This window comes from Fischerella sp. (assembly GCF_013388695.1).
Lineage (GTDB): Bacteria > Cyanobacteriota > Cyanobacteriia > Cyanobacteriales > Nostocaceae > PCC9605.
In genome coordinates, this window is the sequence record NZ_JACAEU010000157.1 from 1 (window position 1) to 41,960 (window position 41,960).

Below are 41,960 nucleotides of genomic sequence, written 5' to 3' on the forward strand. Positions count from 1 at the left end.
ACGCACTGCTATGGATAACAATTATATGGTTCAGGTTCTCAATTGTTTTTTCATTAGCAACACTTTAGATTCTTCTGATTCCTTGTGTCAAGCCTGATTGAGATGCTCTTACCCTGGCTGTACTTGTAGTTGTAAAGGTCGTATTTTACTTTGCACAATATCCCAAATAATCTCATCTTCCACTTGAAAATAGGTATGAGCAAGAATATCTCGTAAACCAGCAATCTTACGCCACTCTATTTCAGGATAACGAGTACGTATATCTTGGGGAAAATTTTTCACAGCTTCCCCAATTACTAAAAGGTTAAAAATTACAGCATCAAAAGTACGTTCATCTGCAACAAACTCTTCAAAAGTCATACCTTGGGTGTAATGCAGTATTTTCGTACAACTCGAAACAATATCTTCTAAATACAACTTGAGATTACGTGACATAGATTGCTTCTTGCTCTACAGTTTCACGAATTTGTGGCTTCAGAGCTTTCCAAGTCACCAAATCTACGCGAGTTCCCAACTGATCTTCTAAATATAATTTCACGTCCATGTAGCGGTCAAAGGTTATCGGTGGCTCGAAATCAACCAAAATATCTACATCGCTATTGCATTGAGCTTCATCTCTAGCCACAGAACCAAACAAAGCTAGGGAATGAACACCTAAACCTCTCAAATTAGTCTTCAGATTTCTTAGAGTAGCAATTACTTTATCTCGTTGCATATAATTGACCAAGAGTTTTCAGCTTGGCATAAAAATTAATATTATCACATCATCCGATCGGGGCAAGAAGGGGTAAAGTTAACCTACCTTCTACCCTGAATCGAATATGCAAATTAAATGTGCTTTAGATGACAAATGCTATTAGCAATTAGCTATTGACTGTTCGCTTGCAAAATCTCCTCATCTACAGAAAAATCTATTTCTGCCTTATCTCGCTCTGACACCAAATAATCATTCTCGAATGAGTCTTTTAACCCCGAAATTAAATCATACTCGGGCTGCCAATCTAATTCTGTTATGGCTTTATTCACTGAGGCAAAGAAGTGCTGTGTCCGCAGGGGAAAAGCTTTGCGCTTGCCGAAATCAAACTTTTTCGGGTCGTAATGGACGATTTTGATTTCGTCAGGAGATTTGCCAGCAGCAACAGCGCACGCACGGGCTAAACCATCAAAAGTGACAAAGCGATCGCCAGAGACGTTGTAAATTTGCCTTAGCGCTTTAGAATTGCCCAAAACTTTGGTCATAGCCCTGGCCAAATCTTTGACATGTCCTAGCTGGGTAATATGTAACCCATTGCCAGGAATGGGAATAGGGCGATCGCGCACAATTCGGTCAAAAAACCAAGCTTCCAAGTCGTTGTAGTTTTGGGGCCCGTAGATGTATGTGGGACGAATAGAGGTAAAGGGTATTTTTTGTTGTGTCAAGTAAGCTTCTGTTTCATATTTACCCCGGTGGCGACTTTTCGGATCGATGGCATCGCCTTCGGTATGAGGCATTTGGTCTGATTTCAGATACACGCCAGCAGAACTCATGTAGATAAAATTTTGCACGCGGTCTTGAAAAATTTCTGCTAGTGGTTGAGTATCAGTAAGTTCTCGCCCGTTATTGTCAAAAATGGCATCAAAATTTTCTTTAGACAGTTTTTCTTTGAGTTGGGTGGCGTCAGTGCGATCGCCCGTAATTTGTCCTACGCCCCCAACTGGTGCCGGACGATTGCCACGATTGAAAAGTACCACCTCATGTCCTTGCTGCACTAGCAGTTGAGTGAGGTAGACGCCAATAAATCGAGTGCCACCCATAATTAAAATTCGCATAAATCCCCAATTTTATGTCAGTTGCATTAGAGACTGGGTACTGGGGATTAGGGATTAGGGACTGGGGATTAGGGATTAGGGATTAGGAACCTAGTACCCAATCACCAATCACCAATCACCAATCACCAATCACCAATCACCAATTTGAGATTATCAGCTGGCGGTATCTGTGGAACCTCTTTTGAGAGGATTGCGTCTTTTCTTAGGATATGGGGCATTTCCCATTTTTTTAATACAAAGGGAAACTTTTCAGTTAACCTCATAAGTCTGCTAAGTGTTTTCTACCTATCTAATTAAAGTTAGCTGTGCCCTTGAAATATGCTTTAGTGCATGAGTGGCTGACACCTAAAGCCACAGGCGGTTCAGAACTAGTAGTGCGGGAAATTCTGAACCATGTTGATGCGGACTTATACGCCCTCATCGATTTTGAATCTAGCAACCCGGAGAGTTATTTATACAAGCGTCAAATTGGCACGACGTTTCTTCAGCATTTCCCCTTTGCCCGCAGAGGTATACAAAAGTACTTGCCTTTTTTACCTTTAGCAATTGAACAACTCGATTTGCGGGCGTATGACATAATTCTCTCTTCATCCCATGCTGTTGCTAAAGGGATTCTCACTACTCCTGAACAGTTGCATATTTGCTACTGCCACAGTCCCATGCGCTATGCCTGGGACTTAACGTTTGACTATCTGCGCGCCAGCAAGTTGGGAAGTGGTTTACCTGGGTGGGCAACTCGATATTTATTACACAGTTTGCGTTCGTGGGATGTATTGAGTGCCAATCGTGTTGATTACTTTATTGCCAATTCCCAGCATACAGCTCGGCGAATTTGGCGCTGTTATCGACGCAAAGCAACTGTTATCTATCCCCCTGTTAATATCGAGAGTTTTCCTTTTTTGGCTGACAAAGAGGATTTTTATCTAACTGTTTCCCGGTTGGTTAGTTACAAACAAGTATCTTTAATCGTCAGGGCTTTTAACCAAATGCAAAAAAAATTAGTAGTAATTGGTACAGGTTCAGAAATGAAAAAAATTCGTGAAATGGCAAACTCTAATATACAAATATTGGGGTGGCAACCTGATGAGGTTGTAAAAAAATATATGGCTCATGCTAAAGGTTTCGTGTATGCAGCTTGTGAAGATTTTGGCATTGCCTTAGTAGAAGCACAAGCTTGTGGCACGCCAGTGATTGCTTATGGTGCTGGTGGTGCCAAAGAAACGGTGCGGGATATTCGCACGTGGGGAGAAACTGGAACGGGTATATTGTTTGAGGAACAAACAGAGGCGGCTTTAATAGAAGCCACAGAAACGTTTGAAACCTACAGAGGTAAGTTTAATCCCGAGTATGCGCGATCGCACGCCGCTCAGTTTCAAGCGCCAGTTTTCGCTCAGTGTTACCTAGAATTTTTACACAAGTGCATTGAAAAAAAATTTCAAAAGTCCGTGTAAGTTCTTTTTTTGCGTAGGCTTTTGGAAAATTGCTCCCAGAAGCACCTGCGTTTGGCTTTAAGATTGGGACTATGTGTGGTGTGGATTATTAAGGAGTATGATGACTGCCCAGAGCTCACTCCTCTCCGGCAAGCGATCGCGTAGTGCATCCAGGACAGGGCGCTCTTTTTCTGATAGTGCCTCTGTGACTGAAGCACGTTTACAACCCGGTGAAGCTAGGTTGACGTGGATCGGGCGATCGCGTACATTCCTAAAACGCGGTCAATCCAGAAAGACGACTCCCAGGTTTAAACCCAGAGGTTTGTCTTTTCAGGCTTTAAACGGAGAGTTTGCCAAGCGACTGTTTGATATTGTCTTTTCGCTCTCTGTACTAATTTTGTTTTCCCCCGTCTACTTAATTTTGGCCTCTCTAATTGCTTTAAGCTCAGAAGGCCCAATTTTTTATATCCAGGAACGGGTAGGTAAAAACTACAGGCCTTTTAATTGCATTAAATTCCGCACGATGGTGACTAATGCTGACGAAATACTCATGCAAATGATGGATACATCACCTGAGATGCGGCACGAGTTTGAAAGCAATTTTAAGCTCAAGCATGACCCCCGGATTACAAGAATTGGTAAATTTTTGAGAATTACTAGTTTGGACGAATTTCCTCAGTTCTGGAACGTCCTGAAAGGGGACATGAGTGTTGTTGGGCCGCGACCTTTGGTAACGGAAGAACTACCTAAATATGGTTGTCACATCGATCAGATTTTGACGATTCGACCTGGCATAACTGGTTTGTGGCAGGTCTCTGGACGCAATGACATTCCTTACCCTAGGCGAGTGCAAATTGACCTGCATTATGTAAAATTCAGGAATTTTTGGCTCGATTTATGGATAGTTTTGAAAACGATTCGTGTGGTCATTATGCCCAAAGATAACGGAGCTTACTGAAAAAGTACAAAACGCTGATGTACCGGGGCAGTTAATGCCCCAAAATTTTTCAAAAGCAAGGAAGAAGGAAGGAGGAAATCTAGTTATGCTCTTTGAAAAAATATAGCCAAATCTACCCAAAAATCAAATTAATTTATTATTGGTAATTTATAATTTATAACTAACACCAATTAAAAAAATGATTGCGATAGATGGATTGACAGAACCCCGACAGAGACAGTCATTCCCAATCCAAAATCTATAGATGCGCCTTCTTCGGCTTCCCGCAGGGTAATCTAAAATCCAAAATGGTATAACCTAATGTTTTTCTTCATTCATTATTCACAAAATCCACGAGTAATATAAATTTTTAGTAAAAATTTTAAAAGTGTCTAGATGAAATCAATACACTTTCCTGTTTTGACTACGAGGTAACTCGTAAAAATATTTTAGAATCAGCGTATTTACTGAGGTAAACTAGCTGAGGCCAAGTGAAATTAGTAGGTTTCCCATTGGGCAATTGAGCAAATACTTGCTAGGTTGTACCAGGTCGCCTGTATAAATAATCATCAGAAACGACAAGGGATTATTGAGCATGACGCAACAAAAGCGAGCGTTGATTACTGGTATTACCGGTCAAGATGGTTCCTATTTGAGTGAGTTTTTACTCGAACAAGGTTATGAGGTTCATGGCATTATTCGCCGGACTTCCACCTTCAACACAGACCGCATCGATCACATTTATGAAGACCCTCACAAAGAGGGAGTGCGGCTGTTTCTTCACTACGGCGACTTGACGGACGGTACCACACTGCGCCGCATTTTAGAAGAAATCCAGCCAACAGAAATTTACAACCTAGGCGCTCAATCCCATGTGAGGGTAAGCTTTGATGCACCAGAATACACGGTTGATGCAGTTGGAATGGGAACGCTGCGTTTATTGGAAGCAATCCGCGACTATCAGCGTCGTACCGGCGTTCAAGTGCGTTTCTACCAAGCTGGCTCTTCAGAAATGTTTGGTTTGGTACAAGAAGTGCCCCAAAAGGAAACTACGCCGTTTTACCCCCGCAGCCCCTATGCCTGCGCTAAGGTTTATGCTCACTGGCAAACAGTAAACTATCGAGAGTCTTACGGTTTGTTTGCCTGCAATGGCATACTTTTTAACCACGAATCTCCCCGACGGGGTGAAACATTTGTCACGCGCAAGATTACAATGGCAGTAGCCCGCATTTTTGCTGGCAGACAGAAAAAATTGTATATGGGTAATCTAGACGCTAAGCGAGATTGGGGTTACGCCAAAGATTACGTCAGGGCAATGTGGATGATGTTGCAACAAGATGAGCCTGACGACTATGTGATTGCCACCAATGAAACTCATTCAGTGCGAGAGTTTCTGGAACTGGCATTTGGTTATGTAAATCTCAATTGGCAAGATTATGTAGAATTTGACTCACGCTATCTCCGCCCAGCAGAAGTAGATTTGCTAATAGGTGATTCTACAAAAGCACGGCAAAAGTTGGGTTGGAAACCCTCGGTAACATTTCCAGAACTAGTTGCCCTGATGGTGGAAGCAGACTTACAAGCCTTGGGACTAACTTCTCCTAATGGAACAGTGGCAAATGTAATTAAGGATAATGCCATGATTAGGCAAGAAGTAGGCGTGTTGCACCTGTGAATAAGAACCACGAGGACAAAAGATGAACGCCTTAGAACTAAAGAATAAACGGATTCTCGTCACTGGAGGCTCTGGTTTTCTGGGACGGCAGGTAGTAGACCAGTTGTGTAAAGCTGGAGCGAGTTTAGAGAAAATCACAGTACCGCGATCGCGTGATTGCGATCTGCGCTTGATGGAAAATTGTCAGCGTGCAGCTGACCAACAAGACATTATCATCCATCTAGCTGCACACGTTGGCGGTATTGGTCTCAACCGCGAAAAACCCGCCGAATTGTTTTACGACAACTTGATGATGGGAACCCAGCTAATTCACGCTGCCTATCAAGCTGGGGTAAAGAAATTCGTCTGTGTTGGTACTATCTGCGCCTATCCCAAATTTACTCCAGTGCCATTCAAAGAAGATGACCTGTGGAATGGCTACCCAGAAGAAACCAACGCCCCCTACGGCGTGGCAAAAAAAGCCTTGTTAGTACAGCTACAAGCTTACCGCCAGCAGTACGGCTTTAATGGCATTTATCTTTTGCCAGTGAATTTGTACGGCCCAGAAGATAACTTTGACCCCAGAAGTTCCCACGTGATTCCGGCGCTAATTCGCAAAGTTCACGAGGCACAAATCAAGGGAGAAAAGAAAATTCCTGTTTGGGGTGATGGCAGTCCTACCCGCGAGTTTCTCTATTCAGAAGATGCAGCGCGGGGGATTGTCATGGGTACTCAGTTCTACAATGACTCGGAACCAGTGAACTTGGGAACTGGTTACGAAATCTCCATCCGCGATTTGATTAATCTAATTTGTGAATTGATGGAGTACGAGGGTGAAATTGTTTGGGAAACCGACAAACCCAACGGTCAACCCCGCCGTTGTTTGGATACCGAAAGGGCAAAACAAGCTTTTGGTTTTACTGCCCAGGTGGACTTTAAACAAGGGCTGAAGAATACGATTGACTGGTGGCGTCAGAACGCTGCTTAAGTTTAGTCCAAGTTGAATTAGGCATAATAGAACCACAAAGACACCAAGACATAAAGAAGTGTTTCCTTGGTGTCTTCGTGCCTTGGTGGTTTATTTTTGATGATTAGATGGAAAAAATACAACTACGCCGATCGCTTTTGAAAAAACGTCAATCTATGTCAGTTGAAGCATGGAAACAAAAGAGCGATCGCATTTGCACGCACATTCTCACCTCACCACTGTTTACCGAGGCAAAAACAGTACTTGCTTATTTCAGCTTTCGTCAAGAACCCGATTTGAGTCCCTTGTTTGGGGATAAGACGGGCGGGCAAGATGCCCACCTCACAAAAATATGGGGGCTACCTCGCTGCGTTGGTAACTCTCTGTATTGGCATATTTGGACACTTAATGATTCAGTACAAATTGGGACTTACGGCATTACGGAACCCCATCCCAACGCCCCAACTATAGATCCCGATCAAGTGGATTTAATTCTCGTACCTTGTGTTGCTTGTGGTCATCAAGGATACCGCTTGGGTTACGGTGGGGGATATTACGATCGCTTGCTGGCTGCACCTGAGTGGGCAACAAAACCTACTATTGGCATTGTTTTTGATTTTGCCTATTTGCCTGAATTACCTATTGAACCTTGGGATAAACCTTTAGGTGCTGTTTGTACAGAAACTGGAATAAACTACCCTAGCCTGCCTGACGGCTTCAGACGTAAATTATGAATTTTTCAAAGCGCAACTCACAACTTCATATTCTGGGAACCTATGGACTATTAGGGGCGATCGCATTAGTAACCCTTTTCCCCCTACTTTGGCTAATTAGTACAGCATTAAAATCTCAAACGGAAAATATCTTTCAGTCGCCGCCGCAGTTATTGCCAAGTCAACCTACTTTGGAAAATTTTGTCAATGTTTGGCAAACCAACCCCTTTGGACAGTATTTATTCAACAGTACTCTTGTAGCGGTGCTGACTGTTGGCTTAAATTTACTGTTTTGCGCTTTGGCTGCTTATCCTCTAGCAAGACTGTCCTTTCCAGGAAGAGACTGGATTTTTATTGCGATCGTTTCCACAATCATGATTCCCTTCCAGATTGTGATGATTCCACTGTACATTTTGACAGTCCAGTTGGGTTTAAGAAATACTTATTTAGGAATGATTTTTCCGAGCTTAGCTTCTGCCTTTGGCATTTTTCTATTACGACAAGCTTTTATGAGTGTTCCCAAAGAAATGGAAGAAGCAGCACGGATGGATGGTTGTTCAGAACTAGGCTTGTGGTGGAATATCATGTTACCAGCAATTCGTCCTGCGCTGGTTACTCTGGCAATTTTTGTTTTTATCGGTTCCTGGAGTGACTTTCTTTGGCCTTTAATTGTCATCCAAAACGAGAATTTATATACCCTGCCTTTGGGAGTTGCCAAACTAGCGGGTACGTTCTCTCTTGATTGGCGCTTAGTAGCTGCTGGATCGGTAATATCTATTGTTCCTGTACTGATATTATTTTTATTTTTACAACGCTATATAGTACCGACAGAAACTGGAAGTGGTGTGAAAGGATAGAAAATTAAAAATTAAAAATTAATGGAGATGCATCCTGACAAATGGAAGTGAAGACAGCAGAAAAATTTTAGTAGGCTCCACGTTTTGTCAGTACCACCAAGATAGTTTTGAAAATCAGACTAAGATCGTAGGCTATTGACCATTTGCGTTGATAGTCAATATCCATATCGACGATATTTTCAAAGTCTTTGATGCTAGAACGACCATTTACTTGCCATTCTCCTGTCATACCTGGTTTAACTCGCAGTCTTTGCCAGTGATGTGCTTGGTAATGCATTACTTCATCAGGAGTAGGCGGACGAGTACCAACTAAGCTCATCTCTCCGCGTAGAACGTTCCAAAACTGAGGTAATTCATCTAAACTAGTGCGGCGTAAAATTTTACCTACGCGAGTAATACGAGGGTCTTCAGTGCATTTAAAGATATGACCTGTAGCTTCGTTTTTCACTAAATGCTTGAGTTTATCTGCACCGACAATCATAGAACGGAATTTCCACATCCTAAAGGGTTTTCCGTTCAAACCACAGCGAATTTGGCAATAAAATATCGGGCCGGGATTGTCAATTAGAGTAGCAATTGATACAGGAATTGTCACTACGGCTGTAACTAACAGCCCAACAACAGCTCCTAGAATGTCAATTACTCTTTTTGTAATACTTTTAACAGACCGATGTAGAGGTTGGGGTGAAAAATTTATCGAATTGAAATTCTTCTGGAAATGCGAGTAATCAGTATTAGTGGGTGCTAAGCTGGAAATAAATTCAAACACGGCTTCTCTCGGTTTTTACTTAGATTAATGGTTTATAGTGTAAATATAAACAACCACTTTTTACACCGAGAAGCCCAAAATATCAAGTTTATACAATCTTTTTATTAGGTATGGAAAATTTAAAATTCTGATATTGCTTGCGGAGAAGGTCTAGAGGCTAGTGTAAAAATACTTCTATTTTCTTTGTGTCTTTGTGCCTTTGTGGTGAAAAAATAAATTTTATTAACCACCAAGACACTAAGACACCAAGTAAAATCACAGGCAAATTGGACTTTTTTAACCCACCTTGACAGGACTAGTTCCTAGTCTCTACTTAATGCACAACTCCTAAGACGAAATTAACTGTATAAGGTTCCTCCAGAGATTGTTGAGTACTAGCTTTAATGAGATCGAGATAACGACGCAGAGACTGTAATTGTGGGGGATTAGGGCGATAGGTGAGACTCCCTTGTTTTTCAAACAGTGGTGTGTTGGCGATCGCCTTGTAGTCAAAATTTTCTCTGGAGGTGAGATTAAGCCAGGAAGAATCTGTACCGTTAGGCATCAAACCAGCAGGCAGTTCACCTTCTAAGAAAGCCAGCAGGCGTTGCTGACAACTGCGGGTATTGATACCACGAGCCTCGAATAACTGGATAATTTCATTGAAAGATAAAGCTCGGTCTGGTATTAATCGCAGTAATTCTGTGAACAAGAAATAATCAGTGTACTGTTGCCTAGGCACTTCTAATACCTGGGGATGTAAGGGCAGCATTGCTAAACCGTATGCGACTCGACTGCAACAGGGAGTACCATTTTCACCCAAATACAAATCTTGAATAATCTTGGCGTTGGGGAGTTTTTGCCGCAGCCAACGAGAAACTGCTCCTAAGCTGGCTGTACCGCCAGTTAGGATGGCTTGATTAATGGCTTCTGTGGGTATGCCTTTGGCAACCAACAGCTTGTTAAGTTCGCGATTGAGGCGACGCACAAATGGCACAAACACATGACTTTCTAAATCTCGCCGCTGCAAGAGCCAGCGTTGGTCTGCCAATTCCAGTGTAAAAGATTCTTGGTGTTGCAAAATCAACTTCAGGGCTACTGCTGCATCTAAAATTGCTTTGCCGAGAGAAGAACTTTCTAGCCGCTGCTGCAAGTAAATGCGATCGCTCGTATCTGGTTCTCCTGGCCGAGGTAAAGTTAAATTTTCCAACCCTAAACTAGAAAAGCTCATCCGTTCTATACCTGGAATGGCTGGTTGCCATTGCCGGGAATTGTCGTTGTTACTATTTTCCTGGGTGGGATTGTGGGGTTGTCGCCATTTCGTTGGCAATAGCAGCTGGCAAATAATGTCTTGCTCGATTCCTTTGCCAGCATAAGCAAAACTGTGCAGCATGAAATCGCTGTGAGTCAATTCGTCCAGATTTTCTGGCAAATCAACTAGTGCCATTTCCGTTGCTACTGCGCCAATATTAATCACAAGAGTGCTACCAATAAGCGGATGGTCGCTGGTTTTAGCAGTTTGAGTATCTTGTCTACTGCCAAATTGGATAATTTCGCCACTAGCACCATCGAGTTCACTAAGCAGACTGGCGATCGCTTCTTCGACAAAAAATACTTGTTGGGGATGCTGGATGATTTTGCTCACTAGCAAAGCTTCTCGGACATTGAAACGATACTGTTCCGACCAGTTAGAGGGACAGGTGCAAATTACTCCAGCCAAATTATCGATAGCGCTGTGGAAGCTTTGTTGGTTTAAACCAACCGCCGCCGCAGTTAAACCTAGAGTGGTGCTACTGCGATCGGACTTTAACGTTAGAAGCAATTTCGAGAGCGATCGCACAACCCAAACCAAAGGAACCGCAGCCACTTCATTGAATTGCAATACAGGTTCCCATTTTTGCCGTTCATTTCTATAAGGAAGGGCAATTTGTAGATAAGGCTTTAACTGCGCCGAGAAAAGATTTGGGGTAGTACTAGTACCTTGTTCCTGTGCTTCTGTTGTTTCTGTTTCCGATTGCTGAGTAGCAGTTGGTGGTAAATAAACCTCTGCTGGTAAACGAAACGTTTGCGTTCTAGAAGTTGCTTGAGGTTGATTTTCTGCGAACCAGTAGAGAGGAAATATCTCTGTTGTGGAGCGATTTAATAGAGTCGCAGAAATTCCCGTTGTGCCCAAATCAATACCAAGATACCAAACCGAGTCTCGAATCTGACGCTCAATTTCTGTATCAATTACAAAATTGCTATCGGAAGGCACAGCAACTTCGTAAGAGTCTGTTGTGGCTTCCTTTTTTTTTTCAGTTTCAGCTAATTGTGGGTTAGATAAATTAGTGGGAAGCTTATTCTCAACTGCTTCTTGCTGTTCTAAATCAGTAGCAGATTGCAAATACGAATAGACCTGCTCATCAAAGCTAGCCAAATCCCGCTCCAATTGCTGCAACAGTTCTTCATTCAAAGAAATCTCGGGTATAGCTACATTTTGATTTTCTGCTTGTAACAGTAAATTTTCCTGTGACGAAGCCGGAATAAATTGCTCTGAAGACTCATTCAAATTCTGATTGTTAATTGTTGCTGCTTCTGTTTCAGGTTGGTCTGGTGTCGTGCTTGCTGAATTTTCCGCAAATGCTACTTCAGATAACTGCTCGCTAGTGCTGACATCAATCGACAATTCAGTCAGAAGTGCGATCGTATCAGCAGTAGGCGGTTGTTCAACAGGAAGAGACTCTGTATTTTCTACAAATGTGATTTTGTTCCATAAATCTAATAATTGCTCTCTCACAGATCGAGATGCAGCTTGTGTATTCTCTGGGTTAGAGTTGCTCACTTCTAAAAGACCAGCGTCTGGTTCGTCAAACCAGGGATCGGTCATAGCGACACCAGAATCAGTTGTTTGCACTTCGTTTGTTGAGGGTGCAGGCGTAATATTGGTGGTATTCAACTCGTATGAGGAGGCCGCATCCACAGATAATTCGTCTGTGACATCGGGGATTTCAAAATCGATTTCTTGCAGGAAAAGCTCTAATTCTTTTTGTGGATTTGCTACGGTTTGAGCATCTACAGATAATTCATTTGTTAGCTCTGGAACTTCAAAATTAATTTCTTGGGGAACAAACTCTGATTCTTGTTCTTGATTAGTTGTAGTTTGAGCATCCACAGATAATTCATCTATAACATCTGGAATTTCAAAATCGATTTCTTGGAGAACAAATTCTGATTCTTGTTCTTGATTAGTTGTAGTTTGAGCATCCACAGATAGTTCATCTGTTATATCTGGATTTGCAAACTCAATTTCTTGGAGAACAAATTCTGATTCTTGTTCTTGATTAGTTGTAGTTTGATCATCCACAGATAGTTCATCTGTGACATCTGGATTTGCAAACTCAATTTCTTGGAGAACAAATTCTGATTCTTGTTCTTGATTAGTTGTAGTTTGATCATCCACAGATAGTTCATCTGTGACATCTGGAACTTGAATATTTTCTTCTTGGGGAGTAATCTCAGAGTTAGCGGCAATTAAATTGTCAATTCCAAACAAACTAGCATAAAGTTGATCTACTTCATCACGAATAGATACAGAACTATCTTGGTGTAATTGGTCTGTGGTGCTATCAATAGCTGTGTCTGAAGAGTTTTGCGTATCTTGATTGAGTTGCAAAAGTACTGCTTCGATATCCGCTGTTGTGGAAGTATCTTCGCTGAGTTGAGCATCAGTTTCTTGAGGATTATTGGTAAGTGAATCTGATGTATCAACTGGTGTAGATTTTAATAATTCATCTGTTAACTGATTTCTGGTATTGCCTGATTGTAAAGTTTTTTGCTCAGAGGGAAGCGCTTCTTTTTGAATGTCAATGGTAAATGGTTCTTGAGAAGCAATTTGTAACTGTACATTATTGATCAAGTTCGTCAATAACTGTTCCCCTTGCAAGCCCTTGCTATACATTCTTGCTAGGGCTTGGGATAAAGACTCGTGATATGTATGAATATTGCGCTGTAGTGCTTCAAACACTACATTTACAGTTCCATCGAGTGCGAGTAAACGTCGATCCAACTCGCTAGCAAGGCTTGTTAACCGTTCCAGTTGTTGCTGTGGTTCTAACAAAGGTGAAGCAGAAGCAATTTCTGGATTGCCCTTGTTATGTATTATGGAAGAACTACCAATACCAAGTGGAAGTAACTGCTGCGGTGAATTCGGCAATGTTTCCGGCATCTGAAACTGAAAATTGCCATGTAGGCGATTTGTTAACACCTGCAAAAAATCTGCTATGATTTTTTCCTGGTTTGCTAACTGCTGTGCTAACGAGTAATTTTGCAGTCGCCTTTGCTCGAGTTCCCTAATTTCCTGTACAAGATTTGCCCGTTCTTCCAACAACGTTCGTAATTCTGCTTGGAGTGGAGCCAGTAATACCGACAGTGCGAGCGTATCAGGTTGGTTAATACTACCTTGTTCTGAGTAGGTTTGATTTTGCTCTAACAAAAAGGAATTATTTTGATCTGCGAACCTCGATAACAAAGATGATGGCTGCGATTGTAGCTGTTGCTGGTTTTCTGTGCTGCCTATTTGCGCCTCCAGAAAGTTACGAATTTTTTCTAAAACCTTTCGTGGCTGTTCTCTCTCACTAGAGAGAAACCGAGAGAGGCGCTTGTTAGTCAATAAACTGTCAATGTCTGCAATTAGTGTTTGAATTTCAGTTGTGCGGGAAGTCACGTTGATCTACCTTAATTAACTAGAACTGTACGTCTGGTGGTGTGCCAATTACTTAATAACTACTGCCATTATGTTATGCATCAGGTGAGCGTCCACCAGAAGTGAGCGATGGTTGGATTGCGCTCCAATCTGATTTGCCTCTAAGTAAAGCTTGCAAGGACTCACGAAGTTAATCGAGCGTCCGAGACGCTTCGCGATCGCACCGAGTTGTAAAAGATAAAGATTAGTTATCCAAAAATAATTCTGTAATTTTCTAAAAGAAAACATTTTACAACGAGCTGTTCAAGTCTGTAACGTTCTATAGTTACTCTGACTGAAAACAGCCAAGAATCATAACTTAGCAAAAATTAATAAGCTTGAGTATCATTGATATGGTTTGCCTATATTATCTAAATAACTATCGTTGCAGTACGCCCAAAATCAAAATTCAGTAGGCTAAATACTGCATCTTTATGCAAAACTTTTACCTAGTTTGAACTTATAGGTAAAGATAGTTGAGAACAAAACCTCTTGTCACTTGATTGTGTAGCAGAGTTTAGCTTGATCTTGCAAAGGGCTGGTGCTTTGAAAGCTGATGCTCAAAGTGGCGCTTTTGTTTGTTGTGTAGATTGCAGCGTTTATCAATTAAGATGTCGTAATGGAAGACCGATATAGCGTGCAGACACCCGCCAATCCCTGGATTTTCTCGGCTCCCTTTTTTCAAGGCTTGCCTGAAATCGTTATAGAAGCAGCCCTAACCCATCTTGTTACCCGAACTCACCCAGCTAATCAAGTGATCCTGCTGGAAAATGATTGGGGAGGTTCGGTTTATTTTATTATGGAAGGATGGGTAAAAATTCGTACCTACAATCTTGAAGGTAAAGAGGTAACGCTAAATATTCTTGGTAAGGGAGAATTATTTGGCGAGATGGCAGCGCTCGATGAAGTGCCTCGCTCTACAGATGTGATTACTTTAACTACGACTGTTATTGGCAGTATGCCGTCCCAGGATTTTGTAAAGCTACTTCAGACAGAACCGATGGCGGGAGTAAGATTAGCGCAATTGATGGCACGACGCTTGCGGCAAGTAAATCGGCGATTGCGGTTGCGGGAATCTGACAGTCAGTCACGGGTGGCTGACACCTTATTGTTTTTAGCAGAGGGACAAGGAAAACAAGGACAAACAGGAACCGAAATTCCTAATTTGCCTCACCGAGAGTTGAGTAGTTTAAGTGGACTGGCGCGGGAAACTGTGACACGAGTATTGACGAGATTAGAAAAGAAAGGGTTGATCAAACGGGATCAGGAAGTGATTTGTATTCCGGATTTGTCTGCCTTAGAAAGAATGATTGTGTGAAGAAGGCACAAACAAGTCAAAAGTCATTAGTCATTAGTCATTAGTTAGTAGGGTTAGTGGTTAGTGGTTAGTGGTTGTTAACTATGCCCAATGCCCAATGCCCAATGCCCACTCCCCCACTCTCCCACTCTCCCACTCCTCTACTCTCTTATTCCCCATTCCCTTTTTCATGCGTAATAGTATACGCAGTTCATGACGATTAGTTGGTAATATGAGTATTTTAGATTCTCTGCCAGAGGAGCCAGAAGAACGTATAGATAAACAAAATAATTTAAGGCAACCCCAATTAAAGCTGGATGCACCTTTGAGGATGATGGAAACGGCGTTTTTAGCCAGCACTGCCAGCTTAATTTGGTTTATTAATTTCTACTTTCCTTTGGGGCCGTTGTTGCGGATATTTTTTCCGGTACCTATTGCTCTAGTTTACCTGCGCTGGGGTAAACGAGCAGCATGGATGGCAGCGGTAACATCTGGGTTACTATTGTCAGTGCTGATGGGGCCAGTTCGTAGTTTGTTGTTTGTCATGCCCTTTGCTTTTATGGGAGTACTTTTAGGGGCAGCTTGGCATCGCCGCGTTCCCTGGATTGTTTCGATTAGCTTAGGTGCAGTATTGGGTACTGTAGGGGTATTTTTTCGGTTGTGGTTGTTATCTGTATTGTCAGGGGAAGACCTCTGGGTTTATGTGATTAACCAGGTTACAGAGATTATAGAGTGGATATTCCTTAAGCTAGGAATTCTGGCATCTCCCAGTGTGTCTTTAATTAATTTGGGAGCGATCGCTCTAATTGTGTTCAACAATTTTCTCTACCTGTTCGTTGTACATCTGGCAGCATGGCTGTTGTTGGATCGTCTAGGCAACCCCATTCCCCGCCCCCCGCGCTGGGTACAAGTCCTGATGGATTATGAATAATAGTTAGTGGTTAGTAGTTAGTGGTTAGTTGAAATTCCTACTAACTACTACCAACTAACTACTACCAACTAACTTATGATTCGCATTTATACCCAAATTGAACAGGGTAAGGCATGGACTGCTCGGTATCGCAGTTGTTCACCCGTATTTGCATGTGTGTTAGGTTTTACCGAAACTGGTTTAATTCCCGGAATTTCCGCAGCTGGTCTTACACCCGAGGATCGAAAATACACAGCAATTGCTGATGCTGAATTTCTCTACTACGGCACAGGAAGAAAACCCCAATATCCCCTACCGCCTCTTACTGCTGGTGCTTCCCCTGTGTTGATTTCTCGGGCTGTGGTCGAAGCTTTGAATATTCCAATTTATTTATTTAACGCTGGGCTACCCCTACTCCCTGCTATACCAATGATTGATTTGGGTGGCACACCTGCTAGGTGTTTAAGTCATGGTCATGCTTTGAAATTGGCAACAGTACAGCACTTGTTAGAACAAGGACTGCTTTGGGGTGAACGGCTGGCTGCCAATATTCAAAAAGGCTATGTGATATTAAGTGAGTGTGTTGTTGGTGGAACGACAACTGCCTTGGCTATATTAACTGGTTTAGGTATCAACGCAGTTGGCAAAGTCAACAGCAGCCACCCGGTTTGCAACCACGAGCAAAAGTGGGCACTGGTGCAGGCGGGATTGGAGAAGATGAGGCAAGGGGCAATGGGCAATGGGCATCGGGCATCGGGCAAGGGTAAAAAAACCAATTCCCAATTCCCAATCCCCAATCCCCCACTCTTGGTTGCTCCTCTCCAACTCGTAGCAGCTGTGGGCGATCCCATGCAGGTAACTGTAGCGGGAATGGCGATCGCACTCAGTCGCAGTTGTGGCGTTTTGCTTGCGGGTGGAACGCAAATGCTGGCGGTATATGCATTGATAAATGCGATCGCTACAGCTTATGCTCTCTGTTGGCGACCGGAAGAAGTAGTGGTTGGTACTACTCGCTGGGTAGCAGAAGATCCCACGGGTAGCACTGTTGAATTAGCTCAACTCGTGGGTAGAAGTTGCATAAATCTGGGTGGTACTCCTGTGCCCTTGTTAGCAACTCAGTTAAGTTTTGCTGATTCTCGTTATCCCCAACTCCAAGCTTATGAGCAGGGCTTTGTCAAAGAAGGTATGGGGGCTGGAGGTGCTAGCATCGCTGCTCATCTGTACAAAGATTGGCAGCAACATCAGCTTTTGGAAGCAGTTGAGGCTCAAATTGAGTGGTTGCTTTCAATCAATAGTCATTAGTCCAGAGTCAACAGAGCATTGGCTATGGACTATTGACTATTGACTAATTGGTCAATTCTCTTGAAATTTAGTGAATTCTCTTAAGCAGTAATTGTTCTTCTAAGGCAGCAATCCGATTGTATGCTGCTGTTAACTGTGCTGTTAATCTTTGAATTTGAATTTCTGGTGCGATTTGCCTATCTCCCCCTTGAAGATTCGAGTCTGGATAAACACCGTCTGCTATTACATCCTTGTGCTCCATCTCTGGGTTAAAACTGATATGTCCCTTTAACTGTAAGCGGCCAGTTTCGCTATTTTCTAGAAGATTATCTCTATCCTCGTGTGTTGTTTCCAAGCAGCACGCCGATAAAGCTTGAGATACTTTATTATCAAGCTGCTCAATCACTTGGTAGAGGGCATCCAATTTATAACTCAAAGTTAGCACCTGCTTCTGTAATGGCTCCATTTAATACCCTCATCCGCTTATTTTTCTCTATGGTATTCAATCTAATGGCAACGTTAAACATACTTATGATTTTTTTAAGTTTTAATATCATTTTTTAAAAGAAAATATTTAAATTCATCATTCAGTAATAATTCTAAATACTTTTAGAAAGTATCACTAAACATAAGTGTTGAGAAAGATAAATTTTTGGGAGTTTTTTCAAAAAACTAGCGCTATGTCTGATACTGCTTGACTTTTGGCTGCATCCAAAGAAAAAACATTCAAAAAATACGCATATAAAGCAGTTATATGGTTGAGGTTGGTATAGAAATGGTTAAGAAAATTAGGAGTAGATGCATCATGAAAATATGATAGGCTTCCAGACTGGCTAACAGTGACTGAAACTAGATAATTTATGTTGAAACGAAAGATAAATATATTGATTGAGCAAAAACAAGCCAAAATCTTACTAAAGCAAGATGCTAATGCTTTTTAGCAATGAAATCTAGCAAGATTGAGTATTGATTCTATTCAAAAAGCAGAATTGCTAAATTGAGATAAAATCGCCCAAAAAAGTCTCAAAATCTAAAATCAATGCATAGACGGTCTTTTTTGCAAGGAATGGTAGCACTGGCACTCGCGCAGGTGCTGGTTGGGTGTAGTGGCAACAAACAGGCAAAATTAAGCATTCAGTTGTTGAAAGGTTCTATCCCCGCTCAGGTAGTTGATAGGTTTCGCAAATCTTTGCAGCAGGGGGTACAGTTAAAATTCGCCCCTGTAGAGCAGTTACAGGATTTATTTCAAGAATTGAAAACTTGGCACAATCAAGCTCAAACCAGCGATCGCGGGAAGGGATGGAGCGTGCCTATGCCCTTTGGATCATCAGAAAAAGCTGCTGTCGCCGATCTGGTGACATTAGGGGATTACTGGCTGAAAACAGCAATTGAGCAGAAATTGATTCAACCACTAGAAGTAGGACAGCTAAAACAGTGGTCTGCTTTGCCGCAACGCTGGCAGGAATTAATGAGGCGCAACGAGCAAGGTTATCTGGATGCGAAAGGAAAAATTTGGGCAGCCCCTTACCGTTGGGGCAGTACGGTAATTGTTTATCGTCGAGACAAGTTTCGGGAATTGGGATGGACACCCACAGACTGGAGGGATTTATGGCAAAGTGAACTGCGCGATCGCATTTCTTTGCTAGATCACCCACGGGAAGTGATTGGTTTAGTTTTAAAAAAACTGGGAAAATCCTATAACACCGAGAATTTGAACGCCATAGCAAACTTGGAAGGGGAATTGCGCACTTTAAACCAACAGGTAAAGTTTTATGATTCCACAAAATATTTAGAACCGCTGATTATTGGAGATACTTGGCTAGCAGTGGGTTGGTCTAATGATGTATTGCCAACAATAGGACGTTATCCGCAACTTGGGGCAGTTATCCCTCAATCGGGAACAGCACTGTGGTCAGACGTATGGGTAAAACCTGCGGGTATTAATGAAGGGGATTTAACTTATAAATGGATTGATTTTTGTTGGCAGCCAAACGTTGCTGAGCTAATTTCTGTGCTGACTAAAACAAATTCACCAATTCCTACAAAAATTAAAGCTTCTGATATCCAACAGCCATTACGCAATTTGTTATTAAATAATCATGAAATTCTTGCTAAAAGTGAATTTTTACTTCCCCTACCACCAGCAGTTGCTTCTCAGTATGAATCTTTATTCGCAAAAATAAAGAGTTAGTAATTGGTTGTTTGTTGATTGTTGATTGTTGATTGTTGGTTGTTGGTTGTTAATCACTAGCTACTGACTGTACAGGCGCAAGTTCTTGCGCCCCTGACAACTACCCAACTACTAACCACTAACCAATGTACAGACGTGCCATGGCACGTCTCTACAACCACTAACTCTTTTAAAAAGAGCGTCCTAAACCAAACTTGCCTTGAGAATTTATTTCTATCCTGCATAAAGCTGGATTTACATTTAAATTACAAGTGTAGGTTGCCAAACGTTCTTGTTGATAATTGAAAACTCTGACATTGTAACCATGATTTCTAACAACGCTACCCAAACGGTTTACAAAATCGTAGCGTTCTAGATAATCTAGTAAGCTCCAAATTTGTTGATTCACCACTACGTCTACTCGTGCGGTTTGGTTGTTTGTGGCTGGATAAGTTATCCAGTTATCTAGCAGTTTATTTTCGGAAGTTTCTTTTATCCACCACAAACTCGGAACAGTTAACTGCTCTTGATTAATGGTGTTAGCTGTGTTAGCAGAGTCTTTAGGATTAGTTAATAAATCAAGCTCTAGTGGTGCGTCAGAAGGAACTGGAATTGATGGAGTTTTTGCTAGCAAAGGTGATGTGGATAGAAAGCAAAGCGTAGTCAGGTAGGTTCCAAAAAATAGAGCAAGCTGGCGCATTTTCTTCTTATTTGTGAATTGGTGAGAGATCCTATAACTAATCAATCTCTAGCTATTCCGATCTCACTGCTACTTAGAATAGTTCCCTCTTATTTTATGCAGCTGGGTTAATTACAAAGGTCATTTTGCCGTTGTATGGCGATCGCAATTATTTACACGCACTGGGTAGCACGTTGCAGGAGCGCTATTTTGGTTTAGAGGTGGTTTATACCATTTTGGATTTTAGATTTTAGATTTTGGATTTTAGATTTTGGATTGGGAATTACTGTCTCTATCGGGGTTCTGTCAATCCATCTGTCACAATCATTTTTTAAATTGGTATTACCCCTTAGATAGGTAAGGTTTTCTCAATTTAAAATCAACCACAGAGAGCATAGAAGATTCCCTGCGTACTCTGTGGTAAAAATCAAAACTTATATTAAACTCCACACCCACATTTTTACCTTAATAAAGCTAATGACTTTGCTCTTGCAGCAAAGCCTGAAAGCGTTCATCAGAGCGGATGTTGTCAAAGTCTGACTGAGTTTTGATCATTTGCAGGTATGTTTCTGGACAGAGACTTATTGCTTGTTGCAAGTTCTCAATTGCTGCCTCGACATTGTTCTGTAAGATCAAACAGCGAGCTTTGTTGTACCAAATCGTAGGATCGTTTGGCTGTAAATCTCCGGCTCGATTGTAGCTGATCAGTGCATCTTCGTAATGTTCTAATTTTTCCCAAGCAATACCTCGGTTTAACCACGCTTTGTAGTGGTTGGGTTGAATTGCCAAGGCACGATCAAAGCTTTTGATGGCTTTTTGATAACGTCCCCATTCATTCAAAGTCACGCCTCGGTTATGCCAAGCCATAACGTTATCAGTATCAAACTCAATGGCGCGATCGTAGCTGTTAAGAGCTTCTTCGTAAAGCTTGAGTTCTCTTAAAGCATTGCCTTTGTTGTTCCATGCCCAATAGGCATCTGCTTGTAGGTTCAAACTACGCTCAAAGCTCTTGATGGCTTGTTCATACTGTTTCAAGTCGCACAAAGTCAAACCGCGATTGTGCCAAACAGTAGCAGCATTGGGGTTAAATTCAATGGCACGGTCAAAGCTGTTGAGAGCATCTAGGTGGCGTTCTAACTTTCCTAGAGCAATGGCGCGGTTATGCCAAACCCAACTATCGTTGGTGCGTAATCTCAGCGTCTCATCAAAACATGCGATCGCATCTTCGTGCCGGCCTAAAGAACCCAGAGCAAAACCTTTCTGGAATAAAGCTTCTGGATAATCTGGCTTACATCTGATTGCTTTATCGAGACTGGCGATCGCTGCTTCAAACTTTTTTACTTTGTTCCGTCGCAATCCTTGCTGGAAAAAAAATTCTGCCTCCAGATTTAGAGTCAATTTAAATGAGTTTGGCATCATACCTTAGGATGAACTTTATTTGTCCGATTCAAAAAACAATAACATAACTTAATAACTAAATTCTTTATTAATTGTTAATTGCAAAGAAAAAACTCTTCCTGGGAGAGTTACTCAAATCTCAACAATAAAGCTGCCGTTTTGAGTTAAGTTCATCAACTCTATGTTTCTGGGAATACTAAGTGGAACAGTTTTGGTTCCAACTAATGAATCTCAGTATTGCATACCTAGCTCAAGGCAAACTGTATCTTAAATTTCATCAAGCACCCGTGCGTGAGTTTGAATTTGTGGCGATCGTCAATGGGTAACAGAACCACGAGTTACCCCTAACTGATTTTGCAACTTCAACTCGCGCCAAAGTTGGGAGCCTGTTATTTCGCCATGCAGTAATTTTTGGTAGTTATGTATCGTTTGAGTTACTTGCTCAGGAGTTTCATTCACAAATTCAATCCGCAAGTGTCGTAAACCAAGCCCTATAAGGCGCTGTACGTACTCAGCACCAGTTTGAGCAGTGCCATTAAATACCGTATTTCGACAACCAGCATCAGCATGGAGGATGTGTTCTGTGCCAACGCGAGATTCCTTCGGAAACGCTCCGCGAACGCGCAATTTCACCTCATGTTTTTCGCAAGGTCGCCCGCAATTGCGAAAATCCGTCCCCGTAGATAGAAAGGCACAAAATACACAATGCTCCATGTGGAACATCGGCATATGCTGATGGATTGTCACCTCAAACCAATCAGGAGGGCTACTCTTGAGCAAGTCTTCCAATTGGTTAATGTTCAGGTCATAGGATGCTGTCAGGCGTTCCAAGCCAAACTGATTTTTCAAGAAGTCCGCTGTTAACGGGTTAGCAACATTGAGAGAAAAATCCCCAACGCAACGGTCATCGACAAAGAACTGGAGGTGGTCATAATTCCGCACCAAATACCCATCCGCCTCACAAGCACTTACTTGCTGCAAAATCCAGTTTTCCCCAGGTTTGGTAATTCGGGGTGGTGCAACCCAGATGGTGGGGATTGGGGATTGGGAATTAGTTTTCTTACCAATGCCCGATGCCCGATGCCCCTTGACCAATGCCCCTTGTCCCTTTTCTTGTCGCTGGCGTACCATCTCCACCGCCTCGCGATACTTGCGGGGGTCTTCAAATTCACAGTAGATAGTCTCAATTCCAGCTTGGAGTGCGGCTTGGAGTTGCTTGAGATTGCGTACCAGAACGATGAGAGATGGGGTGGTGGAGTGGTTGGGAGATGGGGAGGGGAGTAAGTCTGAGAGGGAAGCGCTTGGATTTATTTGCCAGCGTTTGGGTTTTTTTCGCAATTCCTCCAACTGGGTGACAATTTCCCGCCGCATCCGGTTTAACTCACTTACGGGTAGCATCAATTCATTATTTAGATTATTTGTCAAGTTACCCAAACGAAAAGGAGTATTGCCGAGACGACCGAATTGTTCGTGCAAGCGTTCTGTTGTTAGGGGTTTAGTGTGTGCTTCTACTAGGGGTATTGAGGATTCAATTTGGATGACGTGACCGAGTTCATCACGGGCGATCGCCACTAAATTTTGCCCAACTTCTCCATGCACCTCAATGCTAATCGGTCGCTGAAATTGCGGTGTATCTCCAGCAAAACTCTGACGCAATTGCTTATCAAGTTCTGGATCGCTGGTTTTCCAGACCTTATCACCTACATGCACTCGCCGCCAATTCACATCACGTCGCCCAAAGGTCAAAACAGTTTCCTTTCCCTTGCGTTCTACCGCGTAGATGCGACCGCCTTCTTCCTTCGCTTCCGGATGACCGCAGTCAAATACAACACCATCTCCTGCTTTTACTGGTGCTTTTAGCCGTACCGTCACTTGTTCATTGCCAATGCGGGTTACTTCTCCTAGATAAACCCCCCGTTTTTTACCAAAGCGGGCATGAAGCAATTCTTGATTGTTAATTCCACGGAACCAGCCAGTATAAATTCCCCGCGAAAAAGCCATCTCTAAGTTGTAGCGTTCTTGATCCCCCCAACCCACGCCAGTCGCTACAACGGAGGAGCCACTGCGGTGGACGGGTTCCCCGGCATAAAGCACGTGGCGTGAAACCTCCGCAACGCGCTGGCTCCCCTTAACAAGGGGGGCTTTGTTGTTCCCCCCTTTTAAAGGGGGGCTAGAAGGGATCTGCTCCATCGCTGCGTCTTCTTTCCCCTCTTTCTTTTCTAACTCCACCATCACCCGATCCAACGCTTGCCGATAAACACGAGTGACATTAGCAACATACTCTGGAGACTTTAACCGTCCTTCAATCTTGAGACAAGCTACGCCTGACTTCACCAAATCGGGCAAAACCTCTAACCCACCTAAATCTTGGGGACTGAGGAGGTATTTTTTATCGCCCAAATTCACAGTTTCCCCATCTGCGATTAAATCGTAGGGCATCCGGCAAGCTTGGGCACATTCGCCCCGGTTAGCAGAACGTCCTCCTAATGCTTCACTCGTCAAACACTGCCCGGAATAAGCTACGCACAGCGCCCCATGAACAAACACTTCTAGAGGTAGGGAGGTTCCCCTGTACGCCAACTGACTTTGAATTTTGTTGATTTCGTTGAGAGAACATTCCCGCGCAAGTACAACTAAATTACACCCAAGTGATTCCGCAAATTCCACACCTGCGGCACTCGTGATGGTCATCTGTGTAGATGCATGAATAGGGAAATCAGGAGAAATGTGGCGAATGAGACGGCAAATACCGATATCCTGGACAATTACTGCATCTACACCCGCCGCAATAATTGAGCGAATATATTGTTGTGCTTCTCTCAGTTCTTGGGGAAAGACGAGTGTATTGAGAGTGACATAGCCCTTTACACCTCTGCTGTGCAAGTACTCCATCAATTCGGGCAAATCCGCCTCAGTGAAGTTTTCTGCCCGCATCCGCGCGTTAAACCGATCCAAACCGAAGTAAATTGCATCTGCACCATTTTCGACAGCAGCTTTCGCACATTCCCAATTTCCTGCGGGGGCGAGGAGTTCTGGGCGTTGGAGGGCGGGTGAAGTGGTTTCGGTGAGTTGTTGGAAATCGGCTTTCATCGGTACTAAGGCAGGATAGGTGATACCTTAGTGATTTTATCGTTGCTGGGGGGATGGTGGGGAAGGGAAAAGAGGGAGGGCGATCGCTGTCTCGTTTGTCCGCACGATTGCTTATCTTGTTCGGTTAATTAGTTTAGTTATTTCTACACTTTAAACTAATCACAATCTACAAAATCTGATGAATACTCTCAACAACTTGCTCAATAAAGTTAACCGCGTCATTAACCATCGCTTCGTCAATATACCAGCGATCGCCCTTCAATCTCATCCCTCAACATTAGCGCGATCGCCTTGTGACTCAACCACCTCAAATTTCACTTTGTTATATAAATCTTGCAGCGAAATCTGAAAGGATATTGAAGCGAGAGAAATCGCCTCATCTTCTTCGTCATACTCACGCATCAACCATCGCTTCTTAGCTGTTTTAGAATATTGCTCTACATGAATCCTAGCTTGGTCAATTAGCAGATATTCTTGAAAAGAATCAATGGTTCGATAGGCCTCAAATTTGTCTTCGCAATCGTATCCTTTTGTCGATTTTGATAAAACTTCCACTATCACCTGCGGATTCAGAATTATATCTGTACGGTTGTTAAAAAATTCTGGTTCACCCGCCACAACCGTTACATCTGGATAAGTGTAAATGCGCCGTTTAGGAATCCATAGACGCATATCGCTGTTAAACACTTCATAATCTTGCTGTCTGAACGCGAAGTTCAATGCAGCATAGAAATTACCAGCTATACGATTGTGATTTGCTGTTCCACCCGCCATCGGAATGATTTGCCCGTCAATATATTCACTTTTGTAGTCAGCAGCTTCTTCTAATTCCAGGTATTCCTCTGGCGTGTAGTATCGCTGTTTTGTTGCTTCCATAGTTTTAAAAAAATGCGATCGCAATTCCCTAAAATTTCACCAATTGATTTAATTATTTATCCCCACAACCGCCTACCACTTTTCCCTTTTAACCTCTCATGGGCATCTTCCAACAAAGCGGGAATATCTAAATTCTCAGGACACCTCGGCAAACAGTCACCGCATTCTGTACAGCGGTTCGCTTTCATCCCAGGAAACCAGTGACCAGCGTTTTCAAACATGCCATAACGATATTGTCCGTAATCGGTCATCTCATAGGCAACTGCTAAATTTCGCAGTCGCAATACTTCTGGAATATTGATATTTTCTGGACAGGGTAAGCATTCATAGCACTGACTGCATTTCTCAGTACCCAATGCTTTATTTTTGTAATTTTCTAATCTCTGAAAAACAGTAATTTCCTCAGATTTTAACTTCTCATCCCGGTCAGCAACTTGCAATGGTTCGATTAGTTCTTCTGGGGTTGCTGGCCCCATACTCAAAGTAGTAATGCGGGGGTCACTCAGTAAAAATCGATAGTTTAACTCTAGAGGCGAGAACGGATGACACAACTCAACCAGCTTTTGGGATGGCGTATACAGGCGTCCGCCTTTATCGGCGGGAGAAATGATAAACACGCCCATGTCCTTTGCTGCGGCTAGCTGAATGGCTGGTGCATGGCGTTGGAAAAAATAGTAATAATGCAGATTGACAAATTCAAAAAAGTCTGTTTTTATTGCTGCCAGAATCACTTCTAGGGAAGCGTGGGTGGAAAAGCCAACGTGTCGAACACGTCCATCAGCAACAGTTTCCTGCACTGCTTGCATACAGCCATTATTTGCTTTCACCCAGTCTAAATGTTCCCAAGTATTTAAGCCATGAATCCCCAAGCAATCTAGATAATCCAGGTGCAATCTCTCCAGGGATTCATCGATATACCGACGCATTGTGTCAGCATCTGCCGTGGGAGGGATTTTGGTAGTGATGTGAAGCTGCGAACGGGGTATCGGCAATCCCAGGGCGATCGCGCCACCAAGATACTCCTCACTCTTGCCATAACCTCTAGCAGTTTCTATATGATTAATCCCCAGCGCTATGGCTTTTTGAATCGTCTGCCATACATTTTCAACTGAAGCCAAATAGCGCATTGTTCCCAAGGAAAATACTGAAAGGCACAGTTCAGTTTTTCCAAAGCGTCGGTATCGCATTTTTATAGGATTTGTGATTAGCCAACAGTCTATTGTCCATTGTCAAAAGAAAAAACCATTTACTCTTGACTTTTGACTCTTGACTCTTGACTTTTCTAGGATTCACCGTTGTCAAAGCGTTTGATTAAATCCTCGGGGCGGAGGTTAGAGATAAATTCGCGGAATGCTTGCTGTTCAGCCTCATCAGCATCTCTATCTACGGGTATGGATGCATCAGCTATTACCTCTTCCATTACCCAAATAGGCGTATTTGTACGGAGAGCAACAGCGATCGCATCGCTAGGACGAGCATCAATTTCTTTTTTGGCATCGCCTTGCTTGACAATCAAGGCTGCGTAGAATGTGTCCTTTTGTAGAGAATGAATGATGACGCGCTCTAGAGTCATGTTCCAGACCTCTAGAATATTTACAATCAGGTCGTGAGTTAAGGGTCTAGGAGGCTTCTGATTCTCCAGTGCGCCCATTATTGCCCTAGCCTGTTCTTGACCGATATAAATAGGCAAAGCGCGCCGATCGGAAGCATCCTTCAAAAGGACAATCGGGCTGCGGGTTATGGCATCTAACGCTATGCCAGCGACTTTCATTTCAATCATTGGCTAAGCCTCTACAATCTTTTGAGCGCTAGGAGGTACATGTAACAAATCGTACCCTTGCTTGGGCAAGTTTGGGACAATTACAAACATAGTCTTTATTTTCTATAATTGCTTCTATTAAACTCCCAAATGGTTGTGAACACCAGAGTAAGTCAAATCAGTTTAGTTCGGCAATAATATAAATATCCAAATCACTCTTATATTAACTGTAAATGTATTGGGAGCTTGATACAAAATATAGTTAAAAAAGATACTTTAATTTTCTTATACCTCTAAGAAATTACTAGTTAATTTTGGTCAAAATTAAGCAATAAATAGAGTTAAATTAACTAAACAGCCGTGTTTACAGGAATAATTCAGACATTAGGAACTATAAGACCCTTAGCAGGGGATTATTGGCAAATCAGTTGTGTTAACCATGCATCAGAATCAGTTATGGGAGATCTGGCTTATGGTGACAGCGTAGCAGTGGATGGCATTTGTTTGACCGTGGAAGAAATTTTGAAGGATGGTTTTATTGCGACTGCATCACCGGAAACCTTGCGCCGTACAACCTTAGGAAAAGAGCAAGCAGAACCAAGATATGTAAATTTAGAAACTTCCTTACGGGTAGGTAGCAAAGTTGGCGGTCATTTTGTTATGGGACATATAGACGGTATCGGTCGCCTAGTTGCGGCACAACAGACAGCTACTTCTTGGGAAATGACTTTTACAGCCCCTGATGCGATCGCCCGTTACATAGTTCCCAAAGGTAGTATAGCCGTAAACGGTATCAGCCTTACGGTTGCCGGTTACGATCCAGACATTTTGCAGTTTAAGGTAGCAGTCATTCCTCTTACCTATGCCGAAACAAATCTCCGCTATCTCGTTCCGGGCAGTTGGGTGAATCTTGAAGGGGATATTCTGGGCAAATACGTAGAAAAATTCCTTTATAGCGGCAAACGAGACCCAATAGCAGACGCAGGCACAAGCGATGATGAAATAACACCCACATTCTTGGCCGAACACGGGTACTTTTAAAAGTATGAATTATGAATTATGAATTATGAAAATAGTTCATTCATAATTCATAATTCATAATTCATCATTTTTTAGCTGTCTGAGAGGTCTGTACCAGTTGGTTAAGAGCAGACTGTAATGGTAGACCTGGGTCTGTTGCAACCCATCCTTGGGGTGTCAGTTGGCGCACTTCAAAGTGCAGGTGGGACCCTGTAGAGTTACCTGTACTGCCAACTCGTCCAATCACGCTTCCCCGTTCTACCCACTGACCAGGTTGAACAAAGATTTCGGACATGTGACCGTAGAGGGTTTGGAGAGCGTTATTATGATTCAGGACTACAGCTAAGCCATAGCCACCCTGCCAGTCAGCAGTTTCTACTTGACCGGAGTATGCTGCCAAAATTGGTGTTCCCATAGCAGCACCCAAATCCATACCAGAGTGGAAACGGCGATCGCCAGTAATTGGATGAGTTCGCCAACCAAATAAAGAAGTAATTGGCGCAGGAACAATCAGCGGGAACGCTAACCCTGTACCGCCAATCGCAACTCTACTACCATACATAGTGCTATAGGCGATTCGCGGTAATGTCGTTGCCAGAGGGATATTATAAGCTACCACACTGGGGCGGGGCGCAGAGTTGTCAGCTGTCATCGGTGCAGGCAAAGTACCGCCACTCGGTGCGATGGGAACCGAACTAACTGTAGTCGTAGGGGTAAAACTGCTGGGATCGGGAATATAGCGGTTTGCGCGATAAGTACTCTTGGTCACACCCACATTAGCAACCCGATTAGCATTAGCAATGACTTTAGAAATCACCCGAGGCGGACGCCATCCAGTATTGCTTTCACTCTTAGTGGCAATCCACTTGACTGGTGTAGCGGCAGCTAACCGAGCGTTTTGACTTTTTCTTAGCCAACTCGGTGTTCCTGTTTTGGAGTTAGCTACAGACTGATTGCTACCACAAATAGTGCTAGAAACTCCTTGCACCAATATAGCTTTACAACCGGTGGAACGTTCTGTAATTACCACGCTACTGGGAGCTTCGTACTTGGCTGCGGGATTGTAATCAGTCGGGTCAATATAAGCGTTATTGTAGTCCTTGGTTTGACCTGTTGTCGCGCTAGCAGTACTTGAAGAGTTGTTTGCTGGTTGGGCGACTTCAGGTAGTTTCTGTGGTGTAGAACTAGGCTTAGTCGGAGCTGCAAATTCTACTTGCGGTTTTCTTTCTCTAATAACAACAGGAGCATTATTGGGTGATGAGTCCCTCACCGTTTCTGTAGATTGAGAAGCTGCTACCTGGGGTTTGGAATTTCGGACTCTGACTACAGACTGGGAAGCTTCAGCTTGAGGTTGAGACTGTCTTTTTTGTGCTGGAGGCTGGGAAATTTCGACTTTCCGCAGTTTGTGTTTAAGTCTGGTTCGCCGTTGAGAAAATTCCGGCTGCGATTGAGCTACCTCTGGAGTAGGAGCAGCATGACTACGCTCAACTACTTCTTGTTTGACAATATTGCCCGCTGCTGGTTGGGTATTTTCTACTGTCGGGACAATATTGTCTATGGCTGATTCGGTTTGGGCAAGTACCAGGCCGCTGCTCAGAAGGCTGAAGCTGCCAAGCCAACAGATACTCTGTGCTGGCAGCGTTCGCTGCCATGAGTGGTGCAAACGGTTAGGGGCAGAGTGATTGCGCTGCGTCATTGCTTGGTGGTGGTGTAAGTACGTAGTTTGCCTAATCTTAATTTTGTCAGTAGTTTCCCAGCCCAAATTTAAAGTTTTGGGAAAGCTTAGAAATTAACCTGATTTTTGCTGTAGCCCAAACTGATTATACCGGGCTGGAGGTAGATTTCAGGTACTGTCGAAGTTACGGATGTAGATATATCCATACGCACATGCAGTTCCCCAGTAGGAGTCACACCAACTATATTGCCTGCCAAATTGTTGACGTATACGCGATCGCCAACATTTGCTAGCAATTCCAGATAGCGAGTCAATAATATATTTACTCCTTCTTGCAAAAGACTCTGTATACCGGATTCTATTCCTAGTAAAATTTTCGCCGCCAGCATTTCTAAACTGGATATAGGTCTGGACTCTTTGGAAGCTTGCCATGTTTCCAGATTAATCCCAGTTTCTGGGACTGGGTTTGTCCAATTAATCCCAACACCTATGACTGCTTGAGTAATTGTTCCTTGATTGACTTTGGTTTCCGTTAAAATACCGCCCAATTTGCGCTTGTCGATAACTAGATCGTTAGGCCATTTAATCGCAACATCGACGCCGCATTTTCGCAATTGATTGGCAATTCCCCAAGCACTAGCAAAAGTGAGCTGATAGTTATTGTTAGCTGCTATATGAGGAGCAACAAACAGCGAAAGATACAATCCTCCCGCTGGCGAAATCCATTGCCGTCCCCATTGTCCCCGTCCAGCTGTTTGCTGAGTGGCAATAACTACACATCCAGGCTCGACTCCTTGTTCTACCAATTCCCAAAGGGTTTGATTAGTTGAAGCGACAGATTCAAATATATGCAAGCGAAACGGTAAATAAGTATACTCGCGCCCGACTCTTAGGGCTACTTCCAACTGTTGCCGATCCAATCCCACAGAGTTTACCTAAATTTTCTTGTTCAAGTTAGCATTAATTGGCTGATTTTTATTTCGTTTTTAGGCTGGTTGGAAGATGCACACTTGGCACTGGCATACTTGGGAAGGAATGTCTTATCTGACTTGTAGTCTTCTTGAAGCTTGGCCGCATGGCTTTTTTACCCAACATTTTTGGCCTCGTTCTCCAGAAGAGTTGACGATGGTACTGCATCCAGATGCTTCAGGATATCGCTTAAAACAGGTACATGGCAACACTGTGCTCACGCCTTCGGAAATTGTTACTCAGTTAAATGAGATAGAGGAAGAAAATAATTCTGCTCTGGTATCGGCAGACGGTTTAGTGAGCGAACAGCCTTTGCAAGCAGTATGGGTAGCCAGTGCTGATTGTACACCCGTGCTGATTGCTGATGAAAAAACAGGATTGGTGGCAGCAGTACACGCTGGGTGGCGAGGTACAGCAGCAAAGATTGTGCCGCAAGCAATTGCCCGCTTGCAAGCTCAGGGCAGCAAAATTGAAGATTTACGAATAGCAATGGGGCCTGCGATCGCCAAAGAAGTATACCAGGTAGCCACTCAAGTAGCCGCTGAAGTCGGGGCTAGCATTATACCACATGAAAACGAGGAATTGATTGTCGAGGCATTGCACGAACTACCAAATTCTCCCTTACTTCCAGACCCAAATCCCGGCAAAGTGCGCTTGGATGTCCGGCGAGTGAATGCTTTACAGATGGAAAAATTGGGAATTAGTCCGGAACAAATTGCGATCGCTCCTTACTGTACCTACCAAACACCAGAGCATTTCTTTTCTTATCGTCGAGAAAAACAGAAAAAAGTGCAGTGGTCGGGAATTGTAAGTCAATAATAAATGAATAACTAATGTTGTTGTTAACTGTTCAACGATAAAGTTACCTTAGAGTTTGGCATCAAACTGGGTGGAGAAGCAGGGATTCCCTATGTGACAAAAGGCACTGCTAAAAGTAACCTGAAAATTACCGTGGAGTGTTCGTTTCCTGAAAATAAACTTGAACTAAAATAGGTATTTTTAAGGGGCATCCCATTTTGCAAAAAATACCTGGCGATTAGAAATCGCAGACTTCCAGTCTCAGGGCGAACTGCATTTTTATGTAAAGTCAGGATTACTTTGATGAGGCTCTAAAAAATGAATGAAATTGATTTAGCCTTTACCCCAGCCCTAGAACAGGCACAGTTAATCCGACGCCAGGAAGTGTCGCCACTAGAGTTGGTGCAAATATACCTAGAACGAATTCAACGCTTGAATCCCAAACTGGGAAGTTATTTTACGGTGATGGCAGAGCAAGCTCTTGCTGATGCTAAAGCCAAAACGGAAATGCTGGCAAGCAGCAACGAGCTACCACCGTTTTTTGGCGTGCCTATTTCTATTAAGGATCTTAACGCTGTGGCGGGTGTCCCCTGTACCTTCGGTAATCCGGCATTACTCAACAATATCCTTGACTTCGATGATGGTGTAGTGACGCGGATTAAACAAGCTGGGTTTATTCTTCTCGGTAAAACTGCTACTTCCGAAATAGGTTCATTTCCTTACACAGAACCTACGGGATTTCCTCCAGCCCGAAATCCCTGGAATTTAGAATATACTCCTGGCGGTTCCAGTGGTGGCGCAGCAGCAGCAGTTGCAGCCGGATTGTGTGCGATCGCCCAAGGTTCCGATGGTGGTGGTTCGATTCGCGGGCCTGCGGCTTGCTGCGGTTTGGTAGGAATCAAGCCAGCGCGGGGACGGGTGACTCATGCACCTGTGGGCGATCGCCTCAGTGGGATTGCAACTAATGGCCCTATCGCCCGTACTGTTGCCGATGCTGCTGCTCTTTTAGATGTAATGTCAGGTTATGTCGCAGGCGATCCTTATTGGCTACCCGATCCCGAACCATCTTTCCTCACTGCTAGCAAAGAAAGAATTGGGAGATTGCGCGTAGCATATGCTACTAGTATTCTGCCGATTGGAGAAGCTGACGCCACTTGTAAGCAAGGCGTGCTGCAAACAGTAAAGTTATTAGAAGAACTCGGCCACACAGTTGCAGAAAAATCCCCAGATTTCAGCGGATTGATAGAACCGTTTCAAACCGTGTGGCAAACTGGTGTAGCTGCATCAGGTCTTCCGGCTGAGGCATTGCAGCCTGTGAATCGTTGGTTGTTATCACGCACTGGTTCTGCTGGCGAGTACCTCCAGGCTGTTTATCAAATGCAAATGGTAGCGCGGCAAATCGTAGCATTTTTTGACACTGTGGATGTACTAGTATTGCCCGTATATTTGCATTCACCCATCCGTGTAGGTGAATGGGCGCATCTGAGTCCAGAAGATACATTCCAGAATATTGTTAATTGGGTTGCTCCTTGTCCCCCAGCTAATGCCACCGGACAACCAGCGATCGCACTTCCTGTTGGTTTTGACGAAAAAGGTTTACCTATAGGCGTGCAATTAGTTGGAAAACCTGCCGCGGAAGCAACTCTCATCAGCTTAGCAGCGCAATTGGAAGCTGCTCAACCTTGGATTGGTCATCGTCCTGTATTTGTTGTTTAATAATATTGCATCTGGTGTAATACTTGTAATTTCGGTTAACGCACCAGATGCAGAGGAATTTTGATGATGGTTAATGAGACAGAAAACTCGAAACTGAGAGGATTTCTTCAAAGTATAAGATCTCCCTAGGGTGTGTTTTCAAACTATAACCACAAAAGAATGGAGACGATCGTATCGGGTGGCGATACGGCGAAATTGTTTGAGCCTGTTGATAGCACGTTAACAATCTTAACCACATCTCTACGAAACACGCTTATTAACCAAAGCAGCACTGCACGCGCTAAGATTGATGTTAAATTAACAATTCTTGATGCTAACGCCAGGAAATTACTTATGTTCATTGACGAACTGACGCCAATCTGGCAACAATTCACCCAGCACCCAGTTTCATTTATGGGCGGGTTCTTCTCTGGTGTGCTTCGACTCAACCTTGCTGACGATCCTGTTAAAAGCTGGCTATCTCAACAGATTGGCTCAACCACCTACACCACCTCTACTACTGAGGGACATAATGGCAAAGCAGGGGGTCCTCAGTCAATTGCAATTGAGTGAATCTTTTACCTACTTCTAGGGAGAATGCTAGAACAATGAAGTAGAACCAGCAAGATTCTATTGTCAAGGTACAGCACGACAGTTGTTTTATTTGGGGAGACTCCAAGACCGCACTGACTCGTCTACGTGTTAGGTAGCAATCGGTTTTTAAGTGTTTGATTACCCTGCCACTTTCATTTCATAAGCTTACCATCTCCACGGCAAATAAAATGTCACTTAGGGCTAAAGCTCATAAGAGTGGTTTTCATCCCTAGACTAAAAGTCACAGGATTTTCAACCTACCCTTTATAAAATTTAGCTAGTTTTGAAATTTCTTTATTTAAAAGGTCTGCTGAAATTCAGCAGACCTTTGTCTGTATTTTTATTGCTCGTTTTTACTCACACAAATATATCTTTGCTGATATCTAACGATACACTTCAGCTAAGTGCGATCGCTTAATTAAAAATTCCATTCCTTTTTAAAATAAAGACGGGTAAATAGGGAAATTTCGCATCTGCACAAATAGGTAGATTTGACACTGAAAGCATCGAAAATACTAAGGAAAACCCTCTTAACCATAAGATAAACAACAGATATAAGAGAGTCTAATTTGAAGTTAAAAGGGTTTGTAAAATCTCATACTTCCAAAAATGTCGAGATCGGTTATCATATGAGCGTACGCGGAAATTCAGCCTGACTATTGGCCGGCTCGTGGATAATGTAACTTCATTAGTTGCTTTCTTTCTACATTGGTCGCCATGGTCAATCAGATCAGACGAAAGCCATCTTAATGTTTTTTGTTAACTCTGTTTTCAGCTGAGTTTATCGCTTCGAGTTGAGACTTACGTGATCCAGATGACTATTTACGTTGGAAACCTCTCCTACAGCGCTACTGAAGAAGACTTGAAAGCAGTTTTTGCTGATTACGGCCAGGTTAAAAGAGTTGTCTTGCCCACTGACCGCGATACTGGCAAGCTGCGCGGCTTTGCCTTTGTTGAAATGCTTGAAGATGCCCAAGAAGATGCAGCGATTACAGAGTTAGATGGCGCTGAATGGATGGGTCGTCAACTTAGAGTTAACAAGGCAAGACCACGAGAAGATAACCGACGAGGTAGTTGGGCAAAAAAACAATACTCTTAAGCAGTTGTGAAAGACAATCATAGCAAATTATTTTCTCGTTACGCAAGGCATCAGTCGCAGAAGTAGCTAGAAATAATTAACAACCAACAACTTAATAGCAGCAAAATATCCGGCCGGTCGTGACTAATCAGAAAATGGCACGATTGGTCGATTTTTGCTGTCACAGCTATTTTTACTCATTCTGACTAATGGCTGGTGCATAGCCAATAAATTTGGATTACCAGTAAAACTAGGTAGATTTTCTGGGAATAGCATTTCAAATGGAAAAGTTACTTGGCGCTAACGCCACAAGAGGCCGATTTCTTTAGTTTGTCTAAAATCACATTTGAATTGTCAAATTACATTTCTAAGATAGAGGCAGCAACCACAAGTTGCTAAACACGGCTCAATCTCAAAAACAGCCAGTTGCTAGGGAGGACAAAATAATGACTAAAGCAGCAGAATCTTTAGGGCTGTCTATCAAAGACGCTGCCGCAGACCGCAGCTTAGATCGTGATTGTACTACTTTATCCCGTCACGTCCTACAGCAACTTCAGACTTTTTCCCCAGAAGCACAGGATTTGAGTGCACTGATGAATCGCATCGCGCTGGCTGGCAAACTTATTGCTCGTCATCTTAGCCGCGCTGGTTTAATGGAAGGTGTTCTCGGATTTACTGGAGAGACTAACGTCCAAGGAGAATCCGTCAAAAAGATGGATGTCTATGCCAACGACGTATTTATCGGGGTGTTCAAGCAAAGCGGATTAGTATGTCGCTTAGCTTCTGAGGAAATGGAAAAACCTTACTACATTCCTGAAAACTGCCCAATTGGCCGCTACACTCTGCTATACGATCCTATTGATGGCTCATCTAATACCGACATTAATCTCAGCTTGGGTTCCATCTTTTCGATTCGCCAACAGGAAGGGGAAGACATTGATGGTTCGGCAACTGATTTGCTGGCATCTGGACGCAAGCAAATTGCTGCCGGGTACATCCTGTATGGCCCCAGTACAATGCTAGTCTATACTATAGGAAGGGGTGTTCATTCCTTTACCCTCGATCCCAGCTTAGGGGAGTTTATTCTGACCGAAGAAAATATTCAGATTCCTGCCCATGGCCCTGTGTATAGCGTTAACGAGGGGAACTTTTGGCAGTGGGATGAATCAATTCGGGAATATATCCGCTATGTCCATCGTACAGAAGGTTATACCGCTCGCTATAGCGGGGCAATGGTTAGCGATATTCACAGGATTTTGATTCAAGGTGGTGTATTTCTCTACCCAGGCACAGTTCAAAAACCAGAAGGTAAACTACGCCTACTTTATGAAACTGCTCCCCTTGCTTATGTGATTGAGCAAGCAGGTGGTCGTGCCACTACAGGACATGAAAATATTTTGGACGTGGTGCCAAAAAAACTACATCAACGCACCCCTCTGATTATTGGCAGCAAAGAAGATGTGGCGAAGGTAGAGTCTTTTATTCAGAACGGCCATTAGTAATTGTTGTTTGGTGTTAGTTGTTTGGTGTTTGGTGTTAGTTGTTTGGTGTTTGGAATAACCAACAATCAACAACCAACAACCAACCAACAACAACTAACTCGATTTGAAAAATATCTCTTGGAAAGATAATTGTAGGAGTTAAAAGAAACTCATGACAACAAATCATTTATTAGAGATAAAAAACTACGGTCAGAGTATCTGGATGGATAACTTGAGCCGTGACATCATTCAGTCCGGTGAACTGAAAGACTTGGTTGAGAATAAAGGTATTTGCGGGATTACTTCTAATCCAACTATTTTTGAAAAAGCGATCGCCAATAATGCCATGTACGATCGCGATATCGAAGCCGGAGTTCGGGCTGGATTGCCAACTTACAAAATTTACGAATCGCTGGTTTTCAAAGATATCCGCGATGCCTGTGATATTTTGCGCCCTGTTTACGAAGGCTCGAATGGGTTGGATGGTTATGTCAGCATAGAAGTACCACCCACAATTGCTCACGATACTGAAGCAAGCATTGCTGAAGCTCGTCGCTACTTCCAAGAAATCGGTCGGGAAAATGTCATGATTAAAATTCCCGGCACAGAATCTGGTTTACCAGCGGTCGAGCAGGTAATATCCGAGGGCATTAATGTTAATATCACGCTGTTGTTCTCGGTGCAAAGCTATATCAACACAGTTTGGGCTTACATTCGCGGCTTAGAAAAACGAGCAGCGCAAGGTAAGGACATCAGCAAAATTGCTTCTGTAGCTAGCTTCTTCCTCAGCCGGATTGACAGCAACATTGATGGTAAGATTGACGCCAAGCTAGCCAAAGGTGTTGACGATCAGAATGTTGAAGCAAAGCTAAAGGCAATTAAAGGAAAAGTAGCGATCGCTAACGCAAAGATTGCCTATCAGGAATATAAAAAGATTGTGCAAAGCGATCGCTGGCAAGCTTTAGCGGCAAAAGGTGCAAAAGTGCAACGCTTACTGTGGGCAAGCACCAGCACCAAAGACCCCGACTACAGCGACGTGATGTACGTTGATGAGTTGGTTGGGCCGGATACCGTTAACACCCTGCCACCAGCGACAATTGAAGCTTGCGCCGATCACTGCGATGTCGCTAACCGCGTGGAAACAAACGTAGAGGAGGCTTATAACCTGATGGAAAGCCTTAAAGATCCAGACGTGAACATCGACATCAACACAGTGATGGACGAACTGCTAGTTGAAGGTATTGACAAATTTGTCAAGCCCTTCCAATCCCTGATGAACTCCTTAGAAAACAAGATCAAGGAGTTGTCGCCAGTGTAAGTAATTGTTAGTGGTTAGTGGATAGTGGTTAGTAGTCAATAATTAACCACTAACCACTAACTACTAACTACTAACTACTAACTACTAACAAATCCCAAACTCTCAAACCTAAAATCCAAAATTATTATGGTCAGTCTGCTAGAAAATCCCCTGCGGGTAGGTCTGCAACAGCAAGGGATGCCCGAACCCCAGATCATAGTCATCTTTGGTGCTTCTGGAGACCTTACTTGGCGCAAACTCGTGCCAGCACTTTATAAATTGCGACGGGAACGGCGCATTCCACCAGAGACAACTATTGTCGGCGTGGCACGTCGAGACTGGAGTCATGAGTACTTCCGCGAACAAATGCGAAAGGGCATGGAAGAAGTTCATGGCGGTGTTGGCCCGGAGGAACTCTGGCAAGACTTTTCCCAAGGACTGTTCTACTGTTCTGGTAATATCGACAACACCGAAAGCTATCAGAAGCTGAAGACTTTGTTGAAGGAGTTAGATGAGAAACGGGGAACCCGAGGAAACCGGATGTTCTACCTTTCCGTTGCACCCAACTTCTTTGCAGAGGCAATTAAACAGCTAGGAACTGCGGGAATGCTGGACGATCCTTACAAGCATCGTCTGGTGATTGAAAAGCCCTTTGGTCGCGATTTAGCTTCTGCTAAGAGCCTTAACTTAGTAGTGCAGAAATATTGCAAAGAGCAGCAAGTCTACCGCATCGACCATTACTTGGGTAAAGAAACAGTACAAAACTTGCTGGTGTTTCGCTTTGCCAATGCGATTTTTGAACCGTTGTGGAATCGTCAGTTTGTTGACCACGTTCAGATTACTGTAGCTGAAACTGTGGGAGTTGAAGACAGGGCTGGCTATTATGAAACCTCCGGCGCACTGCGGGATATGTTGCAAAACCACCTAATGCAACTTTTCTGTCTGACAGCAATGGAGCCTCCTAACTCGATGGATGCCGACAGTATCCGTACGGAAAAAGTGAAGGCACTACAAGCTACCCGTCTTGCAGATATCCACAATCTCCACCTTTCAGCAGTGCGCGGTCAATATAGTGCCGGGTGGATGAAAGGGAAACCCGTACCCGGGTATCGACAAGAACCAGGGGTTAATCCCAACTCCACAACACCCACCTATGTAGCGATGAAGTTTTTGGTTGACAACTGGCGCTGGCAAGGAGTTCCCTTCTACCTGCGTACTGGGAAGCGGATGCCGAAAAAAGTCAGCGAGATTTCCATCCACTATCGCGAAGTTCCTTCTCGGATGTTTCAATCTGCCGCCCAACAAATGAATGCCAACATTCTGGCAATGCGGATTCAGCCCAATGAAGGAATTTCCTTACGTTTTGATGTCAAAATGCCTGGGGCAGAATTCCGTACCCGTTCGGTAGATATGGACTTTAGTTATGGCTCTTTTGGCATCGAAGCGAAATCTGATGCCTACGATCGCCTATTTTTGGATTGTATGATGGGCGATCAAACATTGTTCACACGGGGAGACGAAGTGGAAGCAGCTTGGCAGGTTGTCACACCAGCGCTTTCTGTTTGGGATGCACCTACAGATCCGGCAACTATTCCCCAGTATGAAGCTGGTACTTGGGAACCCGTAGAAGCGGAATTATTGATTAACAGAGATAATCGCCGCTGGCGGAGATTGTAGAAGAGGTGAAAGGGGAAGGGGGAACTCGGGCCCCCTCTGGGGATAAGGGGGCAAGGGGGAAAGGGAAAACACCTTTACCCTTTATCCTTTAACCTTTACCCTACTTCATAATTCATACTTCATAATTCATAATTCAATCGCTATGACTCTCCAAGCTCCTACTATTTTTTCACTTCAGGCTCCAAAAGACGTTTCGCTTACAGATATTGAAGCGGAACTAAATCAAATTTGGCAAAGTTACGGCATTGCTGGCGAAGATGGTACACTTCCGGCGGCGACAAGGGCAACCACATTTACTTTGGTGGTTTACGAGTCGGAAGAAACCCAGCATTTACTCGCTGCTTTGGGATTTTACAATGGCCCAATTGATGGCATTCCTGGCCCGCAAACACAAGCAGCATTACGGGAAGTACAGAAAAAGTACGGATTGATAGAGACTGGAACAGCTACAGAGGAAACTTTGACTCTGTTGCGAGAAGAAGTTGCCAAACGTCACTATAGTAACGCAATAGCCGAAAATGCTTCTGGTTCCTATAGCTTGGATGCAAAAAGCCCTAGAATTGCGGATGAAATTGCCCTCCGCAACCCCTGCCGTATTATTAATCTCCTGCCAGTAGTTGGAGAAGACGAAGGCGTGAAGGCACAAGTCTCTGCCTATTGCCCGATCCAAAAAGGTTCATCAAGTACTTTGATCTGCTGCGAATACATAACTCTTACCGGAACCGCCGCCGCCTTAGAACGGATTAGTGGTATGGTGCCAGCATTGATGATTGGGGGTTTACCTAAGTTTCTGTGGTGGAAAGCAACACCAGACCCCAACAATAGTTTATTTAAGCGACTAGCCGCAGTATGCAATAATATTATTGTCGATTCTTGCAATTTTAACGATCCAGAAACGGATTTACTTAGCCTGCAAGCATTGGCAGAAAATGGTGTACCATTAGCTGATTTAAACTGGCGTCGCCTCTCAGCATGGCAAGAGTTAACAGCTGAGGCTTACGATCCGCCACAGCGTCGCGCCGCCCTTGTAGAAATTGACAGAGTCAATATTGATTACGAAAAAGGCAACCCTGCCCAAGCGTTGCTATTTTTGGGTTGGTTGGCAAGTCGCTTGAGTTGGCATCCGGTTTCTTATCAAAAAGAAAGCGGAGATTACGATATTACACGCATTAGCTTTACCGCTGACGACCAACGGCAAATAGAAGCCGAGTTAGCAGGAGTTCCGGTTGCTGATGTGGGCGAAGTTCCTGGTGATTTGATTGCCTTACGCCTAAGTTCCACAAATCCACAAGCGAACTGCGGTACAGTTATCTGTTCGGAAACTGGCGGTTGTATGCGGATGGAAACCCAAGGCGGTGCCCAATCTGTTGGACTATTCCAACAAGTGACTTCACTCTCAGAGCAAAAGGCAGAAGTTCTGCTAAGTCAACAGGTACAACGCTGGGGTCATGAGGCACTGTTTGAAGAAAGCCTTGCGGTGATCGGGCAAATTCTTAAATTAGGAGTTAAGAATTAGGAATGAATGATGAATAATGAATGATGAATCGGTATTCTTTAGTACAATTCATAATTCATAATTCATAATTCATAATTTCTCACTCATGGCTTTAATTATTGCTGGAGAACGCAGCGGGGTGGGTAAGACTACTGTCACACTCACCCTGTTGGCGTCTTTATGTCGGTGGGCAAAGCAAGTTCAATCTTTTAAGGTTGGGCCAGATTACATAGATCCAATGTTTCATCAGCAAGTAACTGGACGTGCTTGTCGTAATTTAGACCCAGTACTAACATCTGAATCCTACGTACAGCAGTGTTTTGCCTATCACACTCGACAATGTGAATATGCCCTCGTGGAAGGAGTGATGGGGCTATTTGATGGAGTTTCGTCATTAGTCATTGGTCATTTGTCATTAGTAAAAAACCAAGAACAAATGACTAATGACAAAGGACAAATGACAGATTTCGCCAGTACTGCTCACATAGCGCGGCTGTTGGATTTGCCTGTAGTATTGGTGATTGATTGCAGTCGCTTGTCTGGTTCTGCGGCAGCGATCGCCCACGGTTATCGCTGCTTTGATCCTAGAATTAAAATAGTCGGTGCGATCCTAAATCGTGTGGGAAGCGATCGCCACCTGCAATTGCTCAAAGATTCTCTCGAACCCCTACAATTACCTATTCTCGGTGTATTGCGACGACAAGATAACATTACCATTCCCGATCGCCATCTCGGTTTAGTACCCACAGCAGAACTCCCTCAACTCAATGCTTTGATTGACCGACTCGCCGATCTAGGGGATGCTTGCTTTGACTGGGAAAAATTGTTACCCCTGCTGAAATCAGAAGTCACAAGTATTCACTCCCTCTCCCCCTCTCCCCGGCCC

The 41,960-nt window shown here is 43.5% G+C and carries 36 protein-coding genes and 1 pseudogene; 22 read left to right on the top strand and 15 right to left on the bottom strand.

The window, feature by feature from the left end; translation table 11 throughout:
• Positions 1–108: 108 nt before the first annotated feature.
• The 3 genes from HXY43_RS21560 to HXY43_RS21570 all read right to left on the bottom strand — a co-directional run bounded on the left by HXY43_RS21560 (position 109) and on the right by HXY43_RS21570 (position 1,809).
• Positions 109–435: a DUF86 domain-containing protein gene (locus HXY43_RS21560; RefSeq protein ID WP_290887538.1), complete on the bottom strand. Its 327-nt coding sequence runs from the start codon at positions 433–435 to the stop codon at positions 109–111.
• Positions 425–715 (bottom strand): nucleotidyltransferase family protein, encoded by a 291-nt coding sequence (locus HXY43_RS21565; protein WP_290887541.1) that lies wholly within the window; start codon positions 713–715, stop codon positions 425–427. Before HXY43_RS21565 ends, HXY43_RS21560 begins: the two co-directional genes overlap by 11 nt.
• A 152-nt stretch (positions 716–867) precedes the next feature.
• Positions 868–1,809, bottom strand: coding sequence for an NAD-dependent epimerase/dehydratase family protein (locus HXY43_RS21570; RefSeq protein ID WP_290887544.1), 942 nt, complete (start codon positions 1,807–1,809; stop codon positions 868–870).
• A 305-nt stretch (positions 1,810–2,114) separates the two neighbouring features.
• On the opposite strand from HXY43_RS21570, the gene HXY43_RS21575 reads away from it, so the two are divergent.
• The 6 genes from HXY43_RS21575 to HXY43_RS21600 all read left to right on the top strand — a co-directional run bounded on the left by HXY43_RS21575 (position 2,115) and on the right by HXY43_RS21600 (position 8,367).
• The gene (locus HXY43_RS21575; RefSeq protein WP_026735808.1) at positions 2,115–3,260 is read left to right on the top strand and encodes a glycosyltransferase; all 1,146 of its coding nucleotides are present in this window, start codon (positions 2,115–2,117) and stop codon (positions 3,258–3,260) included.
• 100 nt (positions 3,261–3,360) lie between these two features.
• Positions 3,361–4,197, top strand: coding sequence for a sugar transferase (locus HXY43_RS21580; protein WP_290887633.1), 837 nt, complete (start codon positions 3,361–3,363; stop codon positions 4,195–4,197).
• A gap of 574 nt (positions 4,198–4,771) precedes the next feature.
• Positions 4,772–5,851 carry a GDP-mannose 4,6-dehydratase gene (gene gmd, locus HXY43_RS21585; RefSeq protein WP_290887549.1) on the top strand — a complete coding sequence of 360 codons (1,080 nt, stop codon included), beginning with the start codon at positions 4,772–4,774 and terminating at the stop codon, positions 5,849–5,851.
• A gap of 22 nt (positions 5,852–5,873) precedes the next feature.
• Complete coding sequence (locus tag HXY43_RS21590; RefSeq protein ID WP_290887552.1) at positions 5,874–6,818, top strand: GDP-L-fucose synthase; 945 nt, start codon at positions 5,874–5,876, stop codon at positions 6,816–6,818.
• A gap of 107 nt (positions 6,819–6,925) precedes the next feature.
• Complete coding sequence (locus HXY43_RS21595) at positions 6,926–7,531, top strand: 5-formyltetrahydrofolate cyclo-ligase (RefSeq protein ID WP_290887555.1); 606 nt, start codon at positions 6,926–6,928, stop codon at positions 7,529–7,531.
• Positions 7,528–8,367 (top strand): carbohydrate ABC transporter permease, encoded by an 840-nt coding sequence (locus HXY43_RS21600; protein ID WP_290887558.1) that lies wholly within the window; start codon positions 7,528–7,530, stop codon positions 8,365–8,367. The genes HXY43_RS21595 and HXY43_RS21600 overlap by 4 nt, the downstream gene beginning before the upstream one ends.
• A gap of 67 nt (positions 8,368–8,434) precedes the next feature.
• On the opposite strand, the gene HXY43_RS21605 is transcribed toward HXY43_RS21600, so the two are convergent.
• The 3 genes from HXY43_RS21605 to HXY43_RS21615 all read right to left on the bottom strand — a co-directional run bounded on the left by HXY43_RS21605 (position 8,435) and on the right by HXY43_RS21615 (position 14,084).
• Positions 8,435–9,064: a sugar transferase gene (locus HXY43_RS21605; protein ID WP_290887635.1), complete on the bottom strand. Its 630-nt coding sequence runs from the start codon at positions 9,062–9,064 to the stop codon at positions 8,435–8,437.
• 385 nt (positions 9,065–9,449) lie between these two features.
• Entirely contained in the window at positions 9,450–13,817 is a 4,368-nt protein-coding gene (locus tag HXY43_RS21610) for a hypothetical protein (protein ID WP_290887561.1), read from the bottom strand.
• A 48-nt stretch (positions 13,818–13,865) separates the two neighbouring features.
• Positions 13,866–14,084 (bottom strand): hypothetical protein, encoded by a 219-nt coding sequence (locus HXY43_RS21615; RefSeq protein ID WP_290887564.1) that lies wholly within the window; start codon positions 14,082–14,084, stop codon positions 13,866–13,868.
• Positions 14,085–14,454: 370 nt separating this feature from the next.
• On the opposite strand from HXY43_RS21615, the gene HXY43_RS21620 reads away from it, so the two are divergent.
• From HXY43_RS21620 to HXY43_RS21630, 3 genes are all read left to right on the top strand, one after another.
• Positions 14,455–15,153 carry a Crp/Fnr family transcriptional regulator gene (locus tag HXY43_RS21620; RefSeq protein WP_290887567.1) on the top strand — a complete coding sequence of 233 codons (699 nt, stop codon included), beginning with the start codon at positions 14,455–14,457 and terminating at the stop codon, positions 15,151–15,153.
• A gap of 211 nt (positions 15,154–15,364) precedes the next feature.
• Positions 15,365–16,063, top strand: a complete 699-nt coding sequence (locus HXY43_RS21625) for a DUF2232 domain-containing protein (protein WP_290887570.1) — start codon at positions 15,365–15,367, stop codon at positions 16,061–16,063.
• A 75-nt stretch (positions 16,064–16,138) separates the two neighbouring features.
• Positions 16,139–17,344: a nicotinate-nucleotide--dimethylbenzimidazole phosphoribosyltransferase gene (locus HXY43_RS21630; RefSeq protein ID WP_290887573.1), complete on the top strand. Its 1,206-nt coding sequence runs from the start codon at positions 16,139–16,141 to the stop codon at positions 17,342–17,344.
• 67 nt (positions 17,345–17,411) lie between these two features.
• Here the strand turns inward: HXY43_RS21630 and HXY43_RS21635 are convergent, their stop codons facing one another.
• Positions 17,412–17,789: a hypothetical protein gene (locus HXY43_RS21635; RefSeq protein WP_290887576.1), complete on the bottom strand. Its 378-nt coding sequence runs from the start codon at positions 17,787–17,789 to the stop codon at positions 17,412–17,414.
• Between the two features lie 573 nt (positions 17,790–18,362).
• Here HXY43_RS21635 and HXY43_RS21640 point away from each other — a divergent pair.
• A complete protein-coding gene (locus HXY43_RS21640; protein WP_290887579.1) occupies positions 18,363–19,514 on the top strand; it encodes an extracellular solute-binding protein in 1,152 nt (383 codons plus the stop codon).
• A 169-nt stretch (positions 19,515–19,683) separates the two neighbouring features.
• On the opposite strand, the gene HXY43_RS21645 is transcribed toward HXY43_RS21640, so the two are convergent.
• Together HXY43_RS21645 and HXY43_RS21650 are read right to left on the bottom strand one after the other, a co-directional pair.
• On the bottom strand, positions 19,684–20,193 hold the full coding sequence (locus HXY43_RS21645) for a hypothetical protein (protein ID WP_290887582.1): 510 nt from the start codon (positions 20,191–20,193) through the stop codon (positions 19,684–19,686).
• Between the two features lie 453 nt (positions 20,194–20,646).
• Entirely contained in the window at positions 20,647–21,588 is a 942-nt protein-coding gene (locus HXY43_RS21650) for a tetratricopeptide repeat protein (RefSeq protein ID WP_290887586.1), read from the bottom strand.
• 182 nt (positions 21,589–21,770) lie between these two features.
• Here HXY43_RS21650 and HXY43_RS21655 point away from each other — a divergent pair, with 182 nt between their 5' ends.
• A complete protein-coding gene (locus tag HXY43_RS21655) occupies positions 21,771–21,896 on the top strand; it encodes a hypothetical protein (protein ID WP_290887589.1) in 126 nt (41 codons plus the stop codon).
• Here HXY43_RS21655 and HXY43_RS21660 read toward each other — a convergent pair.
• From HXY43_RS21660 to HXY43_RS21675, 4 genes are all read right to left on the bottom strand, one after another.
• Positions 21,886–24,660: a U32 family peptidase gene (locus HXY43_RS21660; protein ID WP_290887592.1), complete on the bottom strand. Its 2,775-nt coding sequence runs from the start codon at positions 24,658–24,660 to the stop codon at positions 21,886–21,888. The genes HXY43_RS21655 and HXY43_RS21660 overlap by 11 nt on opposite strands.
• Before the next feature lie 264 nt (positions 24,661–24,924).
• Complete coding sequence (locus HXY43_RS21665; RefSeq protein WP_290887595.1) at positions 24,925–25,536, bottom strand: Uma2 family endonuclease; 612 nt, start codon at positions 25,534–25,536, stop codon at positions 24,925–24,927.
• Between the two features lie 56 nt (positions 25,537–25,592).
• Positions 25,593–26,723 carry an aldo/keto reductase gene (locus tag HXY43_RS21670; RefSeq protein ID WP_290887598.1) on the bottom strand — a complete coding sequence of 377 codons (1,131 nt, stop codon included), beginning with the start codon at positions 26,721–26,723 and terminating at the stop codon, positions 25,593–25,595.
• 95 nt (positions 26,724–26,818) lie between these two features.
• Positions 26,819–27,316, bottom strand: coding sequence for a bifunctional nuclease family protein (locus HXY43_RS21675; protein WP_026735829.1), 498 nt, complete (start codon positions 27,314–27,316; stop codon positions 26,819–26,821).
• 339 nt (positions 27,317–27,655) lie between these two features.
• Between HXY43_RS21675 and HXY43_RS21680 the strand changes: the two genes are divergently transcribed.
• Complete coding sequence (locus tag HXY43_RS21680; protein ID WP_290887602.1) at positions 27,656–28,336, top strand: riboflavin synthase; 681 nt, start codon at positions 27,656–27,658, stop codon at positions 28,334–28,336.
• Between the two features lie 64 nt (positions 28,337–28,400).
• On the opposite strand, the gene HXY43_RS21685 is transcribed toward HXY43_RS21680, so the two are convergent.
• The gene (locus HXY43_RS21685; RefSeq protein ID WP_290887605.1) at positions 28,401–30,011 is read right to left on the bottom strand and encodes a peptidoglycan DD-metalloendopeptidase family protein; all 1,611 of its coding nucleotides are present in this window, start codon (positions 30,009–30,011) and stop codon (positions 28,401–28,403) included.
• 86 nt (positions 30,012–30,097) lie between these two features.
• On the bottom strand, positions 30,098–30,916 hold the full coding sequence (locus HXY43_RS21690) for a biotin--[acetyl-CoA-carboxylase] ligase (RefSeq protein WP_290887608.1): 819 nt from the start codon (positions 30,914–30,916) through the stop codon (positions 30,098–30,100).
• Positions 30,917–30,992: 76 nt separating this feature from the next.
• Here HXY43_RS21690 and pgeF point away from each other — a divergent pair, with 76 nt between their 5' ends.
• From pgeF to HXY43_RS21740, 10 genes and pseudogenes are all read left to right on the top strand, one after another.
• Positions 30,993–31,778 carry a peptidoglycan editing factor PgeF gene (gene pgeF, locus HXY43_RS21695; RefSeq protein ID WP_290887611.1) on the top strand — a complete coding sequence of 262 codons (786 nt, stop codon included), beginning with the start codon at positions 30,993–30,995 and terminating at the stop codon, positions 31,776–31,778.
• A gap of 36 nt (positions 31,779–31,814) precedes the next feature.
• Positions 31,815–31,952 (top strand): annotated as a pseudogene (locus tag HXY43_RS21700) (CU044_2847 family protein); the annotation flags it as partial.
• Between the two features lie 123 nt (positions 31,953–32,075).
• Complete coding sequence (locus tag HXY43_RS21705; RefSeq protein WP_290887614.1) at positions 32,076–33,473, top strand: amidase; 1,398 nt, start codon at positions 32,076–32,078, stop codon at positions 33,471–33,473.
• 333 nt (positions 33,474–33,806) lie between these two features.
• On the top strand, positions 33,807–34,025 hold the full coding sequence (locus tag HXY43_RS21710) for a hypothetical protein (RefSeq protein ID WP_026735838.1): 219 nt from the start codon (positions 33,807–33,809) through the stop codon (positions 34,023–34,025).
• 835 nt (positions 34,026–34,860) lie between these two features.
• Entirely contained in the window at positions 34,861–35,145 is a 285-nt protein-coding gene (locus HXY43_RS21715; RefSeq protein ID WP_026733318.1) for an RNA-binding protein, read from the top strand.
• A gap of 425 nt (positions 35,146–35,570) precedes the next feature.
• On the top strand, positions 35,571–36,623 hold the full coding sequence (gene fbp / locus HXY43_RS21720; RefSeq protein ID WP_290887618.1) for a class 1 fructose-bisphosphatase: 1,053 nt from the start codon (positions 35,571–35,573) through the stop codon (positions 36,621–36,623).
• Between the two features lie 154 nt (positions 36,624–36,777).
• The gene (tal, locus tag HXY43_RS21725) at positions 36,778–37,923 is read left to right on the top strand and encodes a transaldolase (protein ID WP_290887621.1); all 1,146 of its coding nucleotides are present in this window, start codon (positions 36,778–36,780) and stop codon (positions 37,921–37,923) included.
• A 126-nt stretch (positions 37,924–38,049) separates the two neighbouring features.
• The gene (gene zwf / locus HXY43_RS21730) at positions 38,050–39,579 is read left to right on the top strand and encodes a glucose-6-phosphate dehydrogenase (protein ID WP_290887624.1); all 1,530 of its coding nucleotides are present in this window, start codon (positions 38,050–38,052) and stop codon (positions 39,577–39,579) included.
• Between the two features lie 142 nt (positions 39,580–39,721).
• Entirely contained in the window at positions 39,722–41,095 is a 1,374-nt protein-coding gene (gene opcA, locus HXY43_RS21735) for a glucose-6-phosphate dehydrogenase assembly protein OpcA (RefSeq protein WP_290887627.1), read from the top strand.
• An 85-nt stretch (positions 41,096–41,180) separates the two neighbouring features.
• Positions 41,181–41,960, top strand: a 780-nt coding sequence (locus HXY43_RS21740) for a cobyrinate a,c-diamide synthase (RefSeq protein WP_290887630.1), incomplete at its 3' end; no start/stop codon positions are given.

What these genes read in the sequence shown, in the direction of transcription:
- HXY43_RS21665 (WP_290887595.1), bottom strand. Translation starts at nt 25,536, where the DNA reads ATGGAAGCAACAAAACAGCGATACTACACGCCAGAGGAATACCTGGAA.
- HXY43_RS21685 (WP_290887605.1), bottom strand. Translation starts at nt 30,011, where the DNA reads ATGACGCAGCGCAATCACTCTGCCCCTAACCGTTTGCACCACTCATGG.
- HXY43_RS21675 (WP_026735829.1), bottom strand. Translation starts at nt 27,316, where the DNA reads ATGATTGAAATGAAAGTCGCTGGCATAGCGTTAGATGCCATAACCCGC.
- HXY43_RS21640 (WP_290887579.1), top strand. Translation starts at nt 18,363, where the DNA reads ATGCATAGACGGTCTTTTTTGCAAGGAATGGTAGCACTGGCACTCGCG.
- fbp (WP_290887618.1), top strand. Translation starts at nt 35,571, where the DNA reads ATGACTAAAGCAGCAGAATCTTTAGGGCTGTCTATCAAAGACGCTGCC.
- zwf (WP_290887624.1), top strand. Translation starts at nt 38,050, where the DNA reads ATGGTCAGTCTGCTAGAAAATCCCCTGCGGGTAGGTCTGCAACAGCAA.
- gmd (WP_290887549.1), top strand. Translation starts at nt 4,772, where the DNA reads ATGACGCAACAAAAGCGAGCGTTGATTACTGGTATTACCGGTCAAGAT.
- HXY43_RS21590 (WP_290887552.1), top strand. Translation starts at nt 5,874, where the DNA reads ATGAACGCCTTAGAACTAAAGAATAAACGGATTCTCGTCACTGGAGGC.
- HXY43_RS21705 (WP_290887614.1), top strand. Translation starts at nt 32,076, where the DNA reads ATGAATGAAATTGATTTAGCCTTTACCCCAGCCCTAGAACAGGCACAG.
- HXY43_RS21600 (WP_290887558.1), top strand. Translation starts at nt 7,528, where the DNA reads ATGAATTTTTCAAAGCGCAACTCACAACTTCATATTCTGGGAACCTAT.
- HXY43_RS21660 (WP_290887592.1), bottom strand. Translation starts at nt 24,660, where the DNA reads ATGAAAGCCGATTTCCAACAACTCACCGAAACCACTTCACCCGCCCTC.
- HXY43_RS21645 (WP_290887582.1), bottom strand. Translation starts at nt 20,193, where the DNA reads ATGCGCCAGCTTGCTCTATTTTTTGGAACCTACCTGACTACGCTTTGC.
- tal (WP_290887621.1), top strand. Translation starts at nt 36,778, where the DNA reads ATGACAACAAATCATTTATTAGAGATAAAAAACTACGGTCAGAGTATC.
- HXY43_RS21630 (WP_290887573.1), top strand. Translation starts at nt 16,139, where the DNA reads ATGATTCGCATTTATACCCAAATTGAACAGGGTAAGGCATGGACTGCT.
- HXY43_RS21710 (WP_026735838.1), top strand. Translation starts at nt 33,807, where the DNA reads ATGTTCATTGACGAACTGACGCCAATCTGGCAACAATTCACCCAGCAC.
- opcA (WP_290887627.1), top strand. Translation starts at nt 39,722, where the DNA reads ATGACTCTCCAAGCTCCTACTATTTTTTCACTTCAGGCTCCAAAAGAC.
- HXY43_RS21570 (WP_290887544.1), bottom strand. Translation starts at nt 1,809, where the DNA reads ATGCGAATTTTAATTATGGGTGGCACTCGATTTATTGGCGTCTACCTC.
- pgeF (WP_290887611.1), top strand. Translation starts at nt 30,993, where the DNA reads ATGCACACTTGGCACTGGCATACTTGGGAAGGAATGTCTTATCTGACT.
- HXY43_RS21670 (WP_290887598.1), bottom strand. Translation starts at nt 26,723, where the DNA reads ATGCGATACCGACGCTTTGGAAAAACTGAACTGTGCCTTTCAGTATTT.
- HXY43_RS21625 (WP_290887570.1), top strand. Translation starts at nt 15,365, where the DNA reads ATGAGTATTTTAGATTCTCTGCCAGAGGAGCCAGAAGAACGTATAGAT.
- HXY43_RS21580 (WP_290887633.1), top strand. Translation starts at nt 3,361, where the DNA reads ATGACTGCCCAGAGCTCACTCCTCTCCGGCAAGCGATCGCGTAGTGCA.
- HXY43_RS21715 (WP_026733318.1), top strand. Translation starts at nt 34,861, where the DNA reads ATGACTATTTACGTTGGAAACCTCTCCTACAGCGCTACTGAAGAAGAC.
- HXY43_RS21595 (WP_290887555.1), top strand. Translation starts at nt 6,926, where the DNA reads ATGGAAAAAATACAACTACGCCGATCGCTTTTGAAAAAACGTCAATCT.
- HXY43_RS21565 (WP_290887541.1), bottom strand. Translation starts at nt 715, where the DNA reads ATGCAACGAGATAAAGTAATTGCTACTCTAAGAAATCTGAAGACTAAT.
- HXY43_RS21650 (WP_290887586.1), bottom strand. Translation starts at nt 21,588, where the DNA reads ATGCCAAACTCATTTAAATTGACTCTAAATCTGGAGGCAGAATTTTTT.
- HXY43_RS21620 (WP_290887567.1), top strand. Translation starts at nt 14,455, where the DNA reads ATGGAAGACCGATATAGCGTGCAGACACCCGCCAATCCCTGGATTTTC.
- HXY43_RS21560 (WP_290887538.1), bottom strand. Translation starts at nt 435, where the DNA reads ATGTCACGTAATCTCAAGTTGTATTTAGAAGATATTGTTTCGAGTTGT.
- HXY43_RS21615 (WP_290887564.1), bottom strand. Translation starts at nt 14,084, where the DNA reads ATGTTTTCTTTTAGAAAATTACAGAATTATTTTTGGATAACTAATCTT.
- HXY43_RS21635 (WP_290887576.1), bottom strand. Translation starts at nt 17,789, where the DNA reads ATGGAGCCATTACAGAAGCAGGTGCTAACTTTGAGTTATAAATTGGAT.